The sequence below is a fragment of the Agrobacterium salinitolerans genome, assembly GCF_027498475.1.
GTDB lineage: Bacteria > Pseudomonadota > Alphaproteobacteria > Rhizobiales > Rhizobiaceae > Agrobacterium > Agrobacterium salinitolerans.
Map to the genome: position 1 here is coordinate 397,720 of NZ_JAPZLN010000003.1, position 57,671 is coordinate 455,390.

51 protein-coding genes and 3 tRNA genes (2 of these 54 only partly in view) are annotated in these 57,671 nt (G+C 58.6%); 16 read left to right on the top strand and 38 right to left on the bottom strand.

Features of this window, described 5'->3' with window-relative positions; all coding sequences use genetic code 11:
* From O9X91_RS13920 to rpmG, 3 genes are all read left to right on the top strand, one after another.
* Positions 1-510 carry the 3' portion of an NUDIX hydrolase gene (locus tag O9X91_RS13920; RefSeq protein ID WP_191217653.1) on the top strand. Its footprint begins 117 nt before the window's first position, so 510 of the gene's 627 nt are visible here — the last part of the coding sequence; the start codon falls outside the window, past its left edge; its stop codon occupies positions 508-510.
* 17 nt (positions 511-527) lie between these two features.
* Positions 528-1,694 carry an MFS transporter gene (locus O9X91_RS13925; RefSeq protein WP_162520391.1) on the top strand — a complete coding sequence of 389 codons (1,167 nt, stop codon included), beginning with the start codon at positions 528-530 and terminating at the stop codon, positions 1,692-1,694.
* Between the two features lie 89 nt (positions 1,695-1,783).
* Positions 1,784-1,951: a 50S ribosomal protein L33 gene (gene rpmG, locus O9X91_RS13930; protein WP_003496403.1), complete on the top strand. Its 168-nt coding sequence runs from the start codon at positions 1,784-1,786 to the stop codon at positions 1,949-1,951.
* A gap of 893 nt (positions 1,952-2,844) precedes the next feature.
* Here the strand turns inward: rpmG and O9X91_RS13935 are convergent.
* Positions 2,845-4,215, bottom strand: coding sequence for a PleD family two-component system response regulator (locus tag O9X91_RS13935; protein WP_142912124.1), 1,371 nt, complete (start codon positions 4,213-4,215; stop codon positions 2,845-2,847).
* An 18-nt stretch (positions 4,216-4,233) separates the two neighbouring features.
* Positions 4,234-4,605 (bottom strand): response regulator, encoded by a 372-nt coding sequence (locus O9X91_RS13940; protein ID WP_003521498.1) that lies wholly within the window; start codon positions 4,603-4,605, stop codon positions 4,234-4,236.
* Positions 4,606-4,736: 131 nt separating this feature from the next.
* Here O9X91_RS13940 and O9X91_RS13945 point away from each other — a divergent pair, with 131 nt between their 5' ends.
* From O9X91_RS13945 to O9X91_RS13955, 3 genes are all read left to right on the top strand, one after another.
* A complete protein-coding gene (locus tag O9X91_RS13945) occupies positions 4,737-5,045 on the top strand; it encodes a DUF3572 domain-containing protein (RefSeq protein ID WP_077982437.1) in 309 nt (102 codons plus the stop codon).
* 69 nt (positions 5,046-5,114) lie between these two features.
* Positions 5,115-6,398, top strand: a complete 1,284-nt coding sequence (locus O9X91_RS13950) for a DNA polymerase IV (protein WP_142912123.1) — start codon at positions 5,115-5,117, stop codon at positions 6,396-6,398.
* Positions 6,399-6,565: 167 nt separating this feature from the next.
* Positions 6,566-7,804: a L,D-transpeptidase family protein gene (locus O9X91_RS13955; protein WP_137410199.1), complete on the top strand. Its 1,239-nt coding sequence runs from the start codon at positions 6,566-6,568 to the stop codon at positions 7,802-7,804.
* Positions 7,805-7,826: 22 nt separating this feature from the next.
* On the opposite strand, the gene dnaE is transcribed toward O9X91_RS13955, so the two are convergent.
* The 26 genes from dnaE to O9X91_RS14085 all read right to left on the bottom strand — a co-directional run bounded on the left by dnaE (position 7,827) and on the right by O9X91_RS14085 (position 35,547).
* Entirely contained in the window at positions 7,827-11,327 is a 3,501-nt protein-coding gene (gene dnaE, locus O9X91_RS13960) for a DNA polymerase III subunit alpha (protein ID WP_332909278.1), read from the bottom strand.
* Between the two features lie 433 nt (positions 11,328-11,760).
* A complete protein-coding gene (locus O9X91_RS13965) occupies positions 11,761-12,444 on the bottom strand; it encodes an ABC transporter ATP-binding protein (protein WP_077982441.1) in 684 nt (227 codons plus the stop codon).
* A 15-nt stretch (positions 12,445-12,459) separates the two neighbouring features.
* Positions 12,460-13,767, bottom strand: a complete 1,308-nt coding sequence (locus tag O9X91_RS13970; protein WP_142912121.1) for a lipoprotein-releasing ABC transporter permease subunit — start codon at positions 13,765-13,767, stop codon at positions 12,460-12,462.
* 125 nt (positions 13,768-13,892) lie between these two features.
* Positions 13,893-15,215, bottom strand: a complete 1,323-nt coding sequence (gene proS, locus O9X91_RS13975) for a proline--tRNA ligase (RefSeq protein ID WP_142912120.1) — start codon at positions 15,213-15,215, stop codon at positions 13,893-13,895.
* A 636-nt stretch (positions 15,216-15,851) separates the two neighbouring features.
* Positions 15,852-16,157, bottom strand: coding sequence for a DUF1467 family protein (locus tag O9X91_RS13980; RefSeq protein WP_162520361.1), 306 nt, complete (start codon positions 16,155-16,157; stop codon positions 15,852-15,854).
* Positions 16,158-16,288: 131 nt separating this feature from the next.
* The gene (locus O9X91_RS13985) at positions 16,289-17,956 is read right to left on the bottom strand and encodes a ribonuclease J (RefSeq protein WP_142912119.1); all 1,668 of its coding nucleotides are present in this window, start codon (positions 17,954-17,956) and stop codon (positions 16,289-16,291) included.
* 203 nt (positions 17,957-18,159) lie between these two features.
* The gene (locus O9X91_RS13990) at positions 18,160-18,900 is read right to left on the bottom strand and encodes a biotin--[acetyl-CoA-carboxylase] ligase (RefSeq protein ID WP_162520360.1); all 741 of its coding nucleotides are present in this window, start codon (positions 18,898-18,900) and stop codon (positions 18,160-18,162) included.
* Between the two features lie 26 nt (positions 18,901-18,926).
* A complete protein-coding gene (gene nuoN, locus O9X91_RS13995; RefSeq protein ID WP_142912117.1) occupies positions 18,927-20,369 on the bottom strand; it encodes an NADH-quinone oxidoreductase subunit NuoN in 1,443 nt (480 codons plus the stop codon).
* A gap of 18 nt (positions 20,370-20,387) precedes the next feature.
* Positions 20,388-21,899, bottom strand: a complete 1,512-nt coding sequence (locus O9X91_RS14000) for an NADH-quinone oxidoreductase subunit M (protein ID WP_063951192.1) — start codon at positions 21,897-21,899, stop codon at positions 20,388-20,390.
* Entirely contained in the window at positions 21,899-23,896 is a 1,998-nt protein-coding gene (gene nuoL / locus O9X91_RS14005) for an NADH-quinone oxidoreductase subunit L (RefSeq protein WP_142912116.1), read from the bottom strand. Before nuoL ends, O9X91_RS14000 begins: the two co-directional genes overlap by 1 nt.
* Before the next feature lie 7 nt (positions 23,897-23,903).
* Positions 23,904-24,212: an NADH-quinone oxidoreductase subunit NuoK gene (gene nuoK, locus O9X91_RS14010; RefSeq protein WP_003521516.1), complete on the bottom strand. Its 309-nt coding sequence runs from the start codon at positions 24,210-24,212 to the stop codon at positions 23,904-23,906.
* Positions 24,213-24,239: 27 nt separating this feature from the next.
* Positions 24,240-24,854: an NADH-quinone oxidoreductase subunit J gene (locus O9X91_RS14015; protein ID WP_003521517.1), complete on the bottom strand. Its 615-nt coding sequence runs from the start codon at positions 24,852-24,854 to the stop codon at positions 24,240-24,242.
* Positions 24,855-24,990: 136 nt separating this feature from the next.
* Positions 24,991-25,482, bottom strand: a complete 492-nt coding sequence (nuoI, locus tag O9X91_RS14020) for an NADH-quinone oxidoreductase subunit NuoI (RefSeq protein WP_077982447.1) — start codon at positions 25,480-25,482, stop codon at positions 24,991-24,993.
* A 36-nt stretch (positions 25,483-25,518) separates the two neighbouring features.
* Entirely contained in the window at positions 25,519-26,565 is a 1,047-nt protein-coding gene (gene nuoH, locus O9X91_RS14025) for an NADH-quinone oxidoreductase subunit NuoH (RefSeq protein WP_077982448.1), read from the bottom strand.
* 13 nt (positions 26,566-26,578) lie between these two features.
* On the bottom strand, positions 26,579-28,660 hold the full coding sequence (nuoG, locus tag O9X91_RS14030) for an NADH-quinone oxidoreductase subunit NuoG (protein WP_269834316.1): 2,082 nt from the start codon (positions 28,658-28,660) through the stop codon (positions 26,579-26,581).
* A 148-nt stretch (positions 28,661-28,808) separates the two neighbouring features.
* On the bottom strand, positions 28,809-30,113 hold the full coding sequence (gene nuoF / locus O9X91_RS14035) for an NADH-quinone oxidoreductase subunit NuoF (protein ID WP_077982450.1): 1,305 nt from the start codon (positions 30,111-30,113) through the stop codon (positions 28,809-28,811).
* A gap of 10 nt (positions 30,114-30,123) precedes the next feature.
* Positions 30,124-31,221: an NADH-quinone oxidoreductase subunit E gene (locus tag O9X91_RS14040; protein ID WP_269824024.1), complete on the bottom strand. Its 1,098-nt coding sequence runs from the start codon at positions 31,219-31,221 to the stop codon at positions 30,124-30,126.
* 16 nt (positions 31,222-31,237) lie between these two features.
* The gene (locus O9X91_RS14045) at positions 31,238-31,498 is read right to left on the bottom strand and encodes a hypothetical protein (RefSeq protein ID WP_142912113.1); all 261 of its coding nucleotides are present in this window, start codon (positions 31,496-31,498) and stop codon (positions 31,238-31,240) included.
* A complete protein-coding gene (locus O9X91_RS14050) occupies positions 31,498-32,688 on the bottom strand; it encodes an NADH-quinone oxidoreductase subunit D (protein WP_006312711.1) in 1,191 nt (396 codons plus the stop codon). Before O9X91_RS14050 ends, O9X91_RS14045 begins: the two co-directional genes overlap by 1 nt.
* A 1-nt stretch (position 32,689) precedes the next feature.
* Complete coding sequence (locus tag O9X91_RS14055) at positions 32,690-33,118, bottom strand: GFA family protein (protein WP_142912112.1); 429 nt, start codon at positions 33,116-33,118, stop codon at positions 32,690-32,692.
* The gene (locus tag O9X91_RS14060) at positions 33,115-33,717 is read right to left on the bottom strand and encodes an NADH-quinone oxidoreductase subunit C (RefSeq protein ID WP_142912111.1); all 603 of its coding nucleotides are present in this window, start codon (positions 33,715-33,717) and stop codon (positions 33,115-33,117) included. Before O9X91_RS14060 ends, O9X91_RS14055 begins: the two co-directional genes overlap by 4 nt.
* Positions 33,718-33,738: 21 nt before the next feature.
* Positions 33,739-34,323 (bottom strand): NuoB/complex I 20 kDa subunit family protein, encoded by a 585-nt coding sequence (locus O9X91_RS14065; protein ID WP_003512655.1) that lies wholly within the window; start codon positions 34,321-34,323, stop codon positions 33,739-33,741.
* Entirely contained in the window at positions 34,314-34,679 is a 366-nt protein-coding gene (locus tag O9X91_RS14070; RefSeq protein WP_003496469.1) for an NADH-quinone oxidoreductase subunit A, read from the bottom strand. Before O9X91_RS14070 ends, O9X91_RS14065 begins: the two co-directional genes overlap by 10 nt.
* Before the next feature lie 434 nt (positions 34,680-35,113).
* Positions 35,114-35,190: transfer RNA gene (locus tag O9X91_RS14075), tRNA-Asp, on the bottom strand.
* Positions 35,191-35,231: 41 nt separating this feature from the next.
* Positions 35,232-35,308, bottom strand: a tRNA-Asp gene (locus O9X91_RS14080).
* 89 nt (positions 35,309-35,397) lie between these two features.
* Complete coding sequence (locus O9X91_RS14085; protein WP_161596349.1) at positions 35,398-35,547, bottom strand: hypothetical protein; 150 nt, start codon at positions 35,545-35,547, stop codon at positions 35,398-35,400.
* Between the two features lie 207 nt (positions 35,548-35,754).
* On the opposite strand from O9X91_RS14085, the gene O9X91_RS14090 reads away from it, so the two are divergent.
* Positions 35,755-35,830: transfer RNA gene (locus tag O9X91_RS14090), tRNA-Val, on the top strand.
* 653 nt (positions 35,831-36,483) lie between these two features.
* Here O9X91_RS14090 and O9X91_RS14095 read toward each other — a convergent pair.
* The 5 genes from O9X91_RS14095 to clpP form a co-directional block, all read right to left on the bottom strand.
* The gene (locus O9X91_RS14095; RefSeq protein WP_142912610.1) at positions 36,484-38,682 is read right to left on the bottom strand and encodes an esterase-like activity of phytase family protein; all 2,199 of its coding nucleotides are present in this window, start codon (positions 38,680-38,682) and stop codon (positions 36,484-36,486) included.
* A 255-nt stretch (positions 38,683-38,937) separates the two neighbouring features.
* Positions 38,938-39,213: a DNA-binding protein HupB gene (gene hupB, locus O9X91_RS14100; RefSeq protein ID WP_003496481.1), complete on the bottom strand. Its 276-nt coding sequence runs from the start codon at positions 39,211-39,213 to the stop codon at positions 38,938-38,940.
* A gap of 289 nt (positions 39,214-39,502) precedes the next feature.
* A complete protein-coding gene (gene lon, locus O9X91_RS14105) occupies positions 39,503-41,920 on the bottom strand; it encodes an endopeptidase La (protein ID WP_077982456.1) in 2,418 nt (805 codons plus the stop codon).
* 410 nt (positions 41,921-42,330) lie between these two features.
* Complete coding sequence (gene clpX / locus O9X91_RS14110; protein WP_063951205.1) at positions 42,331-43,608, bottom strand: ATP-dependent Clp protease ATP-binding subunit ClpX; 1,278 nt, start codon at positions 43,606-43,608, stop codon at positions 42,331-42,333.
* A gap of 290 nt (positions 43,609-43,898) precedes the next feature.
* Entirely contained in the window at positions 43,899-44,531 is a 633-nt protein-coding gene (gene clpP / locus O9X91_RS14115) for an ATP-dependent Clp endopeptidase proteolytic subunit ClpP (protein WP_004441299.1), read from the bottom strand.
* A 452-nt stretch (positions 44,532-44,983) separates the two neighbouring features.
* Between clpP and O9X91_RS14120 the strand changes: the two genes are divergently transcribed.
* Together O9X91_RS14120 and O9X91_RS14125 are read left to right on the top strand one after the other, a co-directional pair.
* Positions 44,984-46,231, top strand: a complete 1,248-nt coding sequence (locus O9X91_RS14120; RefSeq protein ID WP_269833225.1) for a GGDEF domain-containing protein — start codon at positions 44,984-44,986, stop codon at positions 46,229-46,231.
* Between the two features lie 82 nt (positions 46,232-46,313).
* On the top strand, positions 46,314-47,567 hold the full coding sequence (locus O9X91_RS14125) for a cytochrome P450 (protein WP_162520440.1): 1,254 nt from the start codon (positions 46,314-46,316) through the stop codon (positions 47,565-47,567).
* A 23-nt stretch (positions 47,568-47,590) separates the two neighbouring features.
* Here the strand turns inward: O9X91_RS14125 and O9X91_RS14130 are convergent, their stop codons facing one another.
* A complete protein-coding gene (locus O9X91_RS14130; RefSeq protein ID WP_162520439.1) occupies positions 47,591-48,361 on the bottom strand; it encodes an SDR family NAD(P)-dependent oxidoreductase in 771 nt (256 codons plus the stop codon).
* A gap of 89 nt (positions 48,362-48,450) precedes the next feature.
* Between O9X91_RS14130 and O9X91_RS14135 the strand changes: the two genes are divergently transcribed.
* Positions 48,451-48,765 (top strand): ArsR/SmtB family transcription factor, encoded by a 315-nt coding sequence (locus O9X91_RS14135; protein ID WP_080790894.1) that lies wholly within the window; start codon positions 48,451-48,453, stop codon positions 48,763-48,765.
* A 23-nt stretch (positions 48,766-48,788) separates the two neighbouring features.
* Here O9X91_RS14135 and O9X91_RS14140 read toward each other — a convergent pair whose 3' ends face one another.
* The 3 genes from O9X91_RS14140 to O9X91_RS14150 form a co-directional block, all read right to left on the bottom strand.
* On the bottom strand, positions 48,789-49,133 hold the full coding sequence (locus tag O9X91_RS14140; protein WP_142912607.1) for a cupin domain-containing protein: 345 nt from the start codon (positions 49,131-49,133) through the stop codon (positions 48,789-48,791).
* 12 nt (positions 49,134-49,145) lie between these two features.
* Positions 49,146-50,429, bottom strand: coding sequence for an O-acetylhomoserine aminocarboxypropyltransferase (locus tag O9X91_RS14145; RefSeq protein ID WP_142912606.1), 1,284 nt, complete (start codon positions 50,427-50,429; stop codon positions 49,146-49,148).
* A gap of 73 nt (positions 50,430-50,502) precedes the next feature.
* Positions 50,503-50,937, bottom strand: a complete 435-nt coding sequence (locus O9X91_RS14150) for a CoA-binding protein (protein ID WP_077982460.1) — start codon at positions 50,935-50,937, stop codon at positions 50,503-50,505.
* Between the two features lie 905 nt (positions 50,938-51,842).
* Between O9X91_RS14150 and O9X91_RS14155 the strand changes: the two genes are divergently transcribed.
* The 6 genes from O9X91_RS14155 (at position 51,843) to O9X91_RS14180 (ending at position 56,812) form a co-directional block, all read left to right on the top strand.
* Complete coding sequence (locus tag O9X91_RS14155; RefSeq protein WP_142912605.1) at positions 51,843-52,679, top strand: EamA family transporter; 837 nt, start codon at positions 51,843-51,845, stop codon at positions 52,677-52,679.
* A 252-nt stretch (positions 52,680-52,931) separates the two neighbouring features.
* Complete coding sequence (rplM, locus tag O9X91_RS14160) at positions 52,932-53,396, top strand: 50S ribosomal protein L13 (RefSeq protein ID WP_077982462.1); 465 nt, start codon at positions 52,932-52,934, stop codon at positions 53,394-53,396.
* Positions 53,397-53,398: 2 nt separating this feature from the next.
* On the top strand, positions 53,399-53,866 hold the full coding sequence (rpsI, locus tag O9X91_RS14165; RefSeq protein WP_003521540.1) for a 30S ribosomal protein S9: 468 nt from the start codon (positions 53,399-53,401) through the stop codon (positions 53,864-53,866).
* 133 nt (positions 53,867-53,999) lie between these two features.
* The gene (gene speB / locus O9X91_RS14170) at positions 54,000-54,953 is read left to right on the top strand and encodes an agmatinase (protein ID WP_142912604.1); all 954 of its coding nucleotides are present in this window, start codon (positions 54,000-54,002) and stop codon (positions 54,951-54,953) included.
* Between the two features lie 70 nt (positions 54,954-55,023).
* Positions 55,024-55,956 carry an N-acetyl-gamma-glutamyl-phosphate reductase gene (gene argC / locus O9X91_RS14175; RefSeq protein WP_142912603.1) on the top strand — a complete coding sequence of 311 codons (933 nt, stop codon included), beginning with the start codon at positions 55,024-55,026 and terminating at the stop codon, positions 55,954-55,956.
* 10 nt (positions 55,957-55,966) lie between these two features.
* Positions 55,967-56,812, top strand: a complete 846-nt coding sequence (locus O9X91_RS14180; RefSeq protein ID WP_142912602.1) for an aminoglycoside phosphotransferase family protein — start codon at positions 55,967-55,969, stop codon at positions 56,810-56,812.
* A 6-nt stretch (positions 56,813-56,818) separates the two neighbouring features.
* Here O9X91_RS14180 and O9X91_RS14185 read toward each other — a convergent pair whose 3' ends face one another.
* Positions 56,819-57,671, bottom strand: the 3' portion of a protein-coding gene (locus tag O9X91_RS14185) for a COX15/CtaA family protein (protein ID WP_162854289.1). 251 nt of this gene lie beyond the right edge of the window; the window shows 853 of its 1,104 coding nt (coding positions 252-1,104); the start codon falls outside the window, past its right edge; it ends in the stop codon at positions 56,819-56,821.

Here is a 57,671-nt window from a genome sequence, read left to right on the forward strand (position 1 = left end):
CCAGGCGGCAAACGCGATCCGCGCGACCATGCGCTGCCCTTTTCGAGCGATCTGCATCCCACCGTTCTCCACAGTCTCACTGCCTCCGCGGCACGGCGGCTCAGCGCCGCCGGCGCAAGAGCGCTGGCGCTTGCCGCCGCGCGCGAGCTTTTCGAGGAAACTGGCGTGGATCTTGGCTTGAACACCAAGGGTCCCGATCTTTCCCGTTTCCGATATGTGGCCCGTGCCATCACCCCGCCCGGCAATGTGCGGCGCTACGACACGCGATTCTTCTGCTGTTATGCAGATGAACTGCACCTCGATATTAGCCTCACACGCGATTCCGACGAACTCTCCGACGTGCAATGGCTTGACATGACAGACCTTTCCAGTCTGAACATGCCGAAAATCACGCGCACGGTTCTCGAAGATGTCACAAAGCTCATGATAGGTGATCCCTCATTGCCCTTTGAAAGCCCCGCGCGGCTCTATGTCACGCGCCACGGCCGGTTCATTCGAGACTTTGTATAAAGGCCGTCATGTCACAAATGAAATGCGAAGAAGCGGACGCCATCCACTGGCCCTCACTGATCGCCGCCATTTCCGCCATCAGTGCGGTCGGCGTCGCCATCGGCCTCGGCCTTCCGCTCCTGTCGATCATCCTTGAGAAGCGCGGCATCTCTTCCACCATGATCGGGGTGAATTCGGCTATGGCCGGCGTCGCGGCGATGATGGCGGCCCCCGTGACCACCAAGATCGCCCATGATTTCGGCGTGGCGCGAACCATGCTGTTCGCAGTCGTCGTTTCGGCACTGAGCGCGCTCGGTTTTTATTTCGCCGAAGCCTTCTGGATGTGGTTTCCGCTGCGAATCGTTTTCCACGGCGCCACCACCACGCTGTTCATTCTTTCCGAATACTGGATCAACATGACGGCGCCGCCCAGGAAGCGCGGCATGGTTCTCGGCATCTACGCCACCGGCCTTGCGGTCGGATTCGCGGTTGGTCCGCTGCTGTTTTCCGTGGTGGGCAGCGAAGGCATATTGCCGTTTCTGGTCGGTGCGGCGATCATCCTGCTCGCCGCGATCCCGATCTTTATGGCGCGCGGCGAAAGCCCGGAGCTGGACGAGCGGCCCAACCACCATTTCGTCCGTTATGTCTGGCTGGTGCCCATGGCGTCCGCGGCGGCCTTCGTCTTCGGTTCGGTGCAGGCCGGCGGCCTTTCGCTGTTTCCGATCTATGCGACGCGGGAAGGCTTCAACGAATCGCAGGCAGCGCTTCTCCTTACCGTGATGGGCATCGGCAATATGGTTTTCCAGATACCGATCGGCCTGCTTTCGGACCGGATGAAGGACCGGCGGACGATGCTGGGGCTGATGGCCTTTGCCGGCGTCTGCGGCACGCTGGCGCTGCCTTTCCTAGTGGAAAACTGGCTTCTGGTGGCGGCCCTGTTGCTGTTCTGGGGCGGCCTGGTCTCGGGAATGTATACTGTCGGCCTCACCCATCTCGGATCGCGCCTGAAAGGCGCCGATCTGGTCGCCGCCAATGCCGCCTTCATCTTCTGTTACGCCATTGGCACGATTGCGGGGCCGCAGGCCGTGGGCATTTCCATGGACATTGCCGGAACCGACGGGTTTGCCTGGTCGCTGGCGGTATTTTTCGGGCTTTACGTGGTGCTTTATATCGTCCGTTTTGTTTTCCGGGCGAAACAGGCTTGACTTTTCGGTCGCGATACGTAGTTTCGCGCCAGATTTAGCCGAGGTCAGAAGCGCCTGCGGCTTCTCTTTTGTTTAAAGGCAGGACGACCATGGCGAAAGCTACAACAATCAAGATCAAGCTGCTGTCGACAGCCGACACCGGCACTTTTTACGTCACCACCAAGAACAGCCGTACGTTCACGGACAAGATGACGAAGACGAAGTACGACCCGGTTGTACGCAAGCACGTTGAATTCAAGGAAACCAAGATCAAGTAATTTCTTGATCTGTCTCCGACAAAAGCGCGCCCAACGGGCGCGTTTTTTGTTTGCGCCGAAGGGAAATGCTGCCGCCAGCCTCTTCGCGCCCAGACGCCTTCCAAGGGGCAAGCAAGGCCCGTCTACCCTGCTGTCCGGGGAATTGTAGCCGTCAATAACAAAGCACGAGAGCAGCCATGGGTAAGTCCGACCACATGGTTTGACGCCCCGGCCGATGCAGCAATCATTCAGGTGCTCTGAAGACACATCGCCAAGGCTCCGTCCGCCCCTGCCCCGTATCGCAGCTTCGCACGTGACGTTAACAAAGACGGATTGCATGCGTCGCGAAGCCGCGACGCGCACACCACGAAACGGCAATTTTCAGGAAGAAGGCGGTCGGCCAACGATGTGACTACGGCACGAGGAACCGATTCGAACATCGTCAGCCGACCGACCCCACGATTCAGGAGATGCGGCGGACCTGAGCATCATGGGGCATTCAAACTACGCAATACCAGCCCCTGACGAACGAAATCGCGACGGCTAAAGCCGCTATCATTCATCATCAAAAGACGGATAAGCCGCCGGAAGAACTGTTACTCTCAATAAGGAGTGTGCGCAGAAGTGAAATAAAAATCAACAAATTCTTAATCCAGGGACACATCACCTGGGAAACATGGTTAAGTATACGAAGCTGACACACTATAGTTGCCGGAGAGATTGAATTCAACGTATTTTTCAACTTGAACTCTATTTATATCGTCGATCTGCATCTATTCATTGCAAAGTGATAAAATACATACAAGGTCAATGGCTTGCAGCCTTACGACGATCAACTTGCTTCGCGAATAATTACTTCGCCGGAACACGACGGCAAGATTGCCGCAATATTTTAGTTAATCGGCCATTAGGGTTCAGGCAGCGGCAGCGACGACGCGGTTGCGTCCGGCGTGTTTCGCCTCGTAAAGCGCTTTGTCCGCCTGCTTCAGGATTTCGTCCGGAGCGCCGAAGGCGCCGCTGCTGGTGGCGATGCCGAGGGAAGCGGTAATGCTCAATTCCCGGTCGATGGAACGAACATAAAAAGGCTTGTCTTCCACGATCGCCCGCAGGCGCTCGGCGACGCTTGCCGCAAGCTCCATCGGCGTATCGGGCATGACCACGACGAACTCCTCCCCGCCATAACGGCAGGCGAGATCGGCACCGCGCACGGTGCTGCGGATGCGCGCTGCAAATTCCCGCAGCACCTCATCGCCCACATCGTGGCCATAGGTATCGTTGACCAGCTTGAAGCGGTCTATATCGGTCATGCAGATGGAGATCGGGCGGCCACGAACGGCGGCGCGGTCGAAGAGTATCTTCAGGTGGCTGTCGAGGTAACGGCGATTGTTGAGGCCCGTCAGCCCGTCGACAATGGCAAGTTCCATCGTGTGCTGGAGATTGAGCCGCAGATGCTCGTTATAGCGCTTGCGCCTGATCTGCGTCAGCGTCCGGGCGACGAGTTCGTTCGGATCGATCGGACGGAGAATGTAATCATTCACGCCAAGATCGAGCGCCCGCGCCACCATATCGTCCGCCCCCTGCTCCGCCACCAGAAGCAGCGGCAGGAAACGGGTGCGTTCCAGCGAGCGAAGCTGTGAACACAGCCGCAGCGGATCGTAATCCTCGAAATTGGAATTGACGATGACGAGCTCGAAAGGATTGCTCGCGGCCTTGAGCAGCGCCGCCTGCGGTTCCGTGACGGCGTCGACCTCGGCAACCGGCTTCAGCGCCCGCACAATACGTTCCTGCGAGCTGGCGCGGCCATCCGCAACCAGCACGCGGCCCGGCGTCTGCATCAGCCCGTCGCTGCGCAGCATCTCCTCGATGCCGATCTGACGTGCGGTTTCGGCGCGCAGCCGCAATTCATCGCTGACGGCCTTGAGCCGCACGAGGCTTTTGACGCGGGCGATGAGTTGAAGGTCGTTGACCGGCTTGGTGAGAAAATCGTCAGCGCCGGCCTTGAGGCCACGCACGCGGTCAGATGGTTGATCGAGTGCGGTGACCATGACCACCGGAATATGGGCGGTATTCGGATTGGCCTTCAGCCTTTCGCAAACCTCGAAACCGTCCATGCCCGGCATCATGATATCGAGCAGGATGATATCGACCTGCTCCTTGTCGCAGATCGCCAGCGCCTTGAAACCATCCTCGGCGGTGACGACATCGAAATATTCCGCCAGAAGACGGGCTTCGAGAAGCTTCACATTGGCCGGAATATCGTCAACAACCAGAACTCTCGCCGTCATAACCGTTCCCCAGTCGCCTCAAGCATCGCCCAGATAAGTCTTGATGACTTCGATGAATTTTGGAACGGAAATCGGCTTAGACACATAGGCCTCGCATCCGCCCTGGCGAATGCGTTCCTCGTCGCCCTTCATGGCGAAAGCCGTCACCGCAATGACCGGAATGACATGCAGCTCGTCATCTTCCTTCAGCCACTTCGTCACCTCAAGCCCTGAAACTTCCGGCAGCTGGATATCCATGAGGATGAGGTCCGGGCGGTGCTTGCGGGCAAGATCGAGCGCTTCCATACCGTTGCGCGTCTGGATCGTCGTATAACCAGACGCCTCGATCAAGTCGCGAAAGAGCTTCATGTTCAGCTCGTTGTCTTCGACTATCATGACCTGCTTGGGCATGGTGAGCAGTCCCCGTTTCGCTTTGAAACCTTCACCCAGACATATAAGTTGTCAGAGAGCCGATTCCATCGTCCATTTGTTGCGCAAGGCTAGAGGGATTTGGTTTCAAAATAGGTAACTTCGGGGAAGAAATGCTGCGCGATACAAAAAACAAAGGCAATGTCGGTCAAGATCCGCAAGAAACGGCGGCCGCCATACTTGGCTGGCTGGCAAACGAACCGGACATGCTGGCGCGTTTTCTGGCGCTGAGCGGGCTGCAGGCCAACATGCTGCGCCAGGCTGTCAACGATCCCGGCTTTCTGGCAGGGCTGACGGATTTCCTGATGAGTCACGAGCCGGACCTGATGGCCTTCTGCGCCGCCACCGATACATCCCCCGAAACCGTGGCCGCTGCCTGGAACCATTTTTCCGGACCGGGGCTGGATTCAGGTGTGTATTGACGAGACGCCCCTTGAGTGGCCATCGCAGCCGGAGTATGGTCGGCAACGTTCTGGTTTTGTTTTCGACCCATGTCCACGTCGCACCGCTATGATCCCGGTTTTTGCCGTGACTGTCTGGCCGGCCAGCCAGAAGGGCTGAGGCGTTGCCGCGCCTGCGGCAGCCCGCGTCTTCTCTATCATTCCGAACTCTATGATCTGAGCATCGCCCATATCGATTGTGACGCCTTTTACGCCTCGGTCGAAAAGCGCGACAATCCGGAACTGGCCGACAAACCAGTGATCGTGGGCGGCGGCAAGCGCGGGGTGGTTTCCACCGCCTGTTATATCGCCCGCATTCACGGGGTGCGTTCCGCCATGCCCATGTTCAAGGCGCTGGAAGCCTGTCCCGATGCTGTCGTCATCAAGCCGGATATGGAAAAATACAGCCGTGTCGGGCGCGAAATCCGCGCGATGATGCAGGAACTGACGCCGCTCGTGCAGCCGATTTCCATAGACGAAGCGTTTCTCGATCTTTCCGGCACCGAGAGGCTGCATCACGATCCACCGGCTCGTGTGCTGGCGAAATTCGCCCGGCGGGTGGAAAAGGAAGTGGGGGTGACTGTTTCCGCCGGGCTTTCCTATTGCAAGTTTCTCGCCAAGGTCGCGTCCGACCTGCAAAAACCGCGCGGTTTTTCAGTTGTCGGTGAAGCAGAGGCGCTGTCCTTTCTGGCAGCAAGGCCCGTCACCACCATCTGGGGCGTCGGCAAGGCCTTTGCGGCGACGCTGGAGGCGGACGGTATCCGCATGATCGCGCAGCTGCAAGAGATGGAGGAAAGCGAGCTGATGCGCCGCTATGGCGTGATGGGGCAACGCCTCTTCCGGCTTTCGCGCGGCATTGATGAGAGGCATGTGCACAATAACGACCCCGTCAAAAGCGTGTCTTCCGAAACCACCTTCTTCAATGATATTTCCCGCCATGAAGATCTCGTACCGATCCTGCGCTCGCTTTCCGAAAAGGTTGCCTGGCGGTTGAAGAAGAGCGGCATCGCCGGCCAGACGGTGGTGCTGAAGATGAAGACAGCAGACTTCAAGCTCCGCACCCGCAACCGCAAGCTGGACGATCCGACGCAGCTCGCCGACCGGATTTTCCGCACCGGCCTTTCGCTGCTGGAAAAAGAAACGGACGGCACCAGGTTCCGGCTCATCGGCATCGGCGTCAGCGATTTGCACGATGCGGGGCTGGCCGATCCTCCCGATCTCGTTGACAGAGAGGCCGGCCGTCGGGCCGCGGCGGAAGCGGCGATGGACAAGCTGCGCGACAAGTTCGGCAAGGGCAGCGTCGAGACCGGCTATACGTTCGGAACACGCAAATAACAGTGGCGGGATTGTGCGACAGGTCGCAATCCTATCCTAGCCGCCTCGCTCCGGATATATTTTAGATTTTACACAAATTAGTGATGTTGCGAAGGAGCGGTCCTTAAGCTTCATTAAACTTCGCATGATTGAGTGAGGCAAGTTTTGTACATGTGGTGTATTGCGTCATGTCCCTTCGCCTCCGTCTTATGGCCGGCATGCTGTCGGCCAGCATTCTTGCCTTTCCGGCGCTTGCCGCTGACAGCAGGTCTCTGCAGATACTGGTATCGAAAAGCGATCAGTCGCTCTCGCTTTATGAGAACGGCGAAATCGTCGCCACCTCGAAAGTCTCCACCGGCAAGGCCGGACATGAGACACCGAGCGGCATATTCTCAATTCTGGAAAAGCGGAAATACCACGAGTCGAATATCTACTCGGCCGCACCCATGCCCTTCATGCAGCGGCTGACCTGGTCCGGCATCGCGCTGCACGAAGGCAAGGTGCCGAACTATCCGGCCTCGCATGGCTGCGTGCGCTTGCCGTCCAAATTCGCCAAGTCCCTTTTCGGCGACACCCGGACCGGCGTGCATGTCATCATCACCGACCAGCCGGTCTCGCTGCGCTTTGTGCAGCATCCGGCGTTGTTTCAGCCGCGCGACGATGCCGATGACGGCAAGCTTCTTCTGTCGGATGTGGAATTGCGCCCGGCAACGTTCGATGCAGCCTTGGGGACGGTCGAAGTTGCCGTCAATGAAAAGACCCAGGCGCTCAAGCCGGCGGTAAAGACCAGGGAGCCCTCGCCCCTGCGCATTCTCATCACCCGGCGCGGCGAACGGGAAAAGGTGATGGATATCCAGACCATGCTGAGCCGCCTCGGTTTCGAAGCGGGTGCAGCCGATGGTTATGCCGGGGAGATGACGATCAGCGCCATCAATGGTTTCAAGCGCTGGAAAGGGCTGAAAACCACCGGGCCGCTTCTGACAGACGCCTTCGTGACGGCGCTTTATGCCTCCGCCGGTGAAGACCACCCACTGAGCGGCCAGATCATGGTGCGGCAGGATTTCAAGCCGCTGTTTGAAGCAGCCATCGACATCAAGGACCCGGAAGTGGCGCTCGGAACCCATTTCTTCGAAGCCGTGTCCGTGGATCGCGCCGCCGGAAACGCCGAATGGAACGGTGTGACGCTGGAAAACCATCTGCCGGCGGCTGCCCGCAAGCGGCTTGGCATCTCCGTTACCGAACCGCCGGGCGGTTTCGATCAACTGAGCGCCGTGCTCGGCCGCCTCGAAATTCCCGCGGAAATACGCAGCCGGATCGAGCAGGAGCTTTCAAGCGGCAGCTCGATCACCGTTTCGGATATCAGTCACCAGCTGGAGACAGGCACTGGAACGGACTTCATCACCGTGACCAAAGAAGGGCCGGTATGAGCGACGTGTGAGGCCTCAAGCCTCACACCAGTTCCACATCGACGACACCGGGCGCGGACCGCAGCGCAGCGGCGATTTCCGGGGAAATGCGGTATTTCTCCGTCAGCTCCACCTCGATCTCACGGCTGCCCTCATCCTTGATGACGATGAAATAGACCGAGCCATCACCCTTTGTGTTGAGGTGGCGGGCAACGGTCTTCAGCGGGCCGGAATCGCGCACATAAACACGCAACGCCTTCTGCATCTGCACGGATTTTTCTTCCAGCGACTGCGCCGTCTGGATACGCAGGCCGATACCTTCGGGGCGTTCTTCCGCCTGCACGGTGATGACCAGCGATTTGCCGACTTCGAGCAGATCGCGGAACTGGCCGAGTCCTTCGGAAAACAGCACCGCCTCATATTGGCCCGACGCGTCCGAGAAGGTGACGATGCCCATCTTGTTGCCGGTGCGGGTTTTGCGCTCCTGCTTACCGGTCACGGTGCCGGCCAGACGCCCGGCAGTCGCGCCCTGTTTCACCGCGGCGGAAAAATCGGCGAAATTCTGCACCCGCAGCTTTTCCAGCACGGGGCGATAGGTATCGAGCGGATGGGCGGTGAGGTAAAAACCGAGCACCTGATACTCGCGCAGCAGCTTTTCGGAGGCAAGCCAGGGCTGGAAGGCCGGAAGAACCAGTTTTTCCGGCCCGCTTCCGCTACCGGAGCCGAACATGTCCGATTGTCCAATGGTGCGGTTATTCTGTGCCATCTGCGCATAACCGATAATGCGGTCCAGCCCACCGATCAGTTCGGCGCGGTCGCGGCCGAAACAATCGAAGGCGCCCGCATTAATCAGGCTTTCCAGCACACGCCGGTTGATCTGCTTGGGATCGATGCGCAGGCAGAAATCCTCAAGGCTCGTGAACGGCTTGCCGTCGCGTACCTGGACGATGTGCTCCACCGCCCCCTCGCCCACGCCCTTGATGGCGGCGAGCGAATAATAGATGCGGTTCTCACCCGTTTCGAATTGCCGGAACGACGTCTGCACCGAAGGCGCGACGACCTCGATGCCAAGGCGGCCCGCATCCTGACGGAAATCGTTGAGCTTTTCCGTGTTCGCCATATCGAGTGTCATCGAGGCCGCCAGGAACTCCACCGGATAATGCGCCTTCATATAGGCGGTCTGGTAGGACACGATCGCGTAGGCCGCGGCGTGGCTCTTGTTAAAGCCGTAATTGGCGAATTTTGCCAGCAGGTCGAAGATGGTGTTGGCCTGCGGCTTCGAGACGCCGTTCTTGATGGCTCCGTCGACGAAACGCTCGCGCTGCTTGTCCATCTCCTCCTTGATCTTCTTGCCCATGGCGCGGCGCAGAAGATCGGCTTCGCCGAGCGAATAACCGGAGAGGACCTGGGCGATCTGCATCACCTGTTCCTGATAGACAATAACGCCCTGCGTTTCCTTGAGCAGATGGTCGATGGTCGGGTGGATCGATTCCAGCTCCTCCTCGCCATGTTTGCGGGCGTTGTAGACCGGGATGTTTTCCATCGGTCCGGGGCGATAAAGCGCCACCAGCGCGATGATGTCCTCGATGCAGTCCGGTCGCATGCCGATCAGCGCCTTGCGCATGCCCGCACTTTCCACCTGGAACACGCCGATGGTTTCGCCCCGCGACAACATCTCGTAGGTTTTGGCGTCGTCCAGCGGAATGGCCGCGAGATCGACCTCGATGCCGCGCTTGGCGACAAAATCGACGGCGACCTTCAGCACCGTCAGCGTCTTCAAGCCGAGAAAGTCGAATTTGACGAGGCCCGCGCTTTCCACCCACTTCATGTTGAACTGCGTAACCGGCATATCGGATCGCGGATCGCGATACATCGGCACCAGTTTGGAGAGCGGGCGGTCGCCGATGACGATACCGGCGGCGTGAGTGGAGGCGTGGCGGTAAAGCCCTTCGATCTTCTGGGCGATATCCAGGAGGCGGGCGACGACCGGCTCCTTGTCCGCCTCCTCCTGCAGGCGCGGCTCTTCCTCGATCGCTTTCGACAGGGGTGTCGGATTGGCCGGGTTGTTGGGCACCAGCTTGCAAATCTTGTCCACCTGCCCATAGGGCATTTCCAGCACGCGGCCAACGTCGCGCAGGGCCGCGCGCGCCTGTAGCGAACCGAAGGTGATGATCTGCGCCACCTGCTCCCGGCCATATTTGGCCTGCACGTAGCGGATCACCTCTTCGCGGCGGTCCTGGCAAAAGTCGATATCGAAGTCGGGCATCGAAACGCGTTCGGGATTGAGAAAGCGTTCGAACAGCAACGAGAAGCGCAGCGGATCGACATCGGTAATGGTCAGCGCATAAGCGACGAGCGAGCCCGCACCCGAACCGCGGCCCGGGCCGACCGGAATATCATGCTGCTTGGCCCATTTGATGAAGTCGGCAACGATCAGGAAGTAACCGGGAAACTTCATGCGCGAGATGACGCCGAGTTCGAAATCCAGTCTGTCGCGATACTCCTGCTCGGTATAACCGGGCGCCATGCCGAGCGCGGCAAGCCGCTGATCCAGCCCCTCCACCGCCTGGCGTCGAAGCTCTTCGGCTTCGGCGCGTTCGGCCGCTTCCGGATCGTCGCTGGCGCCGGTGAAACGCGGCAGGATCGGCCCGCGCTTTTTCAGCACATAGGAGCATCGGAGCGCGATCTCGACGGTGTTCTCCAGCGCCTCGGGAAGATCGGCAAACAGCGCCGTCATCTCGTCACGGCTTTTGAGGTAGTGATCGGGTGTCAGGCGGAACCGGCTGTCATCGGACACGATGGCGTTATGCGCCACTGCCATCAACGCATCATGCGCCTCGTAGTCGGCCTTGGAGGGGAAGAACGCCTCGTTGGTGGCAACGAGTGGAATATCGTGTTCGTAAGCCAGACCAATCATGCGCCGTTCATGGGAACGGTCGTAACCGGACTGGCGCTGCAATTCGATATAAAGTCTATCACCAAAGAGTGACTTCAGCGTCAGCAGCCGCTCTTTCGCCTGTGCGGCGTGGCCTTCCTTCAGGGCCATATCGACAGGGCCGCCGGATGCGCCGGTGAGCGCTATGAGGCCGGCATTGGAGGCCTCCTCCAGCCATGCGCGGGTAATGTGCACGGAATGGCTGCCGCCCTCACCTTCCAGATAGGCGCGGCTGACGAGATCCACCAGCCGCTCATAGCCTTCCGCATTGGCGGCAAGGAGAACGATGGCGGGAAGTTTCTGAAGATGGCTGTTGTGGTTGCGGCGATCCTCCGCCGCATCCTGCATGTCGATGGACAACTGGCAGCCAATGATCGGCTGCAGACCTTCGTCCCGCGCCTTTTCGGAAAATTCCAGCGCGACGAAAAGATTGTTGGTATCGGTAATGGCGATGGCCGGTTGACCGTCCGCGACGGCCTTGGACATGATTTTCTTGAGGGGCAAGGCCCCCTCAAGCAGGGAATAAGCGGAATGAACCCGAAGATGGACAAAACCGGGCGTCTTCAACGTTTCGCCAGAGATCTCTCCACGCATAACCGCATCGCCCATATCATCATCCTGTCACTCTGAATCACGAGGGCGATTTTCCGATTTCCGGCGCTTAATGTCCACCGCTTTGCGGCGTCCATACAGGCTTCTGCGCCGGTGTCTTCTTCACAGGGCGGTGAGGATCACCGAAAAGCTGGCAACAAAGACAGCGATGGAAGCGAAAGCAGCAACGTCACGGATGAAATCAGTCATTGGTCTCTCCTTACTCGTTATGTTCCAATTTTGTTCTCTTTTTGTTCGATTGTCAACAGGGTTCTGGCGATATTCCTCTTGTCAATGCGGCAGAATCGCCTTCGGTTCCCGCGTGGGGAACAGCAAGCCACTGACTCCAAAACGAAAAAACCCGGAGGTAAAACACCGCCGGGTTCGGAAAAAATTCAAATGGGGAGAACCGGTGTTCTCTGAAAAGCACCGGATGGATCGGCTTGCCAGTTCAGAAATCGACGATCTTGCCGTCGGCCAGCGTCACGCGTCTGTCCATGCGGGCGGCAAGTTCATGATTGTGGGTGGCAATCAGCGCTGCGAGGCCGGATTGTCGCACCAGTGCCTCCAGCGCGTCGAATACGTAATGCGCGGTTTCCGGATCGAGATTGCCGGTCGGCTCGTCGGCGAGCAGCAGGAGCGGCGCGTTGGCGACAGCGCGGGCAATGGCGACACGCTGCTGTTCACCGCCCGAGAGTTCGGCTGGACGGTGTTCGCCGCGATGCCCCACGCGCATATAGTCTAGCAGCGCGCTTGCACGCTTGCGGGCCTCCACCTGGGTGAGACCGGCAATGAGCTGCGGCATCATCACATTTTCCACTGCCGAGAATTCCGGCAGGAGGTGATGGAACTGATAGACGAAACCGATATCGCTGCGGCGGATCGCGGTGCGCGTTTCATCCGGCAGGCCGTTGCAGGGCGCGCCGTTAATATAGACCTCGCCTGCATCGGGATGTTCCAGCAACCCTGCCAGATGCAACAGCGTCGATTTACCAGTGCCCGAAGGGGCGACCAACGCCACCATCTCACCGCTTTTCAATTCAAAATCGGCCTTGCGCAGAATGGAAAGCGACGTCTCGCCCTGACCATAGGTTCTCTCGACGCCGGTGAGCCGCAGCACTGTTTTTTTTGCCATATTGCGAAGCGGTCCTTATTCGTAACGCAGGGCCTGCACCGGATCGAGCTTGGAAGCCCGCCAGGCTGGAAAGATCGTTGCCAGGAAAGAAAGGGTCAGCGCCATGATGACGACGGTGATGGTCTCGCTCAAATCCATTTCGGCCGGTAGCTGGCTCAGGAAATAAAGCTGCGGGTCAAACAGCACTGTGCCCGATACCCATGAGAAGAACTGCCGGATCGATTCCACGTTCAGGCAGACGATGACACCGAGCGCCACGCCGGCAAAGGTGCCGACCGTGCCGATGGCAGCCCCCGTCATGAAGAAGATGCGCATCACGGAGCCGGAGCTTGCGCCCATGGTACGCAGAATGGCGATATCGCTGCCCTTGTCCTTCACCAGCATGATGAGGCCGGAGATGATGTTCAGCGCCGCCACCAGAACGATGAGCGTGAGAATCATGAACATCACGTTTCTTTCCACCTGCAGGGCGGAGAAGAAGGTCTGGTTCCGCTGCCTCCAGTCGGTAATGTAGACCTGCCTTTCGGCCGCCTGCTCCACCAGCGGCCGGATGCCATCGACATCATCCGGGCGGCTCACATAAAGCTCGATAGACTGCACGAGGCCTTCGGCATTGAAATAAAGCTGGGCTTCGGACAGAGGCATATAGATCATCGACGCGTCATATTCCGACATGCCGATCTCGAAGACGCCGGAAATCTTGTAAGATTTGACGCGCGGATTGACGCCCATCGGGGTCACGTCACCCTCCGGTGATATGAGGGTGATATCGTCACCCGCCGTAACACCCAGCTGGGCGGCGAGCCTGGAGCCGACGAGAACGCCGTCACCCGCCATGAAGCCGACGAGGTCGCCGGTCTTGATGTTGGTGGCGACTTCCTTGACCTTGTCGATATCCTCCTGGCGCACACCGCGCACCAGAGCGCCGGAACCCGCACCGCCGCGCCCGGAGGCCAATGTCTGGCCCTCCACCAGCGGCAGAGCCATGGTGACGCCCGGAACGGCTGCGAATTTCTTCGCCAGCTCATCATAATTATTGAAGGGCTGGTCGATCGGCTGAACGATCATATGTCCGTTGATGCCGAGAATGCGGGAAATCAGCTCCGTGCGGAACCCGTTCATGACGGCCATGACTATGATCAGCGTCGCCACACCCAGCATAATGCCGACGAAAGAGAAACCGGCGATGACGGAGATGAAGGCTTCCTTGCGCCGCGACCGCAGATAACGCCATGCCACCATACGTTCAAAAGCAGAAAACGGCCGAGCGGTCTTTGCCCCGGCTGAAACAGCCGCACCCTTGTCAGCCTCGGCTTGTGCCATGTCGTCTCCCTGATCTCAAACTATAAGGCCGGTCTTTTCCGAAAACCGGCCTACATTTCCACGGCATCTGTCTTACGAAAACCGGAGCGGACTTCGCGTGAAGCCGCTCCGTCTTCCGCTCGCTTTTAGCCGAGCACCCTGTTCATCGCCGCCTCGATCGTCACGGTTTCCCGCTCGCCGGTCTTGCGATCCTTGACTTCGACTTCGCCATTCGCGACCGAACGCGGCCCGACGATGATCTGCAAAGGCACGCCAATCAGATCGGCAGTCGCGAATTTCTGGCCAGCACGGTCGTCCGTATCGTCGTAGAGAACATCCTTGCCGGCGTTGGAGAGCTGATAATACAGCTTTTCACAAGCCGCATCGCAGGCCGCATCTCCAGCCTTCATATTGATGATCACGACGTCGAAAGGAGCGACCGAGGCCGGCCAGATGATTCCATTCTCGTCATGCGATGCTTCAATGATGGCGGGAACAAGGCGTGTCGGTCCGATACCATAAGAACCCATGTGGACAGGGTGTTCCTTGCCATCCTTACCCTGCACTTTCGCGCCCATCGGCTCGGAATATTTGGTGCCGAAATAGAAGATGTGGCCAACTTCAATGCCGCGCGCAGAAAGGCGCTCGCCTTCGGGAATGGCGTTATAAGCCGCTTCGTCATGCATTTCGGACGTGGCGGCATAATCGGCCGTCCACTCGTCGAATACGCCCTGCAAGGCTGCGACATCGTCGAAATTGGTGTTTTCAGCGGGAATCGCGCGGTCGAGGAAGCTCTTGTGGCAGAAGACTTCGGATTCGCCGGTATCGGCCAGAATGATGAATTCATGGCTGTGGTTGCCGCCGATCGGGCCGGTATCGGCGCGCATGGGAATAGCGCGAAGGCCAAGGCGCTCGAAGGTGCGCAGGTAAGCCACGAACATCTTGTTATAGGAATGGATCGCGTCTTCCTTGGTAAGGTCGAAGGAATAGGCGTCCTTCATCAGGAACTCGCGCGAACGCATGGTGCCGAAACGCGGACGCACCTCGTCGCGGAACTTCAGCTGGATATGATAGAGGTTCAGCGGCAGGTTCTTGTAGGACTTCACATAGGAACGAAAGATGTCGGTGATCATCTCCTCATTGGTGGGGCCATAGAGCATCTGGCGGTCCTGGCGGTCCTTGATGCGCAGCATTTCCTTGCCATAGTCATCGTAACGACCGCTCTCCTGCCAGAGCTCGGCGGTCTGCAGCGTCGGCATCAGAAGCTCGATGGCGCCGGAACGATCCTGCTCCTGGCGGATGATCCTGTTCACCTTGTCCAGCACACGCTTACCGAGCGGCAGCCAGGAATAGATGCCAGCCGATTGCTGCCGGATCATGCCGGCGCGCAGCATAAGGCGGTGAGAAACGATCTCCGCTTCCTTGGGATTTTCCTTCAGGATGGGCAAAAAGTAACGGCTGAGACGCATGACGGCTTCCATTGATGCGGACGACAGCGCCACAGGCGCGGGAATCGCCCCGAATAGAGGGATATTGGCGCCGGATATAGCCGTTTCCGGCCCAGATGAAAACCCGCCATGAAAAGAGCGATAAAGGCCATTTCAAGGTATTTTCGCGATAGCTAATTCGCGTCAAAACGCTTTGATCGGAATAATATTCTTGATCCGGTGCGACAAATTGCACCACAGAGAATTTTTTGCCGACTGTAACAAATATGCAAAAAATGAGATGACAAGCATGGGGGTTTGAGCTAGCCTTAGCTTACAAAAGAGGCAGGAAGTTTAAATTCTTGTCATTTTCGCGGTCAGTCTTGGGAGGATCAGATCTTAGGCGCGCTCGTTCGCAGCCCCGGCAACGGTTACAGATCACGCGAAACCTGGAAAACAAGGCTGAAAGGCCTTGTTTTTTTTTGCTTATGCACAAAGAAACACGCTCATAGCGATATTCCGGTAAAATTATGGCGTTGAATCAGGCACCGGAATGTTCCTGCTGTGTGCACGACGGATATGACATCCATATGACAGAACATCGGTCATATCCGCGGCAAATCGCCGTCAGTCTGAGCGTACGGATGCGCGCGGAATGGCGATTATCTGTGCAACTTTTCAATCGAAAACAGGAATAATTCTCGGAAGATCGTCAAGGCTGACGCCGAACCACCAGGTCCCGCCGTACCAGAGCCCACAGATCAGGGCCGAGATCAGGGTGGTCCACAAAACGATCCGCCCACCTCTGAACCTTGATGGCGCACTGGCGACCGTGCCCAGCGCCACATCGCCCTCCTCATCCTGAGTACGTAGGCCAATCGGCAGCACGATGAAGAGCACCGTCCACCAGACGATGAAATAAACGGCGAAGACCGAAAGAAGCGGCATGTGATCCTCCTGCACAATGGGGTTCTTGTAACGCATTCATCCGCAGATCGGAATCACTTCTCCGCAAGAAAGCCGAAAGAAAAAAGAAGAGCCGCGCTTTGCGGCGCGGCCCTGAAATCGACGGAGAAGAGGCAGACGCCCAGGCCGATTGCCGGGAAGCTACCCGCTCAAACCTTGGTCACAAAAACCGTCACGATCGGCTTCTTACCCCAGCTCTGGTTGGCGGCGGCGCGCACGGCGCGGCGCACCGATTCGCGCAGCAGTGCGAGGTCCTTGCGACGGGCGCGCGGAATGCTCTCGACGGCGCCGAGTACAGCATCATAAAGCGTGTCTTCCATCGCCTCATCCTCGTCGTCGAATTCCGGCAGGCCGAAAGGCACGACGTCGGGATCGCCGAGGAAGTCGTAACGGCTATCCAGCACGACGTTGACGGCGACATGGCCGGCAAAGGACAGCTTGCGGCGGTTGCTGATGCCCATTTCATCCATGTCACCGACGAGATTGCCGTCCTTGAAGACGCGGCCGTGCGGGACGTCATCGATGACTTCCGCAGGACCCGGCGCAAGGCGCAGAACGTTGCCGTTGCGCACCTTCGGCACCTGCGAAATACCGGCTTGTTCGGCCAGTTCCTTCTGCGCCACCAGATGCGCCGCCTCGCCATGGACGGGCACGACGATCTGCGGCTTCGTCCATTCATACATCCGCAGAAGCTCGTTGCGGCGCGGATGGCCGGACACATGCACCAAAGCCTCATTGTCCGTGACAATGTGCACGCCCTGTTCGATCAGGCCGTTCTTGATCTCGATGATCGCCTTTTCGTTGCCGGGAATGGCGCGTGAGGAAAAGACGACAGTATCTCCCGACGCGAGCGCCACATTGCGCATCTCGTCGCGGGAAAGCTTGGCGAGCGCTGCACGCGGTTCGCCCTGCGAACCGGTCAGGATCAGCACCACACGATCACGCGGAATATAGCCGAATTCATCTTCAGCGAGGAACGGCTTGATGCCTTCCATGATGCCGAGATCCTGCGAGACGTTGACGACGCGCTTCAGTGACGAGCCGAGCAGCAGCACCTCGCGGCCGGCAGCTTCCGCAGCCTGCGCAATCGAGCGGATGCGCCCGACATTCGAGGAGAAGGTGGTAACGGCAACGCGGCCTTCAGCACTTTCGATGATCTGACGCAGGCCTTCGGACACCTCGTGTTCGGAGGGCGACACGCCATCGCGCAGTGAATTGGTGCTGTCGCACATCAGTGCCAGCACGCCCTCTTCACCGATGGCGCGGAAGCGGGCTTCATCCGTCAACGGCCCAAGCGACGGCGCTTCGTCGATCTTCCAGTCACCGGTGTGGATGACATTGCCGAGCGGTGTGCGGATGACCAGCGACATCGGCTCCGGTATAGAATGGTTGACGCCAACGGCTTCGATTTCAAAGGGGCCAACGTTGATCCGGTCACCAGCCTTGAAGATCGTCACCGGAATTTCAGCGCGCGTGCCCTCATAGGCGCGCTTCGCCTCCAGCATGCCGGCCGTGAATGGCGAGGCATAGACCGGCACATTGAGGCCGGGCCACAGATCGTTCAGCGCGCCATAATGATCCTCATGGGCATGGGTGATGATGATGCCCTTGAGGTTCTTTTTCTGCTCGGCGATGTAACTGATATCGGGCAGCACGAGATCGACACCAGGAAGATCGAGACCGGCAAAGGTCACGCCGCAATCCACCATGATCCATTCGCGCTTGCTTGCCGGCCCGTAGCCGTAAAGCGCCAGATTCATCCCGATTTCACCCACGCCGCCGAGCGGCACAAAGACCAGTTCGTCCTGTTTAGCCATTGTTTTTCTTATCCATTCACGAAAGCGCGCAGGCAACGGCAATTGGCCGTGCCCGCCGCTCTCTCAAGCATCGGACCTGTTGAACCATCTGATCGACCGGGCCGATGCGGAACCGGTTTGTCACCCTGCATTTCATGAGCCGCAGGAAAGCTCCAACCTCTGGGACAGGGTTCGGCGTGGCCTTTCAGCCATCACCGTTCACCTCATCCGAAAAACACATCGCCGGCGGCGATCGAGCGTCTTGCGCCCTCGTCCTCATCCAGCAGCAGATAACCATTATCATCAATGCCGACAAAACGCCCGCCAATCGAACGGTCAGGGAAATTGACGGTGATATGTTCACCAATACCGCAGGCCGCTGCCCGCCAGCTGGCAATGATGCCAGATACGCCCCTGCCCTCATCCCATTCGCGCAGAACCTCGGCCGTCTCACGGAAGAGATGTGCAAACAGTTCATCGGGCGAGCAAGACGCACCATGTTCTGACAGCATCGTAACGGGATAAAGCGGGTTATCCGGCTTATGGGCGATATTGATACCAATGCCGATGACGATGGCGCGCCGGCCGTCAGGCAAAAGCTCCGCTTCCATCAGAATGCCGCAGGTCTTGCGGCGGCCGATCAGCACATCGTTCGGCCATTTGATTTCAAGCGCTTCACCACCCGGCGGCAGCACCGCGCGAATGGCGCGATAGACAGCCAGCGCAAAAGCGAGCGGCAGGGAGCCGATGCGTTCCGTCGGTGCGGGATCGATCAGAAGAAGCGAAGCGTAAAGATTTCCGGGTTCCGAAACCCAGGGCCTGCCACGGCGGCCGCGGCCGCCGGTCTGGCGGATGGCGGTAACCCACAGGTTGCCGCCATCACCCGCCCGCGCCCGAGCGAAACATTCCAGATTGGTCGATGGCGTTTCCGCCATCGCCTCGTGCCTGATATCATCGATGGACATCCGGCCCGTATTCCTTCGTGTATTGCTCAAAAGAAGGTCTTCGCCGCAGCAGTGACGGCGTTGCCAAGCGCACCGCCGAAGACGATGAAGGCGACGGTGAAGAGAGCCGAAAGCGCGTAAACCACCTTCAATTCACCCGACGGACGCTCAAATTTGTCCTTGGCCTCATCGAACCACATGACCTTGACGACGCGGATATAATAATAAGCGCCGACGACCGAGCCGATCACACCGATGATGGCGAGCGGATAGAGCTTCGCTTCGATGGCGGCCAGGAAGACGTAGTACTTGCCGAAGAAGCCGGCGAGCGGCGGAATACCGGCAAGCGAGAACATCAGGATGGTCAGAACAACCGCCATGAAGGGGTTGGAGGACGACAGACCGGCCAAATCCTCGACGGTTTCGACATTGCCGATCTCCTTGCGGCGCATGGAGAGAATGCAGGCGAAGGTGCCGAGCGTCATGACCATGTAGATGGTCATGTAGAGAATGACGCCAGCAACACCGGCCTCAGTGCCCGCAGCAAGACCGACCAGCGCATAACCCATGTGACCGATCGAAGAATAAGCCATCAGGCGCTTGATGTTCTTCTGACCGATCGCGGCAAAAGAGCCGAGCAACATGGAGGCGATGGAGATGAACACGACGATCTGCTGCCAGTCGGCGAAGACCGGCTGGAACGCCTCGATGACAATGCGAACGAGGATCGCCATGGCGCCGATCTTCGGTGCAGCCGACAGGAAGGCCGTAACCGGGGTCGGTGCGCCTTCATAAACATCCGGCGTCCACATATGGAACGGCACAGCGGAAATCTTGAATGCAAGACCGGCGAGAACGAAGACCAGACCGAAGACAAGGCCGAGCGAGCGGGTTTCCGATGCCAAAACCTGCGCGATTTCGGTGAAGCCGGTATTGCCGGTGAAACCGTAGACCAGCGACATGCCGTAAAGCAGCATGCCGGAAGACAGCGCGCCGAGCACGAAATACTTCAGGCCTGCTTCCGTGGAGCGCAGGCTCTCACGGTTGATGGCGCAGACGACGTAAAGCGCCAGCGACTGCAGTTCCAGCGCCATGTAGAGCGAGATCAGGTTATTGGCCGAGATCATCAGCAGGATGCCGAGCGTCGCGAGCACCAGCAGCACCGGATATTCGAAACGGCCGATGGGTTCGAAACGGCCCTGGCCGACGGCCAAGATCATGGCGGTGATGGAGCCGATCAGCGCCAGCACCTTCATGAAATTACCGAAGGCATCGGCGATGTAGACACCGCCGAAGGCCACGCCCGAAGCGGGGGCAAAGATGATCCAGAGACCGACGACGAGCAGGAGGGCAACGGCAAGGCCGGTGACCGTCGTTGTCGACTTGTCGCCCGAGAAGACGCCAATCATGAGCAGCGCCAGCGCGCCAACCGCAAGGATCAGCTCGGGCGTCGCAATGTGCAGACTGGCAAAAAGGATTTCAGCGGTCATGTCCAACGGGTCCTGTCGTCAATTCATAGAGAGCGCAACATTTTGCGCCGCCTGCAGTGCAGCCGAATAGTTGTTTACCAGAAGATCGACCGATGCGGCTGTCGCATCGAACACCGGTGCCGGATAGACACCGAAGAAGATCGTCAGCACGACCAGCGGATAAAGGATGACCTTCTCGCGGGTCGACAGATCGAGCAGGCTCTTCAGGCTTTCCTTTTCCAGCGCACCGAAGATCACGCGGCGATAGAGCCACAGCGCATAAGCGGCCGAGAGGATGACACCGGTGGCGGCAAAGAGTGCGACCAGCGTGTTGGCGCGGAAGACACCGATCAACGTCAGGAATTCACCGATGAAGCCGGACGTGCCGGGCAGACCGACATTGGCCATGGTGAAGATCATGAAGGCCACGGCATATTTCGGCATGTTGTTGACGAGGCCGCCATAGGCCGCGATCTCGCGGGTATGGAGACGGTCATAAACAACGCCGACGCAGAGGAAGAGTGCGCCCGACACGATACCGTGCGACAGCATCTGGAAGATCGCGCCCTGCACGCCCTGAACGTTGGCGGCAAAGATGCCCATGGTCACATAACCCATGTGGGCAACGGAGGAATAGGCGATCAACTTCTTGATGTCGTCCTGCATCATCGCCACCAGCGAGGTGTAGATGATGGCAAGAACCGACAGCGTGAAGACGAAGGGTGCGAAATAGTCCGACGCTAAGGGGAACATCGACAGCGAGAAGCGGATGAAACCGTAACCGCCGAGCTTCAGCATGACGCCGGCCAGAATGACCGAACCTGCGGTCGGAGCCTGAACGTGGGCATCCGGCAGCCAGGTGTGCACCGGCCACATCGGCATCTTGACCGAGAAGGCGGCGAAACAGGCAAGCCACAGCCAGGTCTGCATTCCCGCCGGGAAGCCGTATTTCAGCAGTTCCGTCATGTCGGTCGTGCCGGCCTGCCAATACATGGCCATGATGGCGAGCATGGTCAGAACCGAGCCGAGCAGCGTGTAGAGGAAGAACTTGTAGGAGGCGTAAACGCGATCCTTGCCGCCCCACACGCCGATGATGATGAACATCGGGATCAGCGTCGCTTCGAAGAAGACGTAGAAGAGAACGGTATCCAGTGCCACGAAGACGCCGATCATGACGACTTCCAGAAGCAGGAAGGCGATCATGTATTCCTTGATGCGCTTCTCGATCGAATCCCAGCTTGCCAGCACGCAGAACGGCATGAGGAAGGTGGTGAGGATGACGAAGAGCATGGAGATGCCGTCGACGCCCAGATGATAGGCGGCGATGTTGCCGAACCATTGATGCTTTTCGACCATCTGGAAACCGGGGTTCGAATTGTCGAACCCGATCCAGATGAACAGCGACACGATGAAGGTGAAGACTGTCGTCAGCAGCGAGACGTTGAGAATGTTGCGGCGACCATAGGGGCCGTTCTCATTCGTCAGAAGCAGGAGCACCACGCCGACGAGCGGCAGAAAGGTGACCGTTGAAAGAATGGGCCAATCGGTCATCAGAGGGCACTCCCGAGCATCATCCAGGTGACAAGCGCCGCGATGCCGATCAGCATCGCAAAGGCATAGTGATAGAGGTAACCGGATTGCAGGCGGACCATGCGGTTGGTCACGTCAACCACACGCGCTGCAATGCCGTTCGGTCCGTAGTGGTCGATGACGGCGACGTCGCCCTTCTTCCACAGGAAGCGGCCGAGCGCCTTTGCGGAACGAACGAAGAGGAAGTCATAGAGTTCGTCGAAATACCACTTGTTCAGAAGGAACTGGTAGAGGCCACGATGGGTCGCTGCCAGACGCTTCGGCGTCTCGGGCGACTTGATGTACATGTACCAGGCGGTCACGAAACCAAGCGTCATTGCGACGAACGGACTCCACTTCACCCACAGCGGAACGTGGTGGAACTCTTCGAGGATCTCGTTTTCCGGAAGTGTGAACAGAGCGCCCTTCCAGAACTCGGCATATTCGTGGCCGAAGAAATAACCTTCGAAGGCAACACCGGCAAAGATCGCGCCGACGGTGAGGATGAAGAGCGGGATCAGCATGACCATCGGCGATTCATGCACGTGGTGCATGACGTCAGCGGAAGCGCGCGGCTTGCCGAAGAAGGTCATGAACGCCAGACGCCAGGAATAGAAGCTGGTGAACAGCGCGGCGATGACCAGCAGCGTGAAGGCGAAGCCCGACAGAATCGAGTGCGACGCATAAGCGGATTCGATGATGACGTCCTTCGAGAAGAAGCCGGCAAAACCGATCATCGTGCCCGGAATACCAACGCCGGTCAGCGCCAGCGTGCCGACGGTCATGGTCCAGAAGGTGATGGGGATATGCTTGCGCAGGCCGCCCATGTAACGCATGTCCTGCTCGCCATCGACGGCATGGATGACCGAGCCGGCGCACAGGAACAACAGCGCCTTGAAGAAAGCGTGCGTGAAGAGGTGGAACACGGCAGCGCCATAAGCACCGACGCCGAGCGCCACGAACATGTAACCGAGCTGCGAGCAGGTCGAGTAGGCAATCACGCGCTTGATGTCGTTCTGCACGAGGCCGACGGTTGCCGCAAAGAAGGCGGTGATCGCGCCAATCAGCGTCACGACGGTCAAGGCATCATGCGACAGCTCGAACAGCGGCGACATGCGAGCGACGAGGAAGACACCGGCGGTGACCATGGTTGCGGCGTGAATGAGGGCAGACACCGGGGTCGGGCCTTCCATCGCGTCCGGAAGCCAGGTGTGCAGCAGGAACTGCGCCGACTTACCCATCGCGCCCATGAAGAGCAGCAGGCAGACGCCGGTCATCGCATTGGCCTTGTCCAGATGCATACCGAACAGGTTGATGACCGTATCAGTGGAAGCAGCACCCTCAGCCGGCAGATAGGTCGCGGCGGCAGCGAAGATCGTTTCGAAATTGATCGAGCCGAACAACACGAATACGCCGCCAATGCCGAGAATGAAGCCGAAGTCGCCAACGCGGTTGACGATGAAAGCCTTCATGGCGGCGGCCGATGCGGACGGCTTCTTGAACCAGAAACCGATCAGCAGATAGGACGCCAGACCCACGCCTTCCCAGCCGAAGAACATCTGCAGCAGGTTGTCGGAAGTCACCAGCATCAGCATGGCGAAGGTGAAGAGCGACAGATAGGCGAAGAAGCGCGGACGATGCGGATCGTGGTGCATGTATCCGATCGAATAGAGGTGCACGAGCGTCGAGACGGTGTTGACCACGACGAACATGACGGCCGTCAGCGTATCGATGCGGAATGCCCATTCGACATCAATGCCGCCGGACTGGATCCAGCGCAGCACGGTGACCTTGATCACCTCGCCCGGCTCGCCATGGGCAAGCGCTACGGAGAAGAAGACGATCCACGACAGAATGGCGACCACGATCATCAGACCGGTGGTGACATATTCCGAAGCCTTGGCACCGATGGAGCGGCCGAACAGGCCGGCGATCAGGAAGCCGATCAGGGGAAGAAAGACGATAGCCTTGTAGATCATAGCCTTATCAGCCCTTCATCATATTGACGTCTTCGACGGCGATCGATCCGCGGTTGCGGTAGAAGACAACGAGTATTGCAAGACCGATGGCGGCTTCGGCGGCCGCAACGGTCAGAATGAACAAAGCGAAGACCTGGCCGACGATATCGTTCAGGAACGCCGAGAACGCCACCATGTTGATGTTGACCGCCAGCAGGATAAGCTCGATCGACATCAGGATGACGATGACGTTCTTCCGGTTGAGGAAGATGCCGAAGACGCCGATCGTGAAGAGGATGGCGCTGACCGTCAGGTAGTGGGAAAGACCGATTTCCATATTCTGTTTCCTTGGATCCGTTCGCCTTCAGATGCCCTGACCCGGCTTGACCTTGACCGTGGTAACGGCGGTCTTCGGGTCGCGGCCAACCTGCGTGGAGATATCCTGCCGCTTGATGTCGGTGCGATGACGCAGGGTCAGCACGATGGCGCCGATCATGGCCACCAGCAGCACGAGACCGGCGAGCTGGAAGAAGTAGACGTAATTGGTATAGAGCACATCGCCGAGTGCGGCCGTATTGGTGCGTTCGGTCACAGGCGGGATGGGCATAGTGATGGACTTTGCCGCAATCGGGTTCAGCATGCTGCCGCCGACCACAACGATCAGTTCCGCAGCCAGGATGACGCCGATCAGCGCGCCGACAGGTGCATATTGCAGCACCCCGGAGCGCAGCTCGGCAAAATCCACGTCCAGCATCATCACGACGAAGAGGAACAGCACCGCCACCGCGCCGACATAAACCACCAGCAGGATCATGCCGAGGAATTCGGCGCCCGTCAGCAGGAACAGCGCGGCCGCGTTGAAGAAGGTCAAAATCAGAAACAGCACCGAATGAACAGGGTTCTTCGATGCGATGACCATGAACGCAGACGCCACGGCGACGAAAGCGAATATATAAAAGAATACAGCGTGCAGACCCATGTTGGTGCCTTCTTGTCCTCATCGGGCAAAGATGGCTCGAAGGCCCCTCACCCGTTTCGTCCCCGCCGGCGAAAACCGCGCAGGCATTTTACTTTTCATCGCTCTCCGGGGTCGCCCCCGGAAAGACGGTTGCACCTTAACGGTAAGGCGCATCCAGTGCGAGGTTGCGCGCGATTTCACGCTCCCAGCGGTCGCCATTGTCGAGAAGCTTCTGCTTGTCGAAATAAAGCTCCTCGCGGGTTTCCGTCGCGAATTCGAAGTTCGGGCCTTCGACGATGGCATCGACCGGGCAGGCTTCCTGGCAGAAACCGCAATAAATGCACTTCACCATGTCGATATCGTAACGCACCGTGCGGCGGGTGCCGTCATTGCGGCGCGGACCGGCTTCGATGGTGATCGCCTGGGCAGGACAGATAGCTTCACACAGCTTGCAGGCGATGCAGCGTTCTTCACCGTTCGGATAACGGCGCAACGCGTGTTCACCACGGAAGCGCGGCGAGACCGGACCCTTTTCGAAAGGATAATTGATCGTCGCCTTCTGTTTGAAGAAGTGGCGCATCGTCAGCAGGATCGCGCCAACGAATTCCTTGAGGAACAGCGAGTTGACGGCTTGGGAGAGGCTTGCCATCTCAGTCTCCAGATCTTTGAGCGAGGAGTTCAGACATCAACCGGCCCACCCCGTCAGCTTCAATACGAATGCAACAATAACGACCATGGCGAGCGACAGCGGCAGGAACACCTTCCAGCCAAGACGCATGAGCTGGTCATAACGGTAACGCGGAACGAATGCCTTGGTGAGAGCGATCATGAAGAAGACCATGCAGCCCTTCAGCGCGAACCAGACGATGCCCGGAACCCAGTTCAGGAACCATACATCCACGATCGGCAGCCAGCCGCCCATGAACAGGATCGTCGTCAGGCAGCAGATCAGGACGATCGCAGCATATTCGCCGAGCATGAACATCATGTAGGGCGTGGAGCCGTATTCGACCATGTGACCGGCAACCAGTTCCGATTCCGCTTCCGGAAGGTCGAAGGGCGGACGGTTGGTTTCGGCAAGGCCCGAAATGAAGAACACGATGAACATCGGGAACAGCGACAGCCAGTGCCAGTCGAGGAACGATGGCGGCAGGCCGAGCATGGTGCCGAGGCCAGTCTTCTGGGCAAGCACGATGTCCGTCAGGTTCAGCGAGCCGACGCATAGCAGAACGGTGACGATGACGAGGCCGATCGAGACTTCATAGGACACCATCTGCGCAGCGGAACGCAGCGCGCCGAGGAAAGGATATTTCGAGTTCGAAGCCCAGCCGCCCATGATGATGCCGTACACTTCAAGCGACGAAATCGCGAAGATGTAGAGAATGCCGACATTGATATTGGCGACAACCCAGCCATCGGCGAAGGGAATGACCGCGTAGGTGGAAAGCGCCAGCGTCACCGCAACCAGCGGCGCCAGAAGGAAAACGGCCTTATTGGCGCCGGCCGGAATGACCGGTTCCTTCAGGATGAACTTCAACAGGTCGGCGAAAGACTGGAAGAGACCGAAGGGACCAACGACGTTCGGACCACGGCGCAGCTGCACGGCCGCCCAGACCTTACGGTCGGCTAGCAGCAGGAACGCGATGGATACCAGAAGGCAAACGAGAAGCAGCAGGGACTGGCCGACCATGATCAGCGCGGGCCAGACGTAGCTCCAGAAAAACTGTTCCATAAATCCCCTACCCTTACTCTGCCGCAGCCTGGAAATTGTTGCGGGCCAATGCGGAGCACTCGGCCATGACGGCGGATGCGCGCGCAATCGGGTTCGTCAAATAAAAGTCTTTTACCGGCGAGGCAAACGCCGACTTGGTGAGCGAGCCGCTTTTACCAGCCAGCGCCTCGATATCGGTAGCCTTGCCGGCAACGATCTCGTCGGTTTCCGCCAGATGCGGATACGCGACATAAAGCTGGCCGCGCAGGGCAGACAGCGAATCGAACGGCAGCTTCTTGCCGAGAACGTCGGACAGCGCACGCAGGATCGCCCAGTCTTCGCGGGCTTCGCCCGGTGCGAAACCGGCGCGGTTGCCCACCTGAACGCGGCCTTCGGTGTTGACCCAGATACCGGATTTTTCGGTATAGGCCGCACCCGGAAGGATGACGTCGGCGTTCATCGCGCCCTGATCGCCATGGCTGCCGATATAGACGGTGAACTTCGCACCCTTGTTCGACAGGTCGATTTCATCGGCGCCGAGCAGGAAGAGAACGTCCATGGACGTTACCATTTCGGCAGCAGCAACACCGCCCTCGCCCGGCACAAAACCGATATCGAGACCGCCAACGCGAGCAGCGGCAGTGTGAAGCACCGAGAAACCATTCCACTCTTCGGTGACAGCGCCGACCGACGTAGCGAGCTTGGCAGCGGCGGCCAGTACGGCAGCGCCATCCGTACGGGACAATGCGCCCTGACCGACGATGATCAGCGGGTTCTTGGCGGACTTCAGCTTGTCAACGAAGCTGTGCGAACCATTGGCCAGATCGGAGAGCGTTTCAGCACCCGAGCCGAGATATTCGTAATTGTAGCGCAGTTCACCGGCCTCACCGATCACACCGATCGGGAAACCGCCACGACGCCAGCGCTTGCGGATGCGGGCGTTGAGCACGGCCGCTTCGAAACGCGGGTTGGAACCAACGATCAGCAGAGCGTCGGCCTGTTCGATACCTTCGATGGTTGAATTGAACAGGTAGCTGGCGCGGCCGAGCGAAGGGTCAAGCGCTGCGGCATCCTGGCGGCAATCGACATTGGCCGAACCGAGCGACGCGAGAAGCGACTTCAGCGCGAACATTTCTTCAACGGAAGACAGATCGCCGGCGATCGCGCCGATCTTGGAACCGGATGTCGCAGCCACTGCGTTCTTGATCGCGCCAAAAGCTTCGCCCCAGGTTGCGGGCTGCAAACGGCCATCCTTGCGGACGTAAGGCCGGTCGAGGCGCTGCGTCTTCAGGCCATCCCAGATGAAGCGGCTCTTGTCGGAAATCCACTCTTCGTTGATCGCCTCGTTGACACGCGGCATGACACGCATGACTTCGCGGCCACGGGTATCGACGCGGATGGCCGAACCGAGAGCATCCATCACGTCGACGGTTTCGGTCTTGTTAAGTTCCCACGGACGGGCAGTGAAAGCGAAAGGCTTGGAGGTGAGCGCGCCGACCGGGCAGAGGTCAACGACGTTGCCCTGCAGCTCCGAGGTCATCGCCTGCTCGAGATAGGTGGTGATTTCGGCATCCTCGCCGCGGCCGATGAGGCCGAGTTCGGCAATGCCGGCCACTTCGGTCGTGAAACGGACGCAGCGCGTGCAGTGGATGCAGCGGTTCATCACCGTCTTGACGAGCGGGCCGATATATTTGTCTTCAACCGCGCGCTTGTTTTCCGCGTAGCGCGATCCGGCGATACCGAAGGCCATGGCCTGGTCCTGCAGGTCGCACTCGCCGCCCTGGTCGCAGATCGGGCAATCCAGGGGGTGATTGATCAGCAGGAATTCCATCACACCTTCGCGGGCCTTCTTGACCATCGGCGTGTTGGTGAAAACTTCAGGCAATTCGCCGTTCGGGCCGCCGCGAACGTCGCGCACGCCCATGGCGCAGGAAGCGGCCGGCTTGGGCGGTCCGCCCTTCACCTCGATGAGACACATGCGGCAGTTACCCGCGACCGACAAGCGCTCATGAAAACAAAAGCGCGGAACTTCGGCGCCAGCCTCCTCGCACGCCTGCAACAGCGTGAAATGATCCGGAACCTCGATCTCTTTACCGTCAACCTTGAGCTTTGCCATGGTTCTACTTACGTCCTGTTGCCTGTTCGTCCCATGTCTCACACGGTCCGCAACAAATCCTTAATCACACCCGGCACTCGTGTCGTATGCCAGACGCTTCATGGTGTCGCGAGGCCGGAAATTCCGGCTCCGCTCGAAGCCTCAACGCTTATTCAGCGGCTTCCAGAACAGCGCCATCATCCATGGCCCTGTAGGTATATTGGTCGATGCGCTTTTCGATTTCCGGACGGAAATTGCGGATCAGCGCCTGTACCGGCCATGCGGCGGCGTCGCCGAGCGCACAGATGGTATGGCCTTCGATCTGCTTCGTCACTTCGAACAGCATGTCGATTTCGCGCTTCTGCGCGTTGCCCTTGACCATGCGTTCCAGCACGCGCCACATCCAGCCGGTGCCTTCGCGGCACGGCGTGCACTGGCCGCAGCTTTCGTGCTTGAAGAAAGCCGCGATGCGGGCAATCGCCTTGATGACGTCGGTCGACTTGTCCATGACGATCATGCCGCCGGTGCCGAAGGAAGACTTCACTTCGCGCATGCCGTCAAAGTCCATGATGGCGTCCTTCATGTCCTCACCGCGCACGATGGGGCAGGATGCGCCGCCCGGGATGACGCCGAGCAGATTGTCCCAACCGCCGCGAATGCCACCGCAATGGTGTTCGATCAGCTCACGGAAGGACAGACCCAGCGCATCTTCGAAGGTGCACGGACGCTCGACATGGCCTGACACCATGAAGAGCTTGGTGCCGACATTGTTCGGACGGCCGATGGACGAGAACCATGCAGCGCCACGTCGCAGGATGGTCGGCGCAACGGCGATCGATTCAACGTTGTTGACGGTCGTCGGGCAGCCGTAAAGACCCATATTGGCCGGGAACGGGGGCTTCAGGCGCGGCTGCCCCTTCTTGCCTTCAAGGCTTTCGAGCAGAGCCGTCTCTTCGCCGCAGATATAGGCACCGGCGCCGTGATGGACATAGATGTCGAAATCCCAGCCGTTCTTGTTGTTCTTGCCAAGCAGGCCGGCATCGTAGCACTCGTCGATAGCCGCCTGAAGCGCTTCACGCTCGCGCATATATTCGCCGCGCACGTAGATATAGGCGGTATGCGCGCCCATGGCGAAACCGGCGATCACGCAGCCTTCGATCAGCGTATGCGGATCGTTGCGCAGAATTTCGCGGTCCTTACAGGTGCCGGGTTCGGATTCGTCGGCGTTGACGACGAGATAATGCGGACGACCGTCATTTTCCTTCGGCATGAAGGACCACTTGAGACCCGTCGGGAAGCCAGCGCCGCCGCGACCGCGAAGGCCGGAAGCCTTCATCTCGTTGATGATCCAGTCACGGCCCTTTTCGATGATCTGCTTGGTGCCGTCCCAATGGCCGCGTGCAAGCACACCCTTCAGGGACTTGTCCTTGAGGCCGTAGAGATTGGTAAAGATGCGATCCTGATCTTTTAACATGCTTCACCTCTTACCGCGGCTTCTTGCCGAAGACCCTGATATACTCGGCTTCGCCACCCTTGGCGAGCGCCTCGGCCTGCTTGATCCACTCATCGCGTTCGATGCGGCCCTTGAAATTCAGATAACCGTCGACCCAGTCGCATTCGGCCTTTTTCCAGCCGGCGATCTGCGCATAGGTGAAGATGCCGAGCTCGTGCAGCGTGCCTTCGATCTTCGGACCGACGCCGGAAATGAGCTTCAGGTCGTCGGGCGTTGCGGGCTTTTCGATAGCGGCCGGACGATCCTTGGAATCGAGCGACGGCTTCGCAGATCCCGAAGCTTCCTTTTCGACGGTCTTTGCATTCGCTTCGGCAGCCTTCGGTGCGGTCGCAGGCGTCTTCAGCTTCGGATCGGTTTCCGGGGCGTCCGTCTTCGGCTTGGCGGCATTGGACGGCGGAACCGACGCGGCGTCCGCAGGCGCTTCGGCCGGCTTGTCGAGATTGGAACGGTCCGGCTTGATCTCCTCCGTCAGCGTCGTCAGGCCACCGACCGGGACCGACTGGTGGCGGTCGATCTGAGGGCCGGTCTTGACCGTGTCGCCCTTGCCTGCCTCGAACGTGTCGATGATCTCTTCCAGACGCTCGGGCGTCAGGTCCTCATAGGCATCCTTGAAAATGATGACCATTGGCGCGTTGACGCAGGCGCCCTGACATTCCACTTCTTCCCAGGAGAGCGTTCCGCTCTCGTTGGTGTGCAACGGATCGTGGTGGATCTTCTTGCGGCAGACATCCATCAGCGCTTCCGAGCCGCGCAGCATGCAGGGCGTGGTGCCACACACCTGAACGTGGGCGCGCGTGCCAACCGGCTTCAGCTGGAACTGGGTGTAGAAGGTCGCCACTTCAAGAACACGGATATAGGCCATATCCAGCATGTCGGCGATTTTCTCGATGGCGGCGCGGGTAACCCAGCCGTCCTGCTCCTGCGCACGCATGAGCAGCGGGATAACCGCCGATTGCTGGCGTCCCTCGGGATATTTCTTGATCGTCTTTTCAGCCCATGCGGTGTTTTCCGCATTGAAGGCAAAAGCCACGGGCTGGAACTGATCTTCGGCTAGTCGACGAACGGACATACTTCCTCACGCCTTTTCAGTTTAACGTCTCACACCGCGATCTCGCCACCGTGACGAATTCGCAGGCATAAGCCGCCTTGTCTTTTTGCATGAACACGATGAACTTGCTGCCATTGGGAACCGAGGCCTTGATCTCGTATCCCGAAGACAGAAGCTGCTTGATGGTCGAAGAGCCGCCGCTCGACAGCGATACTCCGCCCTCGTCCGTCGCCGTCTGGGCGAGAACGGGAGTAGACATCGCAGCGAGAAAAGCCGGAATGGCCAGCGGCAGACGCATCAGCGGTCGACCTCCCCGAACACGATGTCGAGAGAGCCGAGTACGGCTGTAACGTCGGCAAGCTGATGGCCCTTGCACAGGAAATCCATCGCCTGCAAATGGGCGTAACCCGGCGCGCGGATCTTGCAGCGGTAGGGCTTGTTCGAGCCATCGGCAACAACGTAAACGCCGAATTCTCCCTTCGGCGCTTCGACGGCGGCGTAAACTTCGCCGGCGGGAACGTGATAACCTTCGGTATAGAGCTTGAAGTGATGGATCAGAGCTTCCATCGAACGCTTCATCTCGCCGCGCTTGGGCGGAACCACCTTGCCATCCAGCGAGGAGACCGGGCCGATGCGATGCTTGCCGGACAGACGATCGACGCATTGCTTCATGATCTTTACCGATTCTCGCATTTCCTGCATGCGGATCAGGTAACGGTCGTAGCAGTCGCCGTTCTTGCCGACCGGAATGTCGAATTCGAGATCGGAATAGCACTCATAAGGTTGCGAACGGCGCAAATCCCAGGCAGCGCCGGATCCACGCACCATCACACCCGTGAAGCCCCAGGCAAACGCATCTTCCAGCGACACGACGCCGATATCGACGTTACGCTGCTTGTAGATGCGGTTGTCCGTCAGAAGACCTTCGATATTGTCGAGAACGGTCAGGAACGGATCGCACCACTTGCCGATATCATCAACCAGTTCCGGCGGCAGATCCTGATGGACGCCGCCCGGACGAACGTAAGCCGAGTGCATGCGGGCGCCACAGGCGCGCTCGTAGAACACCATCAGCTTTTCGCGTTCTTCAAAGCCCCAGACCGGCGGCGTCATCGCGCCGACGTCCATGGCCTGCGTCGTGACGTTCATGATGTGCGACAGGATGCGGCCGATTTCCGAATAGAGAACGCGGATCAACTGGCCGCGCATTGGAATTTCGAGACCGAGCAGCTTTTCGACGGCGAGCGCGAAAGCATGTTCCTGGTTCATCGGCGCGACGTAGTCGAGGCGGTCGAAATAAGGAACGGCCTGCAGATAGGTCTTGGTCTCGATCAGCTTTTCAGTGCCGCGATGCAGCAGACCGATATGCGGATCGACGCGCTCGACGATTTCGCCGTCCAGTTCCAGAACCAGACGCAGCACGCCGTGCGCGGAGGGATGTTCCGGACCGAAGTTGATCGTGAAATTGCGGACGTTATGCTCAGTCATTCTAGTGCTCCGCCGAGGTGATCATGGCGATGAATTCGGGGCCGGTCATGTTCTGCGTGGTCTGCGCGAAGGAATAGCTCGAGGGCTTCTCATCCGTGAAAATTTGCTGCGCGAATGTGAAGCTGGACGGCTTGTCGAACGCCTGCAGCGAAACGGCAAAATGTTTGCCATCCTTGGAACGCCACAACAGCGTGCTGCCACAATTCTTGCAGAAACAACGCTCACCCCACTCCGACGAAGAATAAACGCCGAGGCTATGCTCGTTTTCAAAGGCGATATCAATGCATTCGACAGCCATAAACGCACCGCCGGACCAGCGGCGGCACATGGAGCAATGGCAGACGCCGAATTCGCGGGCACCGAGCGTGGCTGTGAAGCCGACGGCGCCGCAAAGACATTGTCCATGCTCTGTCGCGGGGGCTTCGCTCATTGCTTGGCCTTTTCGTCACCCGGGAGAACATATTCCGTTCCTTCCCAAGGGGAAAGGAAATCGAAATTGCGGAATTCCTGCTTCAGTTCGACCGGTTCATAAAGAACCCGTTTCAGAACGTCATCGTACCGCACTTCCACAAAGCCGGTAACCGGAAAATCCTTGCGCAGCGGATGGCCTTCGAAACCATAGTCCGTGAGGATGCGGCGCAGGTCCTTATGGCCCTCGAAAGGAATGCCATACATGTCCCAGGCTTCGCGCTCGAACCACTCCGCGCCCATGTAGACGGAGGTCGATGAAGGAACGCCTTCGTCTTCCGCCACCTGCAGCTTGACGCGCACGCGCAGGTTCTGGCGCGGCGACAGCAGATGGTATACGACATCGAAACGCTTTTCGCGCTGCGGCCAGTCAACGCCGCAGATATCGATGATATTGACGAAACCGCACTGCACGTCGTCACGCAGGAAGGTCAAAAGCGCGATCACGCTTTCAGGCGTCGTGTTCAGCGTCAGTTCGCCATAGGCGATATCGGCAGACAACACGAGGGAACCGCGCGCTTCCTTAACGTAAGCAGCAAGATCGTTGAGAGCTTCGCTCATTACTTAATCCGTCCTTTGCCCTTAGCGCTCGATCGTACCGGTACGCCGGATTTTCTTCTGCAGCAGAAGCACGCCGTAAAGCAGCGCCTCCGCGGTGGGGGGACAGCCCGGAACGTAGATATCCACCGGCACGACGCGGTCGCAACCGCGCACCACGGCGTAGGAATAGTGGTAATAACCGCCACCATTGGCGCAGGAGCCCATGGAGATGACGTAACGCGGCTCAGGCATCTGGTCATAGACCTTGCGCAGAGCGGGCGCCATCTTGTTGGTCAGCGTGCCGGCAACGATCATCACGTCCGACTGGCGCGGTGAAGCGCGCGGAGCAACGCCGAAGCGCTCCATGTCGTAACGCGGGCCGGAAGCCTGCATCAGGCCTTCGACGGCGCAGCAGGCAAGACCGAACTGCATCCACATCAGCGAGCCTGTGCGCGCCCAGGTGATCAGCTCGTCGGTCGATGTCACGAGGAAGCCCTTGTCGGCCAGCTCGTCGTTGATTTCCGTGAAGTAGGCATCGTTGCTGCCAACCGGCTTGCCGGTTGCGGGATCGATGATCCCCTTCGGCTGCGGCGCAACGAGCGTGCTGTTGTTCTGGCTCATGCCCATTCCAGCGCTCCCTTCTTCCACTCATAGATAAAGCCGATGGTGAGGACGAGAAGGAACACCATCATCGACCAGAAACCGAACCAGCCCATCTCGCCGAAAGACACCGCCCAAGGAAACAGGAAGGCTACTTCCAGGTCAAAGATGATGAACAGAATCGAAACCAGATAAAAGCGGATATCGAACTTCATGCGGGCGTCGTCGAAGGCGTTAAAACCGCACTCGAAAGCCGAAAGCTTTTCCGGGTCCGGCGCCTTATAGGCGACAGCGAAAGGCGCGATGAGAAGCGCCAGGCCGATGACGAGAGCGATACCGATGAAGATTGCGATCGGAATGTAGGAACTGAGGAGTTCAGTCATGGTCTCTTCCTTGCCCGGCCGGGCGCCGGGCCTGCCTTTGCGACCCAAGTCTCAAAGAACGGACAAATATGTTGCAACGCCAAAGTGGTTAGCGCAGCCGCGCCCTCTCTGCAAGAGTTTAGCCTCCATTTCAAGACACCTGCCGCATTGATTGGCAACAATATTGCCGGAATTGACGCAAATTTGGGCCACAATTCCGGCCTAAGCCACTCAAATACAATAATAATCGATTGAACGACGCAACCGCAAAAAAGTCACACGAATTTTACGTCCGGAAGGCGGCGAAGTGACGATATCGGGAAATCGAAACTTGATAAAAAAAGGCAGGAAAAATCACGACTGGAGAGCCCGGAATCAGACGCCGGAACGGTCAAAAACAGAGACGCGCGACGAGCGCTTTATTTTCTTTTAAGAGACATTTCATGAAGAAGAAATGGCGCGAGTGACGGGGCTCGAACCCGCGACCTCCGGCGTGACAGGCCGGCACTCTAACCGACTGAGCTACACCCGCGCTCCACAGACATTCGCCTGCGTATTTTCCGAGGAACAGGATGGCGCGAGTGACGGGGCTCGAACCCGCGACCTCCGGCGTGACAGGCCGGCACTCTAACCAACTGAGCTACACCCGCTTATCCTGACCGACAGAACCTTGGTTCCGCCGTACGAACCAGCCTCGGCTGTTCGTTGAGCGGCTAACTACGGCGTTCGTGCGGGGGTGTCAAGCAGGTTTCACGACAAAAGAATAAGCTTCTTCATTTTGATCATGAAAAACCGGACGGGCTGTGAACGCGATTGCTGCAAACGCCCTGTTTTGCGGGCTTTTCCCAACGAAAACAAAAAACTTGTCCACAGCCGGCGGCTTCTCCAACGGCATTTCCCAAGGCCAGAAAGGCGTCGTCGGCTTCTGGTTTTGGCAAAAAGCCCGCAGTTCCAGGCTTTTTACCCCTCCTCTTCGGCGGAGGGAAAAACCTCGCCTAAAAAAAACAAAAAAACTTCACAAAAGCCCTTGCGGTTTTTTTCCGATCCGAATACATCACGGCCACCGACGCGGCGGACATGATCCGCAAGACGCGAAGGGCGATTAGCTCAGTTGGTAGAGCGCCTCGTTTACACCGAGGATGTCGGGAGTTCGAGTCTCTCATCGCCCACCATTTTTCCAGAAGATTTAAATAGCAGTTCGTGAACCAACGCGCATCTCGGTTTTTGCGAGCGATTCTGGCGCGGGGAATTATTGCCCCCTGCCCTCAATGCGATCCATGAAGCATCGTCATGATTGCCGACAGGTAGAATCGCTTCTCTTCAGTTGCGCCATGCCAAATCGGAACTGCTGTTCCATATTCCGACAGCTGCCCGCCCCTCCTGTATCACCCCGCAACATACCGGAAAATAAGGAAGATTCAGACTTTCTAAAGAGATTTCAGGCATTGTTTGCGCACCGTTTCATGATGAACGGTTGAACTGATGGATGAAGCCATGTCGATTGACGCGTTTGTAACACTCGCGCTTATTGCGCTGCCTGTTTATATTTTTTTCCGCTGGGTCCAGCAGGATTCGGAAAAACAAGACACTCCCAAAAGTCCAAAGTCCATGGGGCGGTGATCCGTCAGGATCGGTCCGCGACATTTTTAGGGACGACATCTGGACGAAATTTACCAAGATTCGATACTGAGAGAGCGATACCGATGTTACGGCTTGCCTCATGACAGATCGTTCAGGAGTGGCGATAGCCCTGGTGGTTCTCTTCGCCAAATAAAAAGCCGGGCATCGCCCGGCTTTTCTCTTTTTTCGATACAGTTCGGCGCAATCAGTTGATCGCCTTCATCTCAACCTTGAAGAACAGCGTCTCGCCGGAGGAATCATCGACGCCGTCATTGTCTGTCACGGCATAGGCCGCTCCAGCCTTGTCAAAGGTGAAGCCTTCCAGCTTGTCGACGACGTAGCCGTTGGTCTGGGCCTTGAGGTCGGGCAGGAAGTCGTGGGCTTCCTGCTTGGTCACCAGCGGCAGCTCGCCGCCGATCTTGCCCGGCTTCAGGTCGGCGATAGCAACGCGGTAGAGCTTCTTGATCTTGGCCTTGTCGCCGATCTGATTGTCGCGCTCGATGATATAGACATAGTCGCCCTGCGCGGTGATTTCAGAAAGGCCGACCCAGCCTGCCTCGGTCTTGTCGAGCGGGTAACGCACAGCGCCCCACTCCTTGGACTTCGGATTATAGGAGACGAGCTTGACGAAGCCCTTCTCGTCCGTGCCCCATTCACGCTGCACGGCCATCCACAGCGTCGCATCGTCGCCTTTACCGATCATCGTCACGCCTTCGAAACCGAAGCGGGTATCGCTGGCGAGCAGCTCCTTCGGCAGCGCGATCTCGGCCTTGATTTCACCCTTGGCGTTAACGTTATAAAGCGCATGCGGAACGAGCTTGGCGCTATCGCCTTCAGAGGCCAGCCAGAAACCGCCCTTGCCGTCCAGCGTGATGCCTTCGATATCAAGCTTCTGAGCGGCGACGCCGTCACGCTTGACGCGCAGCACGCTGGTGATGACAGCAGGCTTTTTCGTCGCATCAATGGTAAAGATCGACGGCTGATTGCCATAGACCGAATCGGACACGGCATAGAGAATGCCGGGCTTTTCGGCATCGCCGACCAGACCCGAGAGCGCACCCCAACCGATCGGCGCACCATCGACTGTCGCGGAGACGAGCTGCGGATAGGCTGCTTCGCCTTCAGCACGCTCATAAAGCATGACATGCGAGCGGACGCCGCCGTCTTCGATCAGATCAACCTCATTGGCCGTGGCTAGGAGGTTGCGCGACGGGATGGCGACTGCGCCTTCCGGCGAAATTCCCGAAGGCAGGAGCTGGGTCAGTTGCGGCTCTGCGCCGGTATCCTTGTAAACAGCGGCAACGGAGGCGCGCTCGGCAAGCACGAAGAAATACTTCTGACCATCGAAGGTCGCCGCCTCCAGACCCTCGGGCTCGATCCCCTTGGCCTTGGAACGCTTTTCCGGATAGTGGCCGATGGCGGCAACCGCGTACTCGAGCGAGGTGCCGGCCTCATAAAGAAGCTTGCCGGTCTTGTCGAAGATGGTGAAGCCGCGCGAGCCGCCCTGCCAGTCGCCCTCATTGGCGATGACGATACGGTCATTGTCCAGCCACTTCACGGCATCCGGCTCGCGCTTGCGGCCTTCCTGCTTGTCGGTGAACTTCAGCTGTCCATCGGTTTTGGTATCGATGCCTTCCAGATTGACGGTGCCGGCAGAGAAATGCGTCTTCACGGTGCCGGTCTTGCCGTCGATGATGACGATATGGTTGTTTTCCTGCAGCGTCAGCGCGATCTCGCCATTGGCGTTGATGGAAACAAATTCCGGTTCCGGATCCTCCGGGGAAATTTCAGCGAGACCGGTAACGTCGATCTTCTTCAGCGTCGCGCAGTCGGCAACACCATCCTTCAGGCCGACGGTGACGAGGTAACCGGCTGGCATCTGCGGCAGGGCGCCTTCGTTCACCTCTTCATCGCGCTCGTTTTCGATCGCGATGGCGGCAAAGGTCTTGTCCGGGGAAACGGCGACGGAATCGGGTTGGCCGCCGAGGTCGCAGCTTGCCTCAACCTTCTTCGTGGCGAGATCGACCGTCACCAGCTTGCCGGAGGGCTTGGCACGACTTTCCGACGTATTGACGCCAGCCAGTACCTTGAGACCGGCAACGGCAACGGAGGTCGGCTCGCCTTCCAGCAACAATGCGCCGCCGGCCTTTGGAGCCTTGGCGTCTGTGATGTCGATGAAACCGATGCCGCCAAGCGGGCTGTCCGAATAAATCAGCGTCTTGCCGTCTTCGCTGGCGGTGATGATTTCAGCCGAAGTGACAGACTTGGCGTCCTTGTCCGCGGGAAGATTTTTCGCCACCGGGAACGATGCAATGCGGTTGAAAACCGGCTCGGCAGCGGCCGGGATGGCCGCGGACGCAAGCAGAGCTGCAGTCAAAGCCATTTGAGAAAATCGGAACGCCATTTTAATCCCCCTTGGGTCCAGAAATACCCCATGGCTTCTGCGTCAAAGACATGACAGTGGCATGACATTTCCTTGCGGGAGAATCAAAAAGCCCGACTGCTGGAGCCGGGCTTTCGCGTTTATGCGCACATTCCGCGTTTCGAAACACCACCCGCTTTAGCGTCGATGTGACGGCGTCAGGGCATCAAAACATGTTTCCTCGTGAACCTGAAAAGCCGCCCGCCCGCCGCCGGGCGTTGCAGCTTTCCGGAAACCTTACGAGTTGACGGCGTCCTTCAGGCCCTTGCCTGCGGAAAACTTCGGTACGTTGCGAGCCGGGATATCGACTTCAGCACCCGTGGAAGGGTTACGACCCTTGGAGGCTTCACGACGGCTAACGGAGAAGCTGCCGAAGCCAGCGAGACGGATGTCGCCACCGCTCTTCAGTTCGTTCTGTACGGTTTCGAATACGGCATCAACAGCGGAAGCAGCATCTGCCTTCGTGAGACCAGCCTTTTCGGCAACAGCAGAGACGAGCTCGTTCTTGTTCATGTTTCCACCCCTTTCAATGGTTTGAAACGACTAAAATTAAGCCGGCGCAGAATACATTCGCATCCGCGCCCAGCAACTCAAAAGCGCTGGAATCGCCTGAAAAACAAGGGGTCTGGAGTTTTTTTCACAAAAAAGGCCGACATTTCTGCCGGCCTTCCACATATTCGTGCCAATTTGGCATCAGTTGCGCAGAGCTGAGCACCGCGCACGCACTCCGACACCTAACGCATTGATTCTATGCGCTGCCCGCCGCGAAAGGCGATTCCCGCCTTCGCGACGATGCGCATCATCAATGCGCGATGGTCTGGTTGCCGTCATCAACACCTTCGACGGTTGCGATCACCGGCGTCTCGATGCTGCCGTCCCACTCGATGGGCTCCGGCTGGCGGATAAGGGCGTGCTTGATAACCTCGCCCATGCGCGACACCGGAATGATTTCCATCTCGTTCTTCACGTTGTCCGGAATCTCCGCCAGGTCCTTGGCGTTTTCTTCCGGGATCAGCACCTTCTTGATGCCGCCGCGCAGAGCCGCAAGCAGCTTTTCCTTCAGGCCGCCGATCGGCAACACGCGACCACGAAGCGTGATCTCGCCCGTCATCGCCACATCCTTCGAGACCGGAATACCGGTCATGATGGAGACGATGGCGGTTGCCATGGCAACACCGGCAGACGGTCCGTCCTTCGGAGTTGCGCCTTCTGGAACGTGAACGTGGATGTCACTCTTGTCGAAACGCGGCGGTTCGATGCCGAAATCCACGGCGCGCGAACGGACGTAAGAGGCCGCCGCCGAAATGGATTCCTTCATCACTTCCTTGAGGTTGCCAGTAACCGTCATGCGGCCCTTGCCCGGCATCATCACGCCTTCGATGGTGAGCAACTCACCGCCGACTTCCGTCCAGGCTAGACCGGTGACGACACCGACCTGATCCTCGCGCTCGGCTTCGCCATGGCGGAACCGCGGCACGCCCAGATAGTCGGGAACGTTTGCAGCGGTGACTTCCACGGACTTGACCTTGCCCTTGATGATCTCGGTGACAGCCTTGCGCGCCAGCTTCATCAGCTCGCGTTCGAAGCTGCGCACGCCCGCTTCGCGGGTGTACTGCTGGATGACGACCATCAGGGCATCATCGGTGACCGAGAACTCTTCTGGACGCAGGGCATGCTCCTTGATCGCCTTGGGCAACAGGTGACGCTTTGCGATTTCGCGCTTTTCGTCTTCCGTGTAACCGGCGATGCGGATCACTTCCATGCGGTCCATCAGCGGGCCGGGAATGTTCAACGTGTTGGCCGTGGTCACGAACATCACGTCGGACAGGTCGTATTCCACTTCAAGGTAGTGGTCCATGAAGGTGGAGTTCTGTTCCGGATCGAGAACCTCCAGCAGTGCCGACGACGGATCGCCACGGAAATCCATGCCCATCTTGTCGATTTCGTCGAGCAGGAAGAGCGGGTTCGCCTTCTTGGCCTTCTTCATCGACTGGACGATCTTGCCGGGCATGGAGCCGATATAGGTACGGCGGTGACCGCGGATTTCCGCTTCGTCACGAACGCCGCCCAGCGCCATGCGGACATACTCGCGGCCGGTCGCCTTGGCGATCGACTTGGCAAGCGAGGTCTTGCCGACGCCGGGAGGACCGACGAGGCACAGGATAGGACCGCGGATTTTGGAAGCACGGGCCTGTACGGCCAGATATTCGACAATGCGCTCCTTGACCTTGTCCAGACCGAAGTGATCCTGATCAAGGATCGTCTCGGCGGCATTGAGGTCGGTCTTGATCTTCGACTTCTTGCCCCAGGGCAGACCCAGCAGCCAGTCCAGATAGTTGCGCACGACTGTGGCTTCCGCCGACATCGGGCTCATCTGGCGAAGCTTCTTCATTTCCGCCTCGGCCTTTTCCTTGGCCTCCTTGGAAAGCTTGGTCTTGGCGATGCGCTCTTCCAGTTCGGCCATTTCGTCACGACCGTCTTCGCCGTCGCCGAGTTCCTTCTGGATCGCCTTCATCTGCTCGTTCAGGTAATATTCGCGCTGGGTCTTTTCCATCTGGCGTTTGACGCGCGAACGGATGCGCTTCTCGACCTGCAGCACGGAAATTTCGCCTTCCATGAAGCCGAGCGCCTTTTCAAGCCGCTGCTTCACGCTGACGGTTTCCAGCATTTCCTGCTTTTCGGTGATCTTGATCGACAGGTGCGAAGCGACCGTATCGGCAAGCTTCGAATAATCGTCGATCTGGCCAGCAGCGCCGACAACCTCGGGCGAAATCTTCTTGTTGAGCTTCACGTAGCTTTCAAATTCGGACACGACCGAACGCGAAAGCGCTTCGATCTCGACCGGATCTTCGGCAGGCTCCTGCAAAGGCGTCGCGGAGGCTTCATAGAAATCCTCGCGGCCAGTGTAATTGTCGATCTGGGCGCGGCCCTTGCCTTCCACCAGCACCTTTACGGTGCCGTCGGGAAGCTTCAGGAGCTGCAGGACATTGGCGACCGTGCCGACCTTATGGATGGCTTCCGGTGCCGGATCGTCGTCGCTGGCGTTGATCTGGGTGACAAGCATGATCTGCTTGTCCGAACCCATGACTTCCTCGAGCGCACGGATGGATTTTTCCCGCCCGACGAACAGGGGAACGATCATATGCGGGAAAACGACAATGTCGCGCAGGGGAAGTACCGGATAGGTACCGCCAGATGCCGCAGACGTGATGTTCGTCATATCATTTCCTTTCCATGGTCCCTTTCGGGACACTTTGCCGGACAGCTTGGGGCATCCGGCGCATTCATTTCTCGAGACTGAAAGTGGAGTTTCGAAACACCGATTTCAAGTCGCCGGAACAGACGGTCCAGCAGAGCGCCAAGACCGTGAAATTCAACAAAACCCAGCGCTGGCTCATACTCCCGACATTCCGGTTATCCTCAAGGGCCAGGAACCGGGTCGCCGACGGAATTCACATTTCCGTCATAACGCGCTGCAAATCAGTTGTAAGACTTTATCAGCAAAGCGCAATCCGCTCCAAACGCAAAATCGGGCTTCGTCAAGTTAGACGCAAGTTTCGTGAGGTCGCTCAAACAGAAAAGGCCCGCACGGATGCGGGCCCTGATCTCTTCCAACATTGCATCAGCCGATCAGGCCGAAACGTTGGTCTTTTCTTCCTGGCGGTCCGCATAAATGTAGAGCGGACGGGCGACACCGCTGACGACCTCGTCGGAAATGACGACCTCGCGCACGCCTTCCAGCGTCGGCAGTTCGAACATGGTGTCCAGCAGGATCTTTTCCATGATCGAGCGCAGGCCGCGGGCACCGGTCTTGCGGGTGATCGCCTTGCGAGCGATTTCGCGCAGCGCGTCCTCGTGGAAGGTCAGCTCGACATCTTCCATCTCGAACAGGCGCTGATACTGCTTGACCAGCGCGTTCTTCGGCTCGGACAGGATCTGGATCAGCGCATCTTCGTCCAGGTCTTCCAGCGTCGCCAGAACGGGCAGACGGCCGATGAATTCCGGAATGAGGCCGAACTTCACCAGATCTTCCGGCTCCAGCTCGCGCAGCACTTCGCCCACACGACGATCGTCTTCCGCCTTGACGGTCGCACCGAAGCCGATCGAGGTCTTTTCGCCTCTGGCCGAGATGATCTTGTCGAGGCCGGCGAATGCGCCGCCGCAGATGAACAGGATATTGGTCGTATCCACCTGCAGGAACTCCTGCTGCGGATGCTTGCGGCCGCCCTGCGGCGGAACGGAAGCGACCGTGCCTTCCATGATCTTCAGAAGCGCCTGCTGAACGCCCTCGCCCGACACGTCGCGCGTGATGGACGGGTTGTCCGACTTGCGGGAAATCTTGTCGACTTCGTCGATATAGACGATGCCGCGCTGGGCGCGCTCGACATTGTAATCCGCAGCCTGCAACAGCTTCAGGATGATGTTTTCCACGTCCTCGCCGACATAACCGGCTTCGGTCAGCGTCGTTGCGTCCGCCATGGTGAAGGGAACGTCGATGATGCGAGCGAGCGTCTGGGCAAGATAGGTCTTGCCGCAACCCGTCGGACCGACGAGCATGATGTTCGACTTCGCCAGCTCGACATCGCCGTTCTTGGAGGCGTGCGCAAGGCGCTTGTAGTGGTTGTGAACGGCCACGGACAGGATTTTCTTCGCCTGCTTCTGGCCGATGACATATTCATCGAGGATCTTGATGATGTCCTGCGGGGTGGGCACACCCTCGCGCGACTTCACCATAGACGTCTTGTTCTCCTCGCGGATGATGTCCATGCACAATTCGACGCATTCATCACAGATGAACACCGTCGGTCCGGCAATGAGTTTCCGGACTTCGTGCTGGCTCTTGCCGCAGAATGAACAATAGAGTGTATTCTTAGAGTCGCCGCCGTTGCTGCCGCTGACTTTGCTCATATCTCTTTCCTTCCAGCACGCCGCAGGTCCGCCAAACGGATCGCGGTCAACTTACCGCCCGCCGATACGGCAGCCCTTGGGGTGCATCGCCGTATCCGCCTCGTTTCCCGGGGTACTAACCGGTATCAGATACATGAGCTGATACCCGGCTGCAACGAATTCCCCATCAAACCTAGCTACGTCATAAAAACTCAACATAGCCTTTATATATACTAATATCGCTTTCTGTTGCGGTTGAAAGCCCCGAAATTACTTTTGCGGCTTCAAACAAACGTCAAAAGCGGCGCGCCTCAATTCGCGACGGCGCCTTCGATTTCCTGGCGCGAGGTCAGGATCTTGTCGATCACGCCCCAGTCCTTCGCCTCGTCTGCATCCATGAAATGGTCGCGATCAAGGGTTTTTTCAACCTCTTCGAGCGTACGGCCGGTGTGCTTCACGTAGACTTCATTGAGACGGCGCTTCATCTTGATGATGTCGCGGGCGTGGCGCTCGATGTCCGATGCCTGCCCCTGGAAACCGCCGGAAGGCTGGTGAACCATGATGCGGGCGTTCGGGGTCGCAAAGCGCATTCCCTTTTCACCGGCGGCGAGAAGCAGCGAGCCCATGGACGCGGCCTGGCCGACGCAGAGCGTCGAGACCGCAGGGCGAATGAACTGCATCGTGTCGTAGATCGCCATACCGGCGGTCACGACGCCACCCGGCGAGTTGATGTAGAGCGCAATTTCCTTCTTGGGGTTTTCAGCCTCGAGGAAAAGCAGCTGCGCGCAGACGAGCGACGCCATCTGGTCCTCCACCGGGCCGGTGAGGAAAATGATGCGTTCCTTGAGAAGACGGGAAAATATGTCGTAGGAGCGTTCGCCGCGATTGGTCTGCTCAACGACCATCGGCACCAGAGCCATGGCGGTATCAACTGGATTTTTCATGTCCGTCCTTTGTCAAACTCTGCCCTTCGCGGAAAGCCGCTCCGGAATCACTTCTAACCTTCATACTCCCTACATAGAGTGTCCCTGCCCCGTACTTCAAGACACGAAGCCGCATATCCTTAACGGCTCAACAGCGTTTGCAGGCCTTTCAGGCCGAGGTTGACAGGGCTTTCGGACCGGGCGGCGCCAGCCGGGCCTCTTTCCCACGCTGCCACCATTTTTTTACTATGGCGCGCGACCACGGCAAAAATCGCCCGCCATGCACAGATATAACTTCTCACCGGCAAGAACTCGTTAGTATTTGCTGCCGATACTGGCCAGCGAATTTCCGGTTCCCGTTGGGGAATGGGCCCATCCGGGCGAAATGGCAGCTCAACAATTCCAGCGGGCATAACGCACCTCGTGCGGAAGGGCCCGCTTTTACCGCATTATGGCGCAGATAGGATTTTGCAATGCTGGATGCAAAGACGAGCACGCTACTGTGGGCGGCGGAGACGCTCACCCTTGCCGTGCTTTTGGGAACGCTGTGGCTGCACCGCCCTTCCCGCCGGCATAATCTCTATTTCGCGGCCGGTTTCCTCGCCACGGGCATCGGCACGGTAATGGTGGCGCTTCGTGGGGATATTTCCAGTTTTTTGTCCATCCAGGTCGGCAATACGCTCGCACTTTCCGCCTTCGGGTTCTGGCTTGCCGGCCTGCTGTGTTTCGAGCAGCGGAAAATCGGCGGCTGGGTCGCCATTCCGGCTCTGCTGTGGATCGCGGGAATGTTCCTGCCGCCCGTGCGTGAAAATATGGTGCCCCGCATCCTGCTCTATCACGCCAGTGCCGCCACCGGTTATTTCATGCTCGCCGGCGTCCTTCTAGCCAGCAAGGCGCGCGCCTCACGCAGCCGCCGGGTTTTAGCCGCAATTCTGATCCTGCAGGCTTTTGCCGGGGCGTTTGTCGCATCCATCGTCATACCGGCCAATGCCGCGGCCCCCAACGCTATTCCTCTGACATCGGCGCTCGCCTTTTCCGGCATGCTCGGCTTCACGGCCATCATCATGATCAGCGCCAAGATCATCATGGAAGACACAGAAACGCGCCTTCACCGGCTCGCCATGACCGATCATCTGACCGGCATTCTTAACCGTCGCGGCCTGCTGGAGGAGTTTGAGCGCATCAAGAAGAGGTCGCCGGCCTCCAGCCGTTACGTGGCGCTGGTGCTGTTCGATATCGACCATTTCAAGAAGATAAACGACAGATACGGCCACCAGTCCGGCGATGCGGTCCTCGTGCATTTCTGTAATATCGCACAGCGTACGATCGGCGATCGCGGGCTTTTCGTCAGGATGGGCGGCGAAGAATTCGCCCTGGTTGCCGAAGTGGAAAGCTCTTCCAGCACCGCGGCGCTTGCGGAAGCCATCCGCAGCAATCTGCGCCTTTCGAAGATCAGTTCGCGCGGTGAAGGTATCGAGGTGACCACCAGCGTCGGCATATCGGAAGCCATGATCAAGGATGCCGACCTGAATACGATGATGACAGAAGCCGACCGCGCGCTTTATGCCGCCAAGAAGGCCGGGCGCAACCGGACCGTCATCCATGTCAATTCGGCCAATGTCGTCGTGCCAGCTTCGGACCGCGACGAAAATCCGATGGACAACAATGCCGACCGCCAGGTGGCGGCGCTGAACCGGATATCTGCCATCGCCGGCCGGTGATGATGTAACCATTCAGTGACATGCGTAGAGTTATCGCAATGGATTTGTCTCCCTTCCCAAAGCGCCGCGCGCGGAATAGACCATGGGCATGACAGCGACATTTCCCTTTCTCAAAATCGACCACGCCACCCGCCGCATCTCCCTTGATGCCCGCGACCCGGCCTTCTACAACGATCCGAACCCGGTTTATGCGGCCCTGCACGCGCAATGTCCCACTTTCTACTGGGAAGAGCAGCGGCAATGGTTCTTCACCGGTTACGACCATGTCAGCGCCCTTCTGCGCGACCGCCGCTTCGGACGGCAGATACTGCATGTGGCTAGCCGCGAGGAAATCGGCCTGCCGCAGCCGCTGGAACATGTGAAGCATTTCGACGCCGCCGAGCAGCATTCGCTTCTGGAACTCGAGCCGCCAGAGCACACACGGCTGCGCACGCTCATCAACCGCGCCTTCGTTTCGCGGCATGTCGACAAGATGAAGCCGGAAATCGAGGACCTTGCCAACCGCCTGATCGACGCCTTCGAAGCGAATGGAGAGACGGAGCTGCTCTCCTCTTATGCCGACATCATTCCGGTGACGATGATTGCCCGCATGATCGGCATTCCCGAGGAGATGGGGCCACAGCTTCTGAAATGGTCGCATGCCTATGTCGGCATGTACATGTTCAAGCGCACGCCCGAAGACGAGCTTCTGGCCGACAAGGCGGCGCAGGAATTTTCAGACTATGTGCGCAGCGTGATCGCCGAGCGGCGGGCAGAGCCCAGGGACGATCTGCTGAGCCACATGATCCACACGGAGCACAAGGGCCAGTACCTGACCGACGACGAGCTGGTCTCCACCACCATCGTGTTATTGAACGCCGGTCATGAGGCGACGGTGCACCAGATCGGCAATTCCGTGCGCATCATTCTGGAGAGCGGCCTCAATCCCGAAACCCTCTTCCATGACGAGACGGCCACGGAACGCACGGTCGAGGAAACGCTGCGCATCTGCGCGCCGGTCCACATCTTCCAGCGTTGGGTTCTCGAACCGGTCGAGATTGATGGCGTGCAGTTCAAGCGTGGCGACAAGGTCAGCCTCATCCTAGCCGCCGCCAACCTCGATCCGGCGAAATTTTCCGATCCTCTGGCCTTCCAGCCGGATCGGAACGAGGGCGCCAACGTCTCCTTCGGCGCCGGCATCCATTTCTGCATCGGCGCACCGCTTGCAAGACTGGAGCTCAATCTCGCCCTGCCCCTGCTTTTCAAACGTCTGCCGGGCCTGAAGATCGCCGAGCCGCCCAAGGTGAAGGACGTCTATCATTTCCATGGTCTGGAGCGGCTCGATCTCAGCTGGTAGATCGGGGTAACGAAGCTTCGCCCCTATATCTGCGCCAGTCCACCGTCGACGGAAAGTTCCACGCCGGTAATATAGCTAGCCTTGGAAGACGCCAGAAACAGCACGGCCTCGGCGATTTCGTCGGGGTCGGCCATTCGGCCGATCGGTGCCGCATCCTTCAGATAGGCCTTGAAACCGGCGATCTTTTCATCGTCCATCTTCAGTCCATTTTCCATGATCGGCGTGCGGGTGACACCTGGGCTGACCGTATTGACACGGATTCCGCGCCCCTTCAGGTCATTGGCAAAGCTGCGGGCGAATGACCGAACCGCCGCTTTCGAGGCATTGTAAGCGCTGAGCCTTTCCATGCCCTTGTTGCCGACGATCGACCCCGTCAATACGATCGAGCCGCCATCGCGCAGCACGGGCAACAGGGTCTGCACCGTGTAGAATACGCCCTTCACGTTGATATCGAAAATCCGGTCGTAAAGTGCCTCGTGGGTCTCGCCAAGATCATTATTCTCCGCAATGCCGGCGTTGGCGACCAGTATGTCCACTTTCCGCCCGTCTGCTTCTATGCGGCTCTTGAGCTGTTCCAGGTCCGAGAGCTTCGCGACGTCTGAAACGAAGCCGATTGCCCCCTTCCCGAGTTTGGCGATGGCGGCATCGAGATTGGCCGAATTGCGGCCCGTCACATAGACCGCAGACGCTCCACCTTCCAGAAACAATTTGGCGACTGAAAAGCCTATGCCGGTCGATCCGCCCGTGACGACGACCACTTGCCCGTTGAATATTCCAGACATTAAAAACTCCATAAATATCTAAACTTCCGAATAACCGTAATTCGGTATTTCGGTTTTATTGAAATATTGAAGCCTGTCAATCCATATGCTAGAGCCGACCCATGGTTCAGTTTTTTCATCCCGCTCGCGAGGACATATCGCTCACAGCCGTGCTGGCCGCCCTCGGCGAACCTGCACGCATGGGCATCATCCGCAAACTATGGGGGTCCGAGGCCGGGCAAAATTGTGGCGCGGCAGCGCCCTGCCAGGATATGCCGCGCTCAACCCTTTCCAGCCATATGCGAATCCTGCGTGAGGCCGGATTGATCCGCACCCATAAACACGGCGTCGAAAATATCAGCGTCGTCCGTCTCGAGGATTTGGAAGCCCGCTTTCCCGGGCTCCTTCCATCGATTCTCAAATTCGATGAGCAATAGCAGCTTTAAACCGTCACCCTGCCTCACAGCCGGATGACGTAATCCTTCCGCGTGGTTTCCACGACCTCCCAGGTGCCAGTGAAGCCCGGGCGCAGGACAATCCTGTCACCCGGCCTCAGATCGCGCGGTGTGCCGCCGTCTTCGGTCAGGATGGAATGGCCTTCGAGAATGCTGAAATATTCCCATTCATCATAGACCACCCGCCATTTGCCCGGCGTAGACTGCCAGATGCCGGCATAGATGCCGCCGGGAGCCTCTTCGAGATTCCATGTCGTGAATTTGGGATCACCTGATATCAGTCTTTCCGGCGCGGGCGCGCCGTGCTCCACCTCAACGGCGCTGCTTTTAAAAGACACAAGATTTGTCATCGCGGCAGGTCCTCAGATTTTTTCAAAGGACTGTTCGAGATCGGCGATGATGTCCTTGACGTCCTCAATGCCGATCGACAAGCGCACCACATCCGGCCCGGCGCCGGCGGCCGTTTGCTGTTCCGGCGTCAACTGCGCATGAGTGGTGGAGGCCGGGTGGATGACGAGCGAGCGTGTATCGCCGATATTGGCGAGATGCGAAAAAAGCTGCAGCCCTTCCACCAACGCCTTGCCGGCGGCATAACCGCCCTTGACGCCGAAAGTGAAGACGGAGCCCGCCCCCTTCGGCGAATAATGCTGTTGGATGGCATGGTTGTCGCTGTCCTCCAGGCCCGCATAATGCACCCAGCCGACTTTGGGATGTGCCTTCAGCCATTTCGCGACGGCGAGCGCATTGTCGGAATGGCGCTGAACGCGCAGCGGCAGCGTCTCTATGCCAGTCAGGATCAGGAAGGCGTTGAAGGGTGAGATTGCCGGGCCGAGATCCCGCAAGCCCAGCACACGGCAGGCGATGGCGAAGGCGAAATTGCCGAAGGTCTGGTGCAGAACGACACCGGAATATTCGGGTCGCGGCTGCGACAGCGCCGGAAATCTATCGGTCGCCGACCAGTCGAAGGTGCCTCCATCGACAATGATGCCACCCATGGAATTGCCGTGTCCGCCAAGGAATTTCGTCAGCGAATGCAGCACGATGTCAGCGCCGTGCTCCAGCGGGCGCAGCAGATAGGGGCTCGCCATGGTGTTGTCGACGATGAGCGGCAGGCCGTGGCGATGGGCGACATCGGCGATTGCGGCGACATCCACGAAAGTACCGCCCGGATTGGCGAGGCTTTCGATGAAGACGGCACGGGTACGATCATCGATCTGCGCCTCGAAGCTTGCCGGATCTGCGGCATCTGCCCAGCGCACCTGCCAGTCGAAACCCTTGAAGGCGTGGCCGAACTGGTTAATCGAGCCGCCATAAAGCTGGCGGGCCGCGACGAAATTATCGCCGGATTGCATGAGCGTATGGAACACCAGCAATTGCGCTGCGTGGCCGGAAGCGACGGCGAGCGCCGCCGTGCCGCCTTCGAGTGCGGCCACGCGCTCCTCCAGAACCGCCTGGGTGGGGTTCATGATACGGGTGTAGATGTTGCCGAACTCTTTTAATCCGAACAAAGCGGCGGCGTGATCGGCATCACGGAAGGCATAGGCCGTCGTCTGATAAATCGGCGTCGCGCGCGCGCCGGTGGTCGGATCAGGCTGCGCGCCTGCGTGAACGGCCAGCGTCGAAAAACCGGGATTGTTGCTCGGCATGATGTTTCCTCCATTGGAATTTTGGAGGGATCATAATGCCTTGGCGGCAAATGATAAGTGCAATCCGTACCAACTATCGCGCAATATTGAGACGCGGATACTCAATTGCGGGGCAACGGTCCATCACCACGTCCATGCCATAGGCTTCCGCCTTGGCGGCGGCATTGTCATCGCGAACGGAGAGCTGGCCCCAGATCACCGAAGGGCGGTCAGGCAGCAATATCGCCTCTTCGACAATGGCCAACAAATATTCCGGCGCCCGGAAAACGTCGATCATGTCCACCGGCTCGGGAATATCGGCGAGTTTGGCATAGACCTTCTGCCCCAATATCTCCTTGCCCGCCTGGCCAGGATTGACCGGAAACACGCGATACCCCTTGGACAGCAGAAAGCGCATCACGCCGTGGCTGGGCCTGTCGGGATTGGGAGAAGCACCCAGCAGGGCGATGGTTTTGACGTCAGTCAGAATTTTTCTGAGGTACTCGGGTTCATAACTATCATGCTGCATGTCAACTTATCCCTTCTGGAGCATCGCATGGTTTGAAGAATACCAATGCAGGTGCGCCATTTAAAAGCGCCCGAGCATGGCGTCTCATGCATAATTCCACCGACGCATTCCTGACGCTGCCGGTTGCGCCCGTCCTTTCCATCTAGGAAGGTTCTTCGCTTTCTTGAACCCCTGCCGATCTGTTTGACCGCCATTACCGCAGACTCCATGTCGCGAAGAGGCGCTTTTTTCGTTCACGCAAAATGATTTCACCAAACGCCAGAACGCCAGTTTTATTGACTATTCTTGCCCAGTTTTCGAAATGACGCGAATTGTCGCAAATGCGGGCTTAAACAACATTAGCGTGAAATTCATGCGCCCTTCGTCTCCTGTTTGTTTTCATTCCGTTCGCAGGAAAATTAGACATGTCTAATTTTCAAAAAGTTATTCAGTAAATCAATCCTTATACGAACCTGCAACGTTACAGAGCCTGATTCAGGAGGGATTTGAAATTTTTTTTCATGCGCGCTTCCCCCCGATTGATACAGTTAGAGCCCGAGGAGCCGTCGGATATCCATCAGGGTATTTGACAAAACAGGTAGTATTTTAAGCGAAAATTGATCCCGACGCGAAACTAGAAGCTGTGCATGCGACGCTCCTACCTCCATCTGGCGGATGAAATTGTGAGCAGAAGGCCATATCGCCCCGACGCAAAATCATTCCACTGATCCGTGACATGCACAAAGCATAAAGTTTACGCGCGTTGCAGTATCCGCCGCAATCACAGGCTATTTGCGGGCGGCTCCACCGCGCAAAACGTGTACGCGAACAATTGGGAAAGGCTTGCCGGGCGTAGCGAAAATCGATTCCGGTTTTCGAACCGATGCTGTAGGTTGCCCAAGGTAGCCCGCGAGCGAGTCTCTATTGTGACATTTGACATTCTTCTTCTGGTGCTCATGGGCGCGATGCTGCATGCCGGATGGAATGCGCTGGTCAAAGCCGGATCCGACAAATCGCTGGACGCCTCGCTGATCGCGGCGGGCGCTGCGGCCTGTTCGCTGCCGTTTCTGCCTTTCCTGCCATTTCCAGCTCCGGTCGCCATTCCTTTCCTGATCGCTTCGGCCGTTCTGCAATTCGCCTATTTCCGGCTTGTCGCCGCCGCCTATACGATCGGCGACATCGGCCTTGTCTACCCCGTCATGCGCGGCGTGGCGCCCCTGATCGTCGCTGCGACGAGCAGTCTGTTCCTGAGCGAGATTTTGAGCCCGGTGGCGCTTGCCGGCATCGCCGTCATCTCAGTCGGCATCCTGACGCTCGCTTTCGAGGCGCGGCGCGGCGGCGGAAAGGCGATCATGGTCGCCCTGCTCAACGCCTTCGTGATCGGATCCTACACCTTCGTCGACGGTGTCGGCGCAAGGCTTTCCGGCAACGCCATCTCCTATACGCTGTGGATGTCGCTTCTGCCGCCCGTGCTGCTTTTCGGCTTTGCCCTTTACCGGCGCGGTGTGGGCCCGGTCGCAAACCATGCCCGGCGCAACTGGCGGCGCGGACTGATCGGCGGCGGCGGCTCCATTCTCTCTTACGGGCTGGCGCTCTACGCCATGACCAAGGCGCCTGTCGCGGTCGTCGCGGCGCTCCGGGAAACCTCCATTCTCTTTGCACTGGTGATCTCCGTGGTGATCCTGAAGGAACGCGCCAGCGTCTGGCGTTATCTTGCCGGAGGCATCATTGCAGCAGGCGTTCTGGTGATGCGACTGGGGTAAAACGGCCCCGCTTTATGGGGTAAAATAATACCCCATTATCAAGTCATTGTTTTTTATATCTTATTTTTATAGCCTCCAAAATCCGTCATATTGACGCTTTCGTTCGCGCACCGTATAAGCGCGCCAGATCGGATTCCAGCCGGAATTGGGTCATTTGCGGTTGTCTTTCACGGCAACCAAACCAAGCAACAAGAAACGCCCGTATGCTCTTCATGCAAGAGGATGACGGGTCCACGTTAGAAAGTGAAATTCATGTCTACTTTCGTTCAGAAGCCCGCTGAGGTGGAGAAGAAGTGGGTCATCATCGACGCCGAAGGCCTCGTTGTTGGTCGCCTCGCCACCATCGTTGCAACCCGCCTGCGCGGCAAGCACAAGGCTACCTACACCCCCCACGTTGATGATGGCGACAACGTCATCGTTATCAATGCGGAAAAGGTTGCCCTCACCGGCAAGAAGTATTCCGACAAGAAGTACTACTGGCACACCGGTCATCCGGGTGGCATCAAGGAGCGTACGGCTCGCCAGATCATCGAAGGCCGCTTCCCGGAGCGCGTCGTTGAAAAGGCCGTCGAGCGCATGATCCCGCGCGGCCCGCTCGGCCGTCGCCAGATGAAGAACCTGCGCGTTTACGCCGGCTCGAACCATCCGCACGAAGCACAGCAGCCCACCGTTCTCGACGTTGCCGCGCTTAACAAGAAGAACGTAAGGAGCGCCTGATAATGGCCGATCTTTCCTCTCTGAAAGACCTCGCCCCGGCATCGGAAGCTTCGGCTCCCGTGCATGTCCGCAAGGTTGACACCCTCGGCCGCTCCTACGCGACCGGCAAGCGCAAGAACGCCGTAGCCCGCGTATGGGTCAAGGCCGGTTCTGGCAAGATCATCATCAACGGCCGCGATTTCACCACGTATTTCGCCCGTCCGGTTCTGCAGATGATCCTTCAGCAGCCGATCGTCGCCGCTGCCCGCACGGGTCAGTTCGACATCATCGCCACCGTTGCCGGTGGTGGTCTGTCCGGTCAGGCCGGCGCCGTTCGTCACGGTCTGTCCAAGGCCCTCACCTACTTCGAACCGGGCCTGCGCTCCGTTCTGAAGAAGGGTGGCTTCCTGACCCGCGACAGCCGCGTTGTCGAGCGTAAGAAGTACGGTAAGGCCAAGGCCCGCCGTTCGTTCCAGTTCTCCAAGCGCTAATCGCTTCTCAGAACGGTTCGTTCAGAACTTCGAAAGGCGGGGCTTCGGCTCCGCCTTTTTTTTCATAATCGCCTCCCTTGTTTTTTTAGCAGGAAGACAGCAACCTCGGCGCAAAATCGCAATGGGGTGATCAATGCCGTCCAAAACCATCGACCATGCCTTCACCGCAACGACCCTGACATCGGCCGCCACCGACCCGACCCATGCGGGCGTCCTCTCCTTCATGCGGCGCAAATATACCAAGAACCTCAAGGGTGTATCGACGGCCATTTGGGGCATCCCCTTCGATGCGGCCACCTCCAACCGGCCGGGCGCCCGTTTCGGGCCGCAGGCCATCCGCCGCGCCTCGGCGATCTTCGACAATGATCCACAATATCCTTTCGCGCGTGATCTTTTTGCCCAAATGCCGACCATAGATTACGGCGACTGTCTGCTCGATTACGGCAATCACTGGAAGACACCTGATACGATCGAAAAGGAAGCGCGAAAGATCATCTCCAAGACAGATTATCTGCTGACGCTCGGCGGCGATCATTTCATTACTTGGCCGCTTTTGAAGGCGCATGTCGCGAAGCACGGCCCGCTGGCGCTGGTGCAGTTCGACGCACATCAGGACACCTGGTTCGACGACGGCAAGCGCATCGACCACGGCTCCTTCGTGGCGCGCGCCGTGCGCGACGGGCTGATCGACCCCGACCGCTCGATCCAGATCGGTATCCGCACCCATGCGCCCGAGGATTTCGGCATTCGCATTCTCCATGGTTACGAGGTGGAGGAAATGCGGGCAAGCGATATCGCCTCGCTGATCGTCAAGCACACGGCCGGCATGCCCGCTTATCTGACCTTCGATATCGATTGCCTCGATCCCGCATTTGCGCCGGGAACAGGCACGCCAGTCGCTGGCGGGCCGACCAGTGCGAAAACTCTCTCCGTTTTGCGCGGGCTTGGACAGCTCGATATTCGCGGCTCGGACGTGGTGGAGGTCGCGCCCGCCTACGACCATGCGGATATTACCGCCATTGCCGGAGCGACCGTTGCAATGTATATGCTTGCCCTGCGTGCCGAACGGCTGGCGAAAGCTGGCTGACAAAGATAACGGCGCTTGCCAAACTGATTCCGAATACCCTCGCAACACTCTGAAAAGTCAGGACAAGGACATGACAGCGAAGATCTTCATCGATGGCGAACACGGCACCACGGGTCTGCAGATCCGCACGCGCCTTGCCGGTCGCCGCGATATCGAGCTGCTGTCCATACCCGAGGCCGAGCGCCGCAATGCGGCGATGCGCGAGGATATGCTCAACAATGCCGACATTTCGATCCTCTGCCTGCCGGACGATGCTTCCCGGGAAGCGGTCTCGATGGTGGCCGGCAATAACAATGTCCGCATTATCGATACCTCGACCGCCTATCGTGTCCATCAGGACTGGGCCTATGGGTTTGCCGAAATGGATAAGGAACAGGGCGAGAAGGTTCGTTCCGCCCGCCTCGTCGCCAACCCGGGCTGCTATCCGACCGGCGCGATCGCCCTTCTGCGCCCGCTGCGCGCCGCCGGCGTTCTGCCTGACGGTTATCCGGTCAGCGTCAATGCGGTTTCCGGTTACACTGGCGGCGGCAAGCAGATGATTGCCCAGATGGAAGACCAGAGCCGCGATGACGCCATCAGCGCCAATAATTTCCTTTATGGCCTGACGCTCAAGCACAAGCATGTGCCGGAGATGACCATTCATGGTCAGCTCGACCGTGCACCGCTGTTTTCGCCCTCCGTCGGTCGTTTCCCGCAGGGGATGATCGTGCAGGTGCCGCTGTTTGCTGCCGACCTGAAGGAAGGCACGACCATCGAAACTATCCACGCGGCGCTGACCGCCCATTATGCGGGCCAGGACATTGTCAGTGTGGTGCCGCTTGCTGAAAGCAAGGGGCTCTCCCGCATCGATGCGGAGGAACTGGCGGGCAAGGATACGATGAAGCTTTTCGTCTTCGGTACGCCCGGCGGTGAGCATATCAACCTCGTGGCGCTGCTCGACAATCTCGGCAAGGGCGCGTCTGGCGCAGCGGTACAGAACATGGAGCTGATGCTCTCTGCATGAGACTTTTCTCATGAAGATTGCCCCGCCCTCTTTTCCGGCCTCGTGGAATATCGAGGCCGCGAAGTCTATTGCCGATACGCCGGCCGGGGTGGTGTACGAGCTTACGCGCGGCGATGGTTCCCTCGCTGTTGCCAAGGTTCTGAAAAAGAAAGTATTGAAGGACAGCCTTCGCGGCGCGGATTTCATCGCATGGCGCGCCGGCATCGGCTGTGTGGAACTGCTCGACCGCTCCGACGATATTCTGCTGATGGAACACGCCGGTACGGAGACCCTGCGCGACCTGCTGTTTCGCGACGGCGACGACGATGCCGCCACGGAAATCGCCGCCGATGTCCTGCTAAAATATCATCAGCCATCGCAGCAGAAGCCGCCTTCGAGCCTGCTGACGCTGCCGCTCTATTTCGAGAGCCTGTTTCGCAAGGCCGAGCAGGATCGCACCGACGGCATGGACAGCCCCTATATCGAGGCGGCCACGCTGGCGCAGGCGCTGATCGACCGGCAGCGGGATGTGAAGCCGCTGCACGGCGATCTGCATCACGAAAACATTATGCGCAGTGAACGCGGCTGGATCATCATCGATCCGGCCGGCCTGATTGGCGATGCGGCTCTCGATGTCGCCAATATGTTCTCCAACCCACTCGACCGTTTCGACCTTACCCGCAGCGAGGCGCGTATCGCCTCAATGGCAGCGATTTTTGCGAAGGCGCTGCAACGGGACGAAAAGCTATTGCTGCAATATGCTTTCGCTTATGGCTGCCTTTCCGCTGCGTGGCACGAAGAGGACGGCAATGCGGAAGAGCGCGACAACGAACTCGCCGTCGCGGCCGCCATCAAAACGGTGCTCGGGCAGTTCTAAGCCGCCTCAGTCCCTGACTTCGACCGCAACGGGGGCCGGATATTCGCCAATGAAACCGCGCCAGTGGGCGACGGCGAAACCCAGCACAATCAGCGCCATGCCCTGATGGGCGAGCGCCACATGAATATCCACGTGCATGAGCAGCGTGGTGATGCCGAGCCCCGCCTGAATGGAGACGAGCACGAAGAACAGCACCGCCCGGCGGGCATGTGGCGTACCGGGCAAGGCGCGAGCCAAGGACACCATATGCCAAAGCGTGGCGGCAAACAGCGTATAGGCGCCGAGGCGGTGGACGAATTGCACCGTCTTGGGGTTCTCGAAGAGGTTGATCCACCAGGGTTGTTGCAGGAAGAGGTCGCCCGGCACCAGTGAGCCGTCCATTAGCGGCCAGGTATTGTAGGAAAGGCCGGCATTCAGCCCCGCCACCAATGCGCCGAGATAGATCTGGAAGAGACAGAGCACAGTCAGCAGCGCGGCAAAGCCCCTGCCCGTCTTTTCGTCGGCGGCGTCGGGCGAGTGGTGCGACAGGCCGCGCAATATCCACATGCAGCCCGCAAAGATGAGGCAGGCAATGGTCAGATGCGTAGCAAGCCGATATTGCGAGACATCCGTGCGGTTGACGAGGCCTGACGATACCATCCACCAGCCGATGAAGCCCTGAAAACCGCCAAGCGCCAGAAGGCCAACGAGCGGCAGGCGCAGGCGCTTTTCGACGCGGCCGGTCAGCCAGAAAAAGGCGAGCGGCAAAGCGAAGATGAGGCCGATGGTGCGGGCAAGCAGGCGATGCGCCCATTCCCACCAGAAAATCGTCTTGAACTCGTCGAGCGACATACCCTTGTTGATTTCCTGATATTGGGGA

Excerpts from the sequence above, each read along its gene's own strand:
- O9X91_RS13925 (WP_162520391.1), top strand. The coding sequence starts at position 528 with ATGAAATGCGAAGAAGCGGACGCCATCCACTGGCCCTCACTGATCGCC.
- rpmG (WP_003496403.1), top strand. The coding sequence starts at position 1,784 with ATGGCGAAAGCTACAACAATCAAGATCAAGCTGCTGTCGACAGCCGAC.
- O9X91_RS13935 (WP_142912124.1), bottom strand. The coding sequence starts at position 4,215 with ATGACGGCGAGAGTTCTGGTTGTTGACGATATTCCGGCCAATGTGAAG.
- O9X91_RS13940 (WP_003521498.1), bottom strand. The coding sequence starts at position 4,605 with ATGCCCAAGCAGGTCATGATAGTCGAAGACAACGAGCTGAACATGAAG.
- O9X91_RS13945 (WP_077982437.1), top strand. The coding sequence starts at position 4,737 with ATGCTGCGCGATACAAAAAACAAAGGCAATGTCGGTCAAGATCCGCAA.
- O9X91_RS13950 (WP_142912123.1), top strand. The coding sequence starts at position 5,115 with ATGTCCACGTCGCACCGCTATGATCCCGGTTTTTGCCGTGACTGTCTG.
- O9X91_RS13955 (WP_137410199.1), top strand. The coding sequence starts at position 6,566 with ATGTCCCTTCGCCTCCGTCTTATGGCCGGCATGCTGTCGGCCAGCATT.
- dnaE (WP_332909278.1), bottom strand. The coding sequence starts at position 11,327 with ATGGGCGATGCGGTTATGCGTGGAGAGATCTCTGGCGAAACGTTGAAG.
- O9X91_RS13965 (WP_077982441.1), bottom strand. The coding sequence starts at position 12,444 with ATGGCAAAAAAAACAGTGCTGCGGCTCACCGGCGTCGAGAGAACCTAT.
- O9X91_RS13970 (WP_142912121.1), bottom strand. The coding sequence starts at position 13,767 with ATGGCACAAGCCGAGGCTGACAAGGGTGCGGCTGTTTCAGCCGGGGCA.
- proS (WP_142912120.1), bottom strand. The coding sequence starts at position 15,215 with ATGCGTCTCAGCCGTTACTTTTTGCCCATCCTGAAGGAAAATCCCAAG.
- O9X91_RS13980 (WP_162520361.1), bottom strand. The coding sequence starts at position 16,157 with ATGCGTTACAAGAACCCCATTGTGCAGGAGGATCACATGCCGCTTCTT.
- O9X91_RS13985 (WP_142912119.1), bottom strand. The coding sequence starts at position 17,956 with ATGGCTAAACAGGACGAACTGGTCTTTGTGCCGCTCGGCGGCGTGGGT.
- O9X91_RS13990 (WP_162520360.1), bottom strand. The coding sequence starts at position 18,900 with ATGTCCATCGATGATATCAGGCACGAGGCGATGGCGGAAACGCCATCG.
- nuoN (WP_142912117.1), bottom strand. The coding sequence starts at position 20,369 with ATGACCGCTGAAATCCTTTTTGCCAGTCTGCACATTGCGACGCCCGAG.
- O9X91_RS14000 (WP_063951192.1), bottom strand. The coding sequence starts at position 21,899 with ATGACCGATTGGCCCATTCTTTCAACGGTCACCTTTCTGCCGCTCGTC.
- nuoL (WP_142912116.1), bottom strand. The coding sequence starts at position 23,896 with ATGATCTACAAGGCTATCGTCTTTCTTCCCCTGATCGGCTTCCTGATC.
- nuoK (WP_003521516.1), bottom strand. The coding sequence starts at position 24,212 with ATGGAAATCGGTCTTTCCCACTACCTGACGGTCAGCGCCATCCTCTTC.
- O9X91_RS14015 (WP_003521517.1), bottom strand. The coding sequence starts at position 24,854 with ATGGGTCTGCACGCTGTATTCTTTTATATATTCGCTTTCGTCGCCGTG.
- nuoI (WP_077982447.1), bottom strand. The coding sequence starts at position 25,482 with ATGGCAAGCCTCTCCCAAGCCGTCAACTCGCTGTTCCTCAAGGAATTC.
- nuoH (WP_077982448.1), bottom strand. The coding sequence starts at position 26,565 with ATGGAACAGTTTTTCTGGAGCTACGTCTGGCCCGCGCTGATCATGGTC.
- nuoG (WP_269834316.1), bottom strand. The coding sequence starts at position 28,660 with ATGGCAAAGCTCAAGGTTGACGGTAAAGAGATCGAGGTTCCGGATCAT.
- nuoF (WP_077982450.1), bottom strand. The coding sequence starts at position 30,113 with ATGTTAAAAGATCAGGATCGCATCTTTACCAATCTCTACGGCCTCAAG.
- O9X91_RS14040 (WP_269824024.1), bottom strand. The coding sequence starts at position 31,221 with ATGTCCGTTCGTCGACTAGCCGAAGATCAGTTCCAGCCCGTGGCTTTT.
- O9X91_RS14045 (WP_142912113.1), bottom strand. The coding sequence starts at position 31,498 with ATGCGTCTGCCGCTGGCCATTCCGGCTTTTCTCGCTGCGATGTCTACT.
- O9X91_RS14050 (WP_006312711.1), bottom strand. The coding sequence starts at position 32,688 with ATGACTGAGCATAACGTCCGCAATTTCACGATCAACTTCGGTCCGGAA.
- O9X91_RS14055 (WP_142912112.1), bottom strand. The coding sequence starts at position 33,118 with ATGAGCGAAGCCCCCGCGACAGAGCATGGACAATGTCTTTGCGGCGCC.
- O9X91_RS14060 (WP_142912111.1), bottom strand. The coding sequence starts at position 33,717 with ATGAGCGAAGCTCTCAACGATCTTGCTGCTTACGTTAAGGAAGCGCGC.
- O9X91_RS14065 (WP_003512655.1), bottom strand. The coding sequence starts at position 34,323 with ATGGGCATGAGCCAGAACAACAGCACGCTCGTTGCGCCGCAGCCGAAG.
- O9X91_RS14070 (WP_003496469.1), bottom strand. The coding sequence starts at position 34,679 with ATGACTGAACTCCTCAGTTCCTACATTCCGATCGCAATCTTCATCGGT.
- O9X91_RS14095 (WP_142912610.1), bottom strand. The coding sequence starts at position 38,682 with ATGGCGTTCCGATTTTCTCAAATGGCTTTGACTGCAGCTCTGCTTGCG.
- hupB (WP_003496481.1), bottom strand. The coding sequence starts at position 39,213 with ATGAACAAGAACGAGCTCGTCTCTGCTGTTGCCGAAAAGGCTGGTCTC.
- lon (WP_077982456.1), bottom strand. The coding sequence starts at position 41,920 with ATGACGAACATCACGTCTGCGGCATCTGGCGGTACCTATCCGGTACTT.
- clpX (WP_063951205.1), bottom strand. The coding sequence starts at position 43,608 with ATGAGCAAAGTCAGCGGCAGCAACGGCGGCGACTCTAAGAATACACTC.
- clpP (WP_004441299.1), bottom strand. The coding sequence starts at position 44,531 with ATGAAAAATCCAGTTGATACCGCCATGGCTCTGGTGCCGATGGTCGTT.
- O9X91_RS14120 (WP_269833225.1), top strand. The coding sequence starts at position 44,984 with ATGCTGGATGCAAAGACGAGCACGCTACTGTGGGCGGCGGAGACGCTC.
- O9X91_RS14125 (WP_162520440.1), top strand. The coding sequence starts at position 46,314 with ATGGGCATGACAGCGACATTTCCCTTTCTCAAAATCGACCACGCCACC.
- O9X91_RS14130 (WP_162520439.1), bottom strand. The coding sequence starts at position 48,361 with ATGGAGTTTTTAATGTCTGGAATATTCAACGGGCAAGTGGTCGTCGTC.
- O9X91_RS14135 (WP_080790894.1), top strand. The coding sequence starts at position 48,451 with ATGGTTCAGTTTTTTCATCCCGCTCGCGAGGACATATCGCTCACAGCC.
- O9X91_RS14140 (WP_142912607.1), bottom strand. The coding sequence starts at position 49,133 with ATGACAAATCTTGTGTCTTTTAAAAGCAGCGCCGTTGAGGTGGAGCAC.
- O9X91_RS14145 (WP_142912606.1), bottom strand. The coding sequence starts at position 50,429 with ATGCCGAGCAACAATCCCGGTTTTTCGACGCTGGCCGTTCACGCAGGC.
- O9X91_RS14150 (WP_077982460.1), bottom strand. The coding sequence starts at position 50,937 with ATGCAGCATGATAGTTATGAACCCGAGTACCTCAGAAAAATTCTGACT.
- rplM (WP_077982462.1), top strand. The coding sequence starts at position 52,932 with ATGTCTACTTTCGTTCAGAAGCCCGCTGAGGTGGAGAAGAAGTGGGTC.
- rpsI (WP_003521540.1), top strand. The coding sequence starts at position 53,399 with ATGGCCGATCTTTCCTCTCTGAAAGACCTCGCCCCGGCATCGGAAGCT.
- speB (WP_142912604.1), top strand. The coding sequence starts at position 54,000 with ATGCCGTCCAAAACCATCGACCATGCCTTCACCGCAACGACCCTGACA.
- argC (WP_142912603.1), top strand. The coding sequence starts at position 55,024 with ATGACAGCGAAGATCTTCATCGATGGCGAACACGGCACCACGGGTCTG.
- O9X91_RS14180 (WP_142912602.1), top strand. The coding sequence starts at position 55,967 with ATGAAGATTGCCCCGCCCTCTTTTCCGGCCTCGTGGAATATCGAGGCC.